The sequence below is a fragment of the Sedimentimonas flavescens genome (genome assembly GCF_025154035.1).
Lineage (GTDB): Bacteria > Pseudomonadota > Alphaproteobacteria > Rhodobacterales > Rhodobacteraceae > Rhodobacter > Rhodobacter flavescens.
The window spans coordinates 1-57,671 of the sequence record NZ_JAOALJ010000004.1; the positions used below are offsets into that span (position 1 = coordinate 1).

The following is a 57,671-nucleotide window of genomic DNA, read 5'->3' on the forward strand; positions in this document are numbered from 1 at the left end:
CACGCGACACCTGTTGACCCCAACTCCACTCTGCGATTATCCCTGTGTTTGCTGAGGCTTGGAGCTGATGCGATGCCTGTAACGGGAACATAACCCAATACAGAGGGAGCCTCCGGGCACCATTATTCTTCCCGAAAATAGATGTCGCCCCAGTCTGGGTTGGTCGATGTTGCGGTTCGCTCGAGCCTTGACCGCTGGATGGGATTGCGGGTTCTTGGCGTGCAGCCGCACGATCAACTCGGATCCCACCGCGTGCTCTGCGCATAAAAAACCACCGAGGAGAGCCCCGGTGGTTTCATGCTGTGTCACGCGTCAGTAACGCCGCCGATCAGCCGCACTTACTGTGGCCGCAGTCGGCGCAGGTCATGCAGCCTTCGACCTTGCGCATCGCGTAGGAGCCGCAGCTGGGGCAGGCGGCGCCGCGCGGGGCCTCGCCCACCACCATCGCCTCAGCCTTGGGGTCGGCCTTGAGGCCCATGCCCTCGCCCTCGATGAAGCCGATCGAGATCAGGTGGCGCTCGATCACCCCGCCGATGGCCGCGAGGATCGAGGGGATGTACTGCCCCTGGATCCAGGCGCCGCCGCGCGGGTCGAACACGGCTTTCAGCTCCTCGACCACGAAGCTCACATCGCCGCCACGGCGGAACACGGCCGAGACCATGCGGGTGAGCGCCACAGTCCAGGCGTAATGCTCCATGTTCTTGGAGTTGATGAACACCTCGAACGGGCGGCGGTGGCCAGCCTGGATGATGTCATTCACGGTGATGTAGATCGCGTGCTCGGACCCCGGCCACTTGAGCTTGTAGGTCGCGCCCTCAAGCGCCGCGGGGCGGTCGAGCGGTTCGGTCAGGTAGACGACCTCGGCGCCCTTGTCGGCCTCGGGCGCCTTCTCCGAGCTTTCCGACACGCTCAGCACCGAGCCGGTCACATCGTTCGGGCGGTAGGTGGTGCAGCCCTTGCAGCCCTGATCCCAGGCCGCCATGTAGACGTCCTTGAAGGCGTCGAACGAGATATCCTCGGGGCAGTTGATCGTCTTCGAGATCGACGAGTCGATCCATTTCTGTGCGGCCGCCTGCATTTTCACATGGGCCAGCGGCGCCAGCGTCTGCGCGTTCACGAAATACTCGGGCAGCGGCTTGTCGCCATACTTGTCGCGCCACATCTGCACGGCGTAATCGACCACCTCTTCCTCGGTCCGCGAGCCGTCCTTTTGCAGAACCTTGCGCTTGTAGGCATAGGCGAACACCGGCTCGATCCCCGAGGACACGTTGCCCGCGTAAAGCGAGATCGTCCCCGTCGGCGCGATCGAGGTGAGCAGCGCGTTGCGGATGCCGTGCTTGCGGATCGCCGCGCGCACATCGTCATCCATCTGCATCATATTGCCCGAGGCGAGGTATTTCTCGGCGTCGAACAGCGGGAAGGGGCCCTTTTCCTTGGCCAGATCGACCGAGGCGAGATAGGAGGCCCGCGCAATCGCCTTCATCCAGGCTTCGGTCTGCGCCGCCGCCTCGTCCGAGCCATAGCGCAGCCCAAGCATCAAAAGTGCATCGGCGAGGCCGGTAACGCCAAGGCCGATGCGGCGCTTGTTGGCGGCCTCTTGGGCCTGCTGGGGCAGCGGGAAGCGCGAGGCATCGACCACGTTATCCATCATCCGCACGGCAAGGCGCACGAGAGTGTCGAGCTTGGCCGGATCCATCTCGGCATTCGCCTCGAAGGGGTTGGTGACCAGCGTGGCAAGGTTGATTGAACCGAGCAGGCAGGCGCCATAGGGCGGCAGCGGCTGCTCGCCGCAGGGGTTGGTGGCCGCGATCGCCTCGACGTAGTTCAGGTTGTTCATCTGGTTGATGCGGTCGATGAAGATCACGCCCGGTTCGGCGAAATCATAGGTCGCACGCATGATCTTGTTCCACAGATCGCGCGCGGGCACCGTGTGATAGATGCGCCCGCCGAAGGTCAGATCCCACGAGCCATCGGCCTTCACAGCCTCCATGAAGGCATCGGTGACAAGGACCGAGAGGTTGAACATCCGCAGCCGGGCCGAATCCTGCTTGGCGGTGATGAATTGCTCGATGTCGGGGTGGTCGCAGCGCATCGTGGCCATCATAGCGCCGCGGCGCGAGCCGGCCGACATGATGGTGCGGCACATCGCGTCCCACACATCCATGAACGACAGCGGCCCCGAGGCATCAGCCGCCACGCCCTTGACCGCCGCGCCGCGCGGACGGATCGTCGAGAAGTCATAGCCGATGCCGCCGCCCTGCTGCATTGTCAGCGCAGCTTCCTTGAGCATGTCGAAGATGCCCGCCATCGAATCCGGAATCGTGCCCATGACGAAGCAGTTGAACAGCGTCACCGCGCGGCCCGTTCCGGCGCCTGCGGTGATCCGCCCGGCGGGCAGGTATTTGAAATCCTCAAGCGCGCCGTAGAACCGCTCTTCCCAAATCGCGGGGTCCTTCTCGACCTCGGCCAGCGCGCGGGCGATGCGCCGCCAGGTATCCTCCACCGTCTGATCCACGGGCGCACCGTCTGCGTCTTTCAGGCGGTATTTCATGTCCCAGATCTGTTCGGCGATAGGGGCGGCAAAACGGCTCATCCGGTGGTCCTCTGGGTCGGTCATGGCAGGAAAAAGGGCGTTCACCATACGGTGAGCATTTCTGCGGGTCAACGCTTTGACGTCACCTTGATGCCCTCTATATTGGGATGGGTTAGGGGGGCGCATGGCCGATCTTGTACATCTGATCAAACTTTGCGTCGGCGCCGAGAAGGTCGAAGACCTGATCGAGTGGCAGCAAAGCCGCTATGGCGACGGCCCCGCCTGCCATGTCACGCGCATGTGGCCCAAGCGCGCCGACGAGATCCTGCGCGGCGGCTCGCTCTATTGGGTTTTCAAAGGGGTAGTGCTCGCGCGGCAACGGATCATCGGACTCGAAGAGCGGCTCGGCGAAGACGGTATCGCGCGCTGCGCAATCATGCTCGAGCGTGACATCGTGCGCACCGAGGCCTTGCCACGCCGCCCCTTCCAGGGCTGGCGCTATCTGAAGGCCGAGGATGCGCCGCGCGATCTGGCCAAGGGCCGCGCGCGCGAAGATGCCCTGCCGCGTGAACTACAAGCTGCGCTGGCTGAAATCGGCCTGCGATAAGGCCGCCCGGCCCTTTCAATGTGGCACAAATATCCCGGGGGAGCCGAGGCATCGCCTCGGCGGGGGCAGCGCCCCCTTCACCCGCGAGGTAAAGGGTGCGAGGCCGGTTTTCGGGGTTATCGCGACCATACGGCTGCCCGGGTGCGACGCGCCGATCGGCCGCCCCAAACGTCAGTGAAAATCGCGGCTGGGGAACAGCCGCTTGGCCTGCTCGCGTGGGTGTCTTGCGCGGGCGGGGTAGCGCGGTGGGCGCGGGGCGTCGTCGGCCTGGGGCTGGGTGATGCCGATCACCTCATCCATCGGGTGGCCCAGTTCCGCCAGCCGATGCGACAGATCCTCGATCTGATCGGCGATCAGATGCACGACGATCCCCTCGCGCTCCAGCCGCCCGGTCACGCGCAAGAGCCGACCGCCCATGACGACGCGGCGATAGCGTTCATAGACTTTGGGCCAGACGACGATATTGGACACGCCGGTTTCATCCTCAAGCGTCAGGAAGATCACGCCCGAGGCCGTCCCCGGCCGCTGCCGGGTGATGACAAGCCCGCAGACGGTGGTGCGTTTGAGCGGCGCCGCGGGCAGGCGGTCATGCGGCGTCAGGCCGGGGATGGCGGGGCGCAAAAGCTCCATCGGGTGGGCGCGCAGTGTCAGGCGCATAGCAAGGTAATCTTCGACCACCTCCTCGCCCAGATGCATGGCGGGCAGGCTGACCGCGGGTTCGCGCAGCCCCTCGCCGTCGAGCGGGTCCGAGAACAGCGGCAGCGGCCGGGGCGCGCGGATCGCCCGCACCTGCCAAAGCGCGTCGCGCCGCCCAAGCCCCATGCCCGCGAAGGCATCCGCCTCGGCCAGGTGCTCCAGTGTGGGGGGCTGGATGCCCGCCCGCAGCCAGAGGCTTTCGGGATCGGGATAGCCGTTGCCCCGCGCCGCCACGATCCAGCCCGCGTCCTCTTCGCGAAAGCCCTTGATCTGGCGAAACCCCAGCCGCAGCGCCAGCGCCCCGTCGGCGCGGCGCTCCAGCCGGTTGTCCCAGGTGCTGCGGTTCACGCAGACCGGGCGCAGCTCGACCCCGTGCTCGCGCGCATCGCGCACGATCTGGGCGGGGGCGTAGAAGCCCATCGGCTGCGAGTTCAGCAGCGCGCAGGCGAAGATCGCCGGGTGATGGCATTTGAGCCAGGACGACACATAGGTCAGCATGGCGAAGGCCGCCGCGTGGCTTTCGGGAAAGCCGTAATCGGCGAAACCCTCGATCTGGGAAAAGCACTGCGCGGCGATCTCCTGGCTGTAGCCGTTGCGCAGCATCCCGTGGATGAACCGCTCGCGGTGCTGGCCGATGGTGCCCATGCGCCGGAACGAGGCCAGCGAGCGGCGCAGCTGGTCGGCCTCTTCGGCGGAATAGCCCGCGCCGACCACGGCGATCTGCATCGCCTGTTCCTGAAACAGCGGCACCCCCAATGTCTTGGCGGTCACCTGCTCCAGCGCCGGGCCGAAAGGCTCGGGGCGCTCCAGCCCCTGGCGGCGGCGGATATAGGGCTTGACCATGCCGCCCTGAATCGGGCCGGGGCGGACGATGGCCACCTCGATCACCAGATCGTAGAAGGTCGCGGGCTTCATTCGCGGCAGGAAATTCATCTGCGCCCGGCTTTCGACCTGGAACACCCCCACGGCATCGGCCCTTTGCAGCATCCGGTAGGTGGCCGCATCCTCTTGCGGGATGGTGTCGAGCCTATGGTCCACCCCCTCATACGCGCCTAGCAGGTCAAGCGACTTGCGGATGCAGCTGAGCATCCCGAGCGAGAGGATATCGACCTTGAGAATGCCAAGCGCGTCGATGTCGTCCTTGTCCCATTCGATGACGGTGCGGCCCTCCATCGCGGCATTCTCGATCGGGCACAGCTCATCAAGCCTGCCACGGGTGATGATGAACCCGCCGACATGCTGGCTGAGATGGCGGGGAAAGCCGATGATCTCGCTGATCAGGCGGATGGTCTGGGCAAGGCGCCGGTCGCGCGGGTCCAGCCCCAGCTCGCGGATCCGCTCGGGGTCGGCGCCGCCGTTCGACATGCCCCAGATCTGGCCCGACAGCGCGGCGGTCACATCGAGGCTGAGCCCCATGACCTTGCCCACCTCGCGAATCGCCGCGCGCGAGCGGAAATGGATCACGGTGGCGCAAAGCCCCGCCCGGTGGCGCCCGTATTTCTCATAGATCCACTGGATCACCTCTTCGCGGCGCTCATGCTCGAAATCGACGTCGATATCGGGCGGCTCGCCGCGATGGCGCGAGATGAAGCGCTCGAACACCATGCCGATCATGTCGGGCGAGACATCGGTGATGCCGAGCAGGTAGCACAGGATCGAATTGGCGGCCGAGCCGCGCCCCTGGCACAGGATGCCGCGCGCACGGGCCTCGGAGACGATGTCATGCACGGTCAGGAAATAGGCGGCGTAGCCCAGCTCTCCCACCAGACCCAGTTCCTTGGCCATCAGGGTCTGGACGCGCTCTGAGGGGCCGTCGGGATAGCGGCGGCGCAGCCCCTCTTGCGCCAGCCGGATCAGCCGCGCCTGCGGGGTTTCGCCATCCGCGATCTCATCGGGGTATTCGTAGCTGAGTTCGGACAGATCGAAGCTGCACCGTGCGGCGATTTCCAGCGTGCGGCGCACGGCGGCGGGGTGGTTGCGATAAAGCCGCGCCATGTCGGGCAGGCCCTTCAGGCGGCGCTCGGCATTGGGCAGGGCGCGGGTGCCGATAGCGTCGATGGTGATGCCCTCGCGCAGGCAGGTCAGCACATCGGCCAGCTGGCGCCGCGCGGCGCGATGCATCAGCACGTCGCCCACAGCCACCATCGGCGCCGAGGCCCGCAGCGCCAGCGCCGCGCAGGCATCGAACCAGGCCTGATCCGAGCCGTCATAGCGCGGCGCGGCCCCCAGGAAGACATGGCCGGGATAGCGTCGGCCCAAAAGCCGGAGTGGGGCGCGGGCCGCGTTCAGATCAGGTGGCGGCAGAGCGATCAGGATCATCCCCAGACATCCCTCGGCCAGATCGGCCAGATCGAGGTGGCATTCGGCCTTTTCGGCGCGGCGCTTGCCCAGTGTCAGCAGCCGGGACAGCCGGTGATAGGCGTCGCGGTCGGTGGGCAGCGCGATCCACTCGACCGGGCAGTCGCGCAGCACAAGCCGCGCGCCGACGATCAGCCGGGGCAGGCGCACGTCCTCGGGGTAGGCCAGATCCTGTGGCTGCCCGACCTCCTGGCGCGAACAGGGGTCGATCCGGTGGGTCGAGCGGATACGCAGCGCCGCCCGTTCTTTCCCCAGCGCCCGCAACGCGCTATAGGCCCGCACCACCCCCGCCAGCGAGTTGCGGTCGGTGATGGCGATCGCCTCAAGCCCCAGTTCGGCGGCGCGCAGCACCAGTTCCTCGGGGTGCGAGGCCCCGGTCAGAAAGGTGAAATTCGAGGTGACGCACAGCTCGGCGTAGCTCATGCGAATTCCCCCTGCACGAACCAGCCGGGGTCTTGCGGCGTGTAGAACAGCCACAGGCGGCGGCCCTGCCGGGTCTCGACCCGCCAGTAATCGCGCATACCCGAGCGCCAGTTGTCGTCCTCAAGCCACCATTCCGGGGCGATGCGTTCCGGCCCGGTGGCGCGTGCGGTGGCGAATGACATGCGGCGCCAGCGGAACCGCTCGGGCGGCTGCGGGCCCGAGCCTGCGATGGCCTCGGGCGGGAACAGGCGCAGCGGGCGGGGGCGGGGGCTGCACCAGCCGCCCTCGGGGGTGCTGTAGGCCGCCGGGGCGATCAGGAAGCTGCGCTCGGGGATGTGGCTGTCGGCGGGCAGGTATCGTTGCACGTTCTCAAGCCCGATGCGGGTGCCGATGCGGGTGATCAGGTCGGCCAGCCGGTCGGGGGCACCCCGCGCCTGTATCGCGCCGATCTGTTCGACGGGCAGCGGCTCGACAAGCGTTGCCTCCAGCCGGATCTGGTCGATGCCGAAACCCGCGTCCACCTCGGCCACGCCGCGTTCGAACAGCGGCAGGATGCGCGCGGCATCGCGCATTGCCGCGGCCAGGCGCAGTTCGACCTGCTGGCTGCCCTGATCGACGCGGCGCAGGGTCAGCTCCAGCCGGCGTGCGCCCACCCCCTGCGCCTTGAGCCGGGCGCAGAGCGGCTCAAGCAGCCGGGCGGTCGCGGCCATCACGTCCGACACAAGGCCGATTGGGTCGGGGAAGGTCAGGCGCAGGCCGAAATGCGGCGGGTCGGCCTCGGGCGAGATCGCCTCGGCCACATCGCCCAGGGCCTGATCGAGCCGCGCCAGAAGCGCCGGGCCGAAGCGGCGCGCAAGGGGCGCGCGCGGGGTGGTGCAGAGATCCGCGACGGTGCGCAGGCCAAGCCGTTGCAGGCCGGTGCAGATCGCCTCGTCCAGCCGCAGCGCCGCGACCGGCAGCGGGGCGAGCGCGCGCCGCGTCTGGCCCGCCGGGGCGATGCCCGTGCCGAAATGCGCCAGCGCCCAGGCCGCGCCGCGCGTATCGGCCAGCCCCAGCCGCAGCTCCAGCCCGGCCCGCGCGATGCGCGCCCGCATATCCTCCAGCATGGCCTCTTCGCCCCCCCACAGATGGGTCGATCCGGTCACGTCCAGCACCAGCCCGTCCGCCCCCTCGCGCCCGACCCAGGGGCAATAGCGTCGCGCCCAACGCCCCAGTGCCAGCAGGAAGCGCGCATCGCGCCCGGGTTCGGCGGGGCGGCTGACCAGGTCGGGGCAGAAGGCGCGGGCATCGGCCAGACTCATGGCGCGGTGCAGGCCCAGGGCCTCGGCGCGGGCGTTGAGGCAATGGATGCGCTCGGTATTGCTTTGCCTCAGCGTCAGCGCAAAGGGCGCCTCAATCGGGCGTGTCCGCAGAACCCGGTCGGAGGCCAGCCGGGGAAACCACATGCAAACGACGCGTTTCCCGATTCCATCGAACATGCCAGGCCCCAAGTGTTCCCGCTTTGTTCTTAATAATTTCCCACCGCATCAGAGTCGAGTCCTCGTCTTGCGGATCGAAGACCGGCGCGGCGTGCCAGCGCGTTTCCGCCGCGTTCGAGCCCATGCCCTCGGGGATCAGGCAAAGCCCGGTCGCGCCCCCCGCCTGCGCCGCCAGTTGCAGCCGCCGCCCCTCGCGCAGGTTCAGCGGGCGGGTGACCTCGATCACGACAAAGGGCAGCGCGCCATCCTTGAGCGCCTCTTCGGCTACGGCAAGGCTGTCGGTCTGGCTTCCCGTGCGGGTCAGCAAAAGATCCGACGGATCCATGAAGGACAGAAAGCCCACCGGGTGCAGGTTGTCCGCCTGCCAGGCCTCGTGCACCCAAAGCATGGGCATGCCTGTCATGACCGCAGCAATCGCGGCAAAGCCCGTGGCGGCGGGGCCACAGGCCTCATGCACGCGGCCGGCGCGCAGGGGAAAGGAGGGAAGCGGGTGAAACGACATTCCTGAAATCTACCGTAATGCCGTGTCATTTCAAATGGCCCTTACCGCGGGCCCGAACGGATGTGCTTTCGCCGCCGAAGCGACCACTTGCTTTCAGACGTTCGCCGGGCGCGCCGAGGGGGGCGCTCTATTCCGCAGGCTGGGGGTTTCACACCCCCAGACCCCCGTGGGATATTTGCGCCACGTTGAACGGGGTCAGCGCAGGATGGGCGGTTTGCTCGGGTCCATCCCCGGGGCGACGGGCTTGAGTTCCTGAACTTCCTCTTGCACCGGTTCAGGCAGGTGGAGGACCAGCGCCTTTTCGAGGAGAACCTGGGCTGCGGGGTCTGCCTCGTCCAGGAAGGTCACATCCAGCTCGCCTGCATCGAGGCCCGAAAAGGCGAGCGCCTCGGCCATCGCTTTCGCGATTCCCGCCCGCGCAGGTTCGGGGGCCCCGAGGAAGGCCAGCACATGGCCACGGCGGCCGTCATCGTATTGCACGCCGCCCAGAAGCGCATGTGAGGCAATGCCCGCGAGCTGCGCGAACTTGGCCTCGAAAGCGGGGAGCAGCAGGCCGAGGATTGCGGGGGGCAGGGCCGGGGCCTCGAACGAGGCCGGGCGCGCATCGGTCTGGACGGGGGTATGGGTCAGCGTATCGGTCAGCCATTCGAGCGCCTCGGGGGGCAGCAGCATGGCCGATTCAGCGACGCCAAGGTTGATCCCGAGGCCGATCCCCTCGCCGACCAGATGCTGCGCGATCACGCGGCCCGGAAGCGCGGCATAGGGCACGGGTGCACCGGTGAATTCGGCCAGACGTTCCTCAAGGTCGAAGGCCAGCACGAAATCGCCATCCTCGGTCTCGAAAACCTGGGGGGTGATGTCTTCGTCCTCGGGTTCGGATTCGAGCAGCAGGAAAAGCTCGGCATCGGCCAGACGGTCATAGACGGCCAGACGCAGGGCCTCGTTCTCGGGGTCGGCTTCCATGGCGGCATGGGCGCGATCATAGGGTGTCATAGGGCCTCCTTCACCCGGTCGCGCAGGGCCGGGATCAGCTCGGCCTCGAACCAGGGATTGCGTTTGAGCCATGCCGTATTGCGCCAGGACGGATGAGGCAAGGGAAAGACGCGCGGGGCGTGGTTTTGCCAGCCCGCGACGGTCTGGGTGACATTGCGCGCGCCCAGGTGCCAGCGCTGTGCCGCGCCGCCGACCAGCAGCGTCAGCGCGGGGGTGCCAATCTCTGCCATGATCCGCTCGCGCCAGGTCCGGGCACAGCGCGGCGGTGGTGGCAGGTCGGCGCCTTTCGCGTCATAGCCCGGAAAGCAGAAGGCCATCGGCACGATGGCGATGCGGTCGAGATCGTAGAATGTCGCCTCATCCACGCCCATCCAGTTGCGCAGCCGATCGCCCGAGGGATCGGTGAAGGGCCGCCCCGAGGCATGGACCCGCGCTCCGGGCGCCTGACCGGCGATCAGGATGCGCGCGCCGGGGCGAAACCAGACCACCGGGCGCGGCGCGTGCGCCGTGGCGGTCGCCCCGAAATCTGTGGCACAGAGGCGGCAGGCGCGGATGTCTTCCGTAAGGCTCAGGTTGACCTCTTCGTTTCGTGAGGCAAAACAGGATCGTTCGATGTATATAGCTTTCGCCAGCCGACAAGGCGACGCCGGTCGTGTCAGGTGGTGAATTTGTTAAATGCCTTGCGCTATGACCAGGCAGGGCGGCCGATGACGGCACGAGACAGGAAGCGATGATCGAGTTCGACAGCGTCAGCAAGTCCTTCTGGACGGGCAAACAGCGCAAGGTGATCCTTGATCGCGCCAGCTTTCGCGTGGAACTGGGCAACAGTCTTGGCATCCTTGCCCCGAACGGGACCGGAAAGACCACGATCATCAACATGATGGCAGGGCTTGAGAAGCCCGATGAGGGCACGATCCGCAAGACCTGCCGGGTCTCGTTTCCGCTTGGCTTCATGGGGGGCGTGAACGCCAAACATTCCGCGCGCGAGAACGCGCGGTTCATCGCGCGGCTCTATGGTCTCGATCCCGATTATGTCGAGGCCTTCTGCCGATGGGTCTGCGGGCTGGAGGAATATTTCGACCGGCCGATGAACACCTACAGCGCGGGGATGCGCTCGCGCTTTACCTTCGCGCTGCTTCTGGCGCTTGAGTTTGACATCTATCTGATCGACGAGGGGATGCCCGGCACCACCGATGTCGAGTTCAATCGCAAGGCAGGCTCGATCCTGAAGGACCGACTGAAAGAGGCGACGGTGATCATCGTCTCGCACCAGCCGTCGACACTTGAGAAATTCTGCCGCTCGGCGGCGGTGCTGCGCGACGGGCGGCTGTATATGTTCGATACACTGGAAGAAGCGAAGCGGATGTATGACTACCAATCCTAAGGCCGAGAAATACCGCATTCGCCGCAAAGCGCAGCCGCAGGCCGAGGCTACCTTGCCGCCGGGGCTGCAACCGGGTGCCGACCCGGCCAAGCTGTTCGAGCCGCAAGACGACGGCTTTGGGGATATGGATATAGCCCCGGTCAAGCCCGCCGCGCCGGCGCCGGCCGATGTCTCGCCCGGCGATGAAATTGCGGCGATCGAGGCCGAGGGGCTGACCGGGCGCCAGTTGCGCCTTGCGCGCCGCACGGCGCAGAAGCACGGGATCGCGGCGGGCTCGGATTTCGATGCGGTACGACAGTTGCGCCGCCGCGGCATCGACCCGTTCGATCGCGCGGGCTTTATGGATCGGGTGTTGCCCGGCAAGCCCGCAGAGGCCAAGGGGGATATCGTGCCCTCGGGCGGCGGGCGCAGCCTTGCGAAGATGGTTCTGGGACGCATGTCGGTGCCAAGCGTGGCGCCGAAACAGCCACCGCCGCCCTCGAACGAGGTGCTGGGGGAGGCGCAGCGCGCCCGTGCGATCATCCGACTTCAACGCGATATTGCCCGTCGCCGCCAGCGCCGGCTAGTGCTGCTGGCCGTCCGACTCGCCTTCTTTGTGCTGCTGCCAACGCTGCTGGCGGGCTGGTATTACTTCCGTGTCGCCACCCCGCTCTATGCTACGAAAAGCGCCTTCATCATTCAGAAGGCCGACGGAATGGGCGGCGGTTCCCGTTTCGGCGGGCTGCTGTCGGGCGTTCAGCTTGGCTCTAGCCAGGATTCGGTGACGGTGCAGGCATATCTGCAATCGCGCGACGCGATGCTGCGGCTTGATGAAGAGTTCGGCTTCAAGCAGCATTTCTCGCAGCCCTCGATCGATGCGCTGCAACGGCTAGACCCCGATGCGACGAATGAACAGGCCTACAAGGTTTACCAGCGCAACGTGAAGATCGGCTACGACCCGACCGAGGGGATCGTGAACCTTGAAGTGATCGCTGCCGATCCCGATGTATCGCGGCAGTTCTCGGAGGCGCTGATTTCCTTCGCCGAGGAGCAGGTGGATACGCTGACCTCGCGGCTGCGCGACGACCAGATGAAAGGCGCGCTGGAAGGCTATGCCGATGCCGAGGCCAAGGTGCTCGCCGCGCAGGAAAAGGTGCTGACGCTGCAAGAGCGGGTCGGCATCCTGGATCCGGTCTCCGAAGCCGGGCGCGTGATGGGGCAGGTCGCGACCTTCGAGGGGCAGTTGCAGGCCAAGCGGCTGGAGCTGGATCAGCTGCTGGACAACCCCAGCCCGAACCAGGCCCGCGTCGAGGGTGTGAAGGGCGATATCGACCGGCTTGAGCGGCGGATCGTGGATCTGCGCGCGCAGCTGACTGAAACCACCGGAGGGGTCGAGTCGCTGGCCGTCGTGACGGGGCAACTGCGCATCGCCGAGGCCGAGTTGCAAACGCGCCAGCTGATGCTTTCGACCGCCGCACAGCAGATGGAAGGCGCGCGGACCGAGGCGAACAAGCAGGTACGCTACCTTGAGATGGGTGTGCGCCCTGTTGCGCCCGATGAGCCCACCTATCCACGCGCCTTCGAGAATACGCTCGTGGCCTTCCTGATCTTTTCGGGCATCTACCTGATGCTGTCGCTGACCGTGGCCGTGCTGCGCGAGCAGGTTTCAAGCTGAGGCGTCGGGCGGTCAGACGACCTGTCCGGCCGCCCAACCCGAAGACCAGGCCCATTGGAAGTTGTAGCCGCCAAGCCAGCCGGTCACGTCCACAACCTCGCCGATGAAGTAGAGCCCCGGCACCGCGCGGGCCTCCATCGTCTTGGCATCCAGACCGGCGGTCGAGACGCCACCCAAGGTGACCTCGGCGGTGCGGTAGCCTTCCGAGCCGACCGGGCGCACCTCCCATTTGTGCAGCTGGTCGGCAAGGCGTTCGAGCGTGCGGTTGTTCTGATCCGCCAGCCGCCCCGACAGGCCCGTTTCGGCAACTGCATAGGCCGCGAGCTTTTCCGGGATCAGCCGTGCGAGCGCGTTGTGCAGCGCCACGCGGCCGCCCGTGGAGCGTATTTCCGCCAGTTCCTGCGCAAGGTTGCGTCCGGGGAACAGATCAAGGTTCAGCGTATCGCCCTCACGCCAGTAGCTGGAGATTTGCAGGATCGCGGGACCGGAGAGGCCGCGGTGCGTGAACAGCAGATCCTCGTCAAAGCTCGTGCGTCCGTGGCGGACGCGGGCGGGCAGGGCAATGCCGGCCATGGGCGCGGTGCGCGCCAGATCCTGCTCGGCGAAGGTGAGCGGCACAAGGGCCGGGCGCGTCTCGGTCAGTCGCAGGCCGAAGCTTTCGGCGATGCGATAGCCGATGCCGGTGGCGCCCATCTTTGGGATGGATTTGCCACCCGTTGCGACCACGACATGCGCCGCCCGCACCGGGCCGAGCGAGGTTGCAACCTCGAAGCCATCGCCCTCGCGCCGAACCGCTTCGACGGCGCAATCCAGACGAAGCTCGCCGGACCCGGCCGTCAGGTCGGATAGCAGCAGCCGGATGACCTGCGTGGCCTTGCCGTCGCAAAACAGCTGGCCGCGGTGCTTTTCGTGCCAGGCGATCCCGGCGCGATCGATCCGGGCGATGAAATCGGCTGCGGTGAAGCGGCTCAGCGCGGAAAGCGCAAAGCGTTGATTCTCGGACAGGAAGCGTTCGGGGGCGTTCTGGCGTGTCAGATCGCGGTTGGTGAAGTTGCACCGCCCACCGCCCGAGATCCGAATCTTTTCGCCGGGGTTGGCCGCATGATCGAGCACCAGAACCCGTCGGCCACGCCGCACCGCCTCGCCTGCGCAGAACAAACCCGCGGCGCCCGCGCCCAATATGATGACATCCCAGTTTTCCATGTTCAGCCCATATCTCTGCACGGTTCCCCGCTGCAATCGGATTTGTCGATTTTTCCTCTTGCGGCCCCCGACGGCCTTGGCTAAACACCGCCCCACGTTGGGGCGTAGCCAAGTGGTAAGGCACCGGTTTTTGGTACCGCGCACCGTAGGTTCGAATCCTACCGCCCCAGCCACCGACCCCTGTCTCTGCCGCACCGGCCGGTTTTCCCCAAACTTTCCACGACATTTCAAAGCCTTTCCCGGGGTGTCTCTTGGCTGAGACGATCCTGCTTCGGCTGTTTGCGCAAGCCTGTGCGATGCGTCTCAGAGACCAGATTTCGGCGGTCCGGTTTTGACCGGGTTTCCCTGATACGGGTCAATTTACAGGGAATTTTCGTAAGTGGAGCCGATTTCGGGCAAAATGCACCTCAGATTGCACTGTAATTCCAATGGGTTGTGGGGCGAATTCCCTGGGATGCGGAACAGGGAATTTATTTGACCGAACAGGGAATTGTTTCGAGCTTGCAGGGAAGTTCTGCGCTGGAACAGGGAAGGTGCTCAGGCGTGGATGCCGAGGAGGTGTTCCTGCTCTTTCCAGTCGAGGGGCAGGGTGATGCGCAGCAGGGATTCGAGGGTGAGTTCGACAGGCTGCTCACCCTTCAGAATGGCGCCCTGGATCTTCGGCGAGAGCGTCGCGAGGGGAATGACCCGGGCGGCGTAGCGCTCGGATGTGCTCGCGCGGTCCGCGAGGTCTTTCAGGGAGAGGCCGGAGCGGAGCTGGCGCGCCCAGTGATGGGCCTTGCGCAGCGCCGCGAGAAGCTTGGGATCCGGTTCTGTTCGGTTCGCGCCAGTCACGATCTTCATCTCGACGCCGCGCCGGCGCGGTGCGAAGGTCGTGGAAATGGAGAGGGCAGACGGGTCGAGATCCTCGACGCGGGCGCCGATCTCCCTGGCAAGGATCTCGGGGGCGAGGGCGATCTGCATCGATCCGGATCTCAGATCGATGCGCTCGATGAGCATCATGGCACGCACACTGTCTGCCTCGAGCGCCTGTGCGAGCGTTCGGCCGCGCGCGGCGAGGGCGGTGATCTCGGTGATCTCGGTGATCGCGCCCGTCGTCGAAAGGGTGTGAGCCTGCGCGCTCTCCCGGATGTGGCAGACCACGGCTGTTGTGACCGCGCGCTCGAAGGCCTCGGCCGGCAGGCGCCATCCGGTCGGATCCGGGCCGCCGGAGATCAGGCGGTTCGAGACATAGTAGCGGTAGCGCCGTCCGTGGCGCTGCGTGTGGCTCGGCGTGAGCAGATCGCCCCGCTCGTCCCGGATCTTGCCCAGAAGGGGGGCGGCCTCCTCGGAGAGGTTGCTGGCCAGAGATGTGCCGCGCGCCCCGCGCCGGCGCCGCGCCGCCTGCTGAAGCCGCTCCTGCACCGCATCCCAGGTTGCCGCGTCGATGATCGCCGGATGTGCGGCGGGCCAGCATCGGCTCTTGTGGCGGATCATGCCTCGATAGACCGGATTGGTGAGCAGGTGATGGATCTGGCCGCGGGTGAAGGGCCTGCCGCCGGTCTGGCGTCCATCCTGGTAGATCCTGAGCTTCGAGCGCAGGCCTGCTGCCTCGGCTGCCCGGGCGGTTGCATTCAGGCACCCATGCCGGAGGTAGAGGTCGAAGAGGTCGCGCACGATGTCAGCCTCCCGCCCATTGACCACGAGCTCGCGCCTCGCCTTGTCGGGATGCGGGTCATAGCCGAGGGGCGGCAGGCCCCCCATCCAGAGCCCCTTCTTCTTCGAGGCGGCAATCTTGTCGCGGATCCGCTCGGCCGTGACCTCGCGCTCGAACTGGGCGAAGGACAGGAGCACGTTCAACGTCAATCGTCCCATCGAGGAGGAGGTGTTGAACGCCTGGGTGACGGACACGAAGGAACAACCCGCTGCCTCAAGCCGTTCGACGAGCTTTGCGAAGTCGGCGAGCGAGCGCGTCAGGCGGTCGATCTTGTAGACGACCACCATCTCCACGCGCCCGGCATCGATATCTGCGAGGAGGCGCTGCAAGCCGGGACGCTCCAGCGTGCCTCCGGAGATCCCGCCATCGTCATAGCGGGCGGGCAGAGGCTTCCAGCCTTCGTGTCTCTGGCTCGCGACATAGGCCTCGCAAGCCTCGCGCTGCGCATCCAGCGAGTTGAAGTCCTGCTCGAGCCCGTCTTCGGAGGACTTGCGCGTGTAGACGGCACAGCGGATGGTCCTGCGGGTCATGCGGATGCGGCCTTTGCCTTGAGGCCAAAGAAGCGCGGGCCGGACCAGTGTGCCCCGGTGATCTCGCGGGCGATGACGGAGAGCGAGCGGTAGGTCTGCCCCTTCCAGCGGAACCCGTCGGGGGTGACATCGACGATATGGGTGACGCCATTCCATTCGCGCAGGAGCCGGGCGCCGGCTTTGGGCTGAGCTCGCCCAACGGCCCTGGTGGGTTTGTCGGGTTCCGTCTCGACAAGCTTTTGCAGGGTCTTCGGCAGACCGCCGAAGCGCTTCATCTGGATCTCCTGCGCGATGAAGCGGCGCAGGAAGACCTGGCTCATGCTCTTGGGGGCGGACTGCCCGAAGAGGTCGGACCAGGCAGCGACCAGCGCGCCTCGGTCCATTGTCTCGATCTCCTCGAGGCGGATCATGACGTGGCCTCGGGCGTGGTGCAGATGCGGTAGCGGGCGTCAGGGCGCTCAGCGTCCTCGCTTGCCTCGCGCAGGATCACGGTGCCGTCCTTGCGCAGGCCCGAGAGCGCGGCGCGTACCGAATGCGACTGCCATCCGGTTGCGGCGCAGAGCGCCTCGAGCGTGGCGCCTGTCTCCGAGGACAGCAGGTCGCGGACAATCTGGATCTTGGTGATTTTGGGCATATGAGACTCCTCAAGGTTTGGGGGCGCGGAAGGCGCGGTCCTGTACCGAGGAGAGCCCGGCTGGTCGTCCGGGTGTGGAGACAGCAACGCTTGCTGTGACCGGGAAGTCCAGTGGAATGAGCCCCTCCGTGCTGCTGCAAGAAACGGCACCGCGCCAAATCCCACGAGATGACAGATCCCGGGCCCGGTGTTACGCTCGAAGGACTTCTTCCTGAAAAGATTCCCTTCGGTTCTGCCCCTGCCCGTCACCGGGTAGGGGGTTCTTTTGCATCCGTATCGGAAAGCTCTGCCGCGCACGATGGAGAGGCCATGTGGCACGCTCTGGGCTCAACTTCGCGGTCTGAATGGAGGCGGCGGACGTGGAGCTGTGAGAGGATTGAATTAGCGTATGCCAGATTATTTGTCAACGAAAGCAATGCATTAGTAACGCAAGATTGATTGCGGACCCCCTTGCTGCCTCTTGCTGCACATCTCCGGCGTTCCTAGTCTTGGAGCATTGCCCCGCGTCTTGCGCAGGCCCTCGAACTTCGATCAATCGTGGTCCTCGCTGATGACGCCTGTTCCCTGAACCGGATCAAGACGATCTGGACCTGGCCCGCAGTCACTTGTGGGTCCTCTCCAGATCTTGCCCAATCACAGGCCCTTCGGGGCCATCGCCCGAATGGAGATGCAGATGTCTCGCAAGAAAACCGCCCCCGCCGCCACGCGCGGCATCACCCACCTGCCGATCACGGCGCTCAAGCCCTATGAGCGCAATGCGCGCACGCATAATGACAAGCAGGTCGACCTGATCGCTCGCTCGATCCGCGAGTTCGGGTTCAACAACCCGATCCTGATCGATGGGGCGCAGAACATCGTTGCAGGCCATGGGCGGTTCGAGGCCGCAAAGCGCCTGGGGCTCGCGACTGTACCGACCGTGCTGCTCGAGCATCTGACCGAGGCGCAGGTGCGCGCCTATCGCATCGCGGACAACCGGATTGCGGAGCTTTCCGAGTGGGATCCGGAGATCCTGCGTGTCGAGATCGTCGATCTGAGCGATCTCGAACTGGCGGGTGATCTGGACTTCGATGTCACCCTGACCGGCTTTGATACGGCGCAGATCGATGTCCTGATCGATGGCCCGGCCGCGAGCGCCGCAGCCGCACCCGCCGAGACCGTCGAGGAACCGGGGCCCGATGCCATCGCGGTCGCGCGCCCGGGCGAGATGTGGCACCTCGGGCGTCACCGGATCCTGTGCGGGGATGCGCTCGCGGAGGGCTCCTATGCAGCGCTGATGGCGGGAGAGGCGGCGCGGATGATCTTCACCGATCCACCCTACAACGTTCCGATCAACGGTCATGTGCGCACGGGCGAAACAGGTAGTCATCGCGAGTTCGCCATGGGTGTGGGTGAGATGAGCGAGAGCCAGTTCCGCGACTTTCTGCGCGTCGCGATCCGCCAGAGTGCCGCGAAGCTCATGGACGGCGGGATCAGCATGATCTGCATGGACTGGCGTCACGTTGCCGACCTCATCGAGGCGGGCAAGGCGGAGGGCCTCACGCTCATCAACCTCTGTGTCTGGAACAAGACCAACGGCGGCATGGGCAGTCTCTATCGCTCGAAACACGAGATGATCTGCATCTTCAAGAAGGGCGCCGCGCCGCATGTGAACAATGTCGAGCTTGGCCGTCACGGCCGGTACCGCACCAATGTGTGGGACTATGCGGGGGTCAACACGTTCCGTCGCGGGCGTGCCGCGGATCTTGTGGACCACCCGACGGTCAAGCCGACCGCGCTGGTCGCCGATGCGATCCGCGACGTGAGCCACAAGGGTGAGATCGTGCTCGATCCTTTCTCCGGCTCCGGGGCCACGCTTCTGGCGGCCGAGAAGAGCGGACGTACGGCGCGGGTGATCGAGCTTGACCCTCTCTATGTCGATGTCGCGATCCGCCGCTGGCAGGCGCTGACCGGGCAGGAGGCGGTCCTGGCCGAGACCGGTGAGGGTTTCGATGCGCGCGAGGCAGCCCTTCGCGTCGAGAGCGACATGGCGGACAGGCCCGCGGCGATGGGGGCCTGAGATGTCGAAGAAAAAGGACGACGATTACGAGGTCGGCTACGGCAAGCCACCGAAACACAGCAGGTTCCAGAAGGGCCGGTCGGGAAATGCCAATGGGCGCCCGAAAGGCGCAAAGGGGTTCGGGGCAAGCCTGACGCGGGAACTCGAAGAAATGGTGACGGTTCGCGAGGGCGGTCGACAGATCAAGATGTCCAAAGCCAAGGCCTTGGCCAAGCGGCTGGTCGCGAAGGCCCTCGCGGGAGATCTGTCCGCGATCAAGATGCTCGCCTCGTTGGATGAGGGTTTGGCCAAGCGGGCGGAGGCAGAAACAGAAGAGGCCGAAGTAGCGGTGTTCCCGAACCAAACCGATGAGGAAATCCTCCGCTGGTACTCAGCGTCGAGAGCGGATGGGGGCCTGGCCGCAGGTGAGGGAGGGGGTGAACCATGAATGACCTCTCCCCCGCTCAGGCACAGCAGATCTCCGACGCTATTCGCCGGACAGAGTTCTTCGCCTTCGTGTGGAAGTGTTTTGAGGCGTTGCATCCGGGGCCCGAGACTGTGTTCCGCCCGGTCTGGCATGTACAGGCGATGTGCCATGAACTGGATGCGATCCGCCTGGGCACGAACAAGCGTCTCGTCATCAATGTCCCGCCCCGTCACTTGAAATCGATCACGGTCTCGGTGGCCTTCGTAGCTTTCCTGCTCGGCCATTACCCCGAGGCCAAGATCATCGTCGCGAGCTATGGTTTCGATCTTGCGCGCAAGCATTCCGAAGACTGCCGCCGGGTAATGAGCTCGGCGTGGTATCGACGCATGTTCCCGCGCACGCAACTTGCATCGCGCGGCAATACAGTTGACGAGATCCGCACTACCAAGGGGGGCGGGCGCAAGGCGGTCTCCATCGGAGGCGCGGTCACGGGGCACGGGGCCGATTACATCATTATCGACGATCTGATGAAGGCGAGCGATGCGGGATCCGAGACCGAGCTGCTCCGTGCGCAGGACTATATCCAGGACTCGCTGCTCTCGCGCTTCGACCGGCCCGCGGAGGGGCGCGTGGTCCTGATCGGTCAACGTCTGCATGAGCGCGACCCTGCGGGCTTCTTGCTTGAGAAGGGCACCTATCGCCACCTGAACCTACCCGCGATTGCGGAGGTAGATGAGACGATTGCCATTGGCAAAGGGAGAGTACACCACCGCTCCATCGGCGAGCCGTTGTTTCCGGAACAGGTCGGGCTTGATGTGCTGGCGCGCATGCGCAAGGAGATGGGCTCTGCCACCTTCAACTGTCAGTATCAGCAGAACCCGATCGCACCGGATGGATCCCTGCTTCGCTGGGAGTGGTTCCAGAACTACGAGGCAGGGATATCCCGAGCCGCCTATCAGATGGTAGTGCAAAGTTGGGATACCGGGATGTCGGCCGATCCGCGATCGGACTTCTCGGTCTGCACCACCTGGGGGTTCCTGAAAAATGGCTGGCACCTTCTGAATGTCTTCCGCGACCGGCTCGATTACCCGGATCTCAAGCGCAAGGTCATCCAGATGAGCCGGGACTGGCTGGCGGATCGGGTGCTCATCGAGGACGCCGCGACCGGACGTCCGCTGATCCAAGAGTGCGGCGAGCATCTCTCCGGCCGTTGCTCTCCAATCCGTCCCGAAAAGGAAAAGGAGGTGCGTTTCAATGCGGCCTGTGCCAAGGTCGAGGAAGGGAAGATCTTCTTGCCGAAAGAGGCGCCTTGGCTCGCCGAGTTCAAGCGCGAGCTCCAGGGGTTTCCGCGCAGCCGGCACGACGACCAGGTCGACAGCTTCAGCCAGTTCCTGAACTGGTCTGGCGGGAATGGCTTCTGGCGCGCGCTCGGCTACGAGCATCCGCTAAATGTCGAACGGAGGCTCCGGCGGGAGCGGGACCGGAAGCGGAGATAAGTATTAATGGGCGTGGGTGGTTGGGTGCATCCGCTCAGGCTCATAACCTGAAGGTCGTAGGTTCAAATCCTACCCCCGCAACCAAAATCATACAAATTATCAAACACATAAGATGATGGTATTCCAATACCGTCGGCCGTTCGCCGTCGACATCAACGCCATATTAACACCAGTATAGGGATCCACCGTTCCGCGGCAGTGCGCGCTAGAGGATTGTCTCTGGGCAAGACTCCGGATCAGTCTCTGGTTGTCAAAGACGCTCCCTAGTGGTGAATTGAGGCAAGGTTATTGATGGATAAATCGTCGTGCGTCTATTCAACGAGTTCTGGAAGACCAAGGAGACGACGCCTGCAGACGAACGTGAAGGCTATTTAGGGCTCCCGGTAATTTGGCTTCTGGGGAAGACAGGTGCAGGTAAGTCCTCGCTCATACGCGCCCTGACAGGACTGACGGATCTTGAAATCGGTGGAGGCTTTAAACCTTGCACGCGAACGACGCGGAGTTTCGGCTTTCCGCTAGAGAACCCAATGATGCACTTTCTCGACACCCGAGGGCTGGGAGAAGTTGCATATGATCCTGCTGAAGACCTGCGTAACTGCGAAAACATTTCTCATGTGCTCTTAGTTGTCGTTCGAATGGACGATCAAGTACAAGGTGAGGTCGCAGATGCCCTCCGCAGGATAACGAAAACGAATCCTTCGATGCCAATAATGTTGGTGTGGACGGGGTCAGATTTAATACCCGAGCATGAACAGGGTGCCGTGCGTGAACATTTGCGCCGTGCTCTGCAAATGCGCGAATGCCAAGAGACAGTTCTCTCCTTGGGGCCCAACATCAAGGCGGATGCCCTTGTGCCGATCCATGACTTCCTGGCAGACGCGCTCCCTGAGGTTGCCTTCCTGTTGCAGCGTAATGGCGAGACGAGCGACGAGGCCAAACGTTTTGCAGTCGTGCGGCCTCGTGTGCTCCAGTGGGCCGCAGGTGCAGCCGCATCCGATATGTTTCCCGCGACTGCGATTGTTACAGTTCCCGGCGCACAGCTAACAATGCTGGTCAATTTGGCGCGATTGTATGGCTGCAAGGGAAACATCAAGGAAATATTTCAATTCCTTGCACTGCTTGGCGGCGGAATGAGCTTGCGGTATGGGCTCTCTTTCGCAGCGAAGCAGGCTGGTAAGCTAGTTCCAGTCTATGGCCAGACAGCGGGTACGGCTGTGGCTGCTGCTTCTTCATTTGCAGCGACCTACGCGTTGGCGCGGGTGGCATGTCGATATTTCTATGACCTATCTCAAGGCCGCAAGACGCGGAAGGAGGAGATGAGCGCGCTTTACCGGCAAGCATTTCGGGGCGCTCAAGAGGCGCGCGATGCATAAGCTCTTGGTTCGATTGCGCCGCTGGGACGTCCTGCTTGCTGTTCTGGCCGTTGCACTTCCTGTTGCGGCTTCAATGGTTCTTGGTTTTCTTTGGCTTGCTCAACGTCAGCTATTGACGTGGTTTGCCCTGTTTTCCGCAAGCTTGGCCGCTGCCCTGACGTTGCCGATCTTGATTCATCGGCGTCGACGGGCGCGTCAAGGCGTCGAAATACGGCTCTCGCCTTTGACCGCTCCGACAGTCGCTCGTGTGGACTGGACAACTTCCGAGCGCGAGGCGTTTGAGCGGGCCCGGGCGATAATCGCTGAGCGCGTGCAAAACCCGGTAGATTGGCCAGCACTGCCCCCGCTTGCACTCGAGGTAATAGAATGCGTTGCGACTTCAATGTCCAGTGGGCGGAAATTGCTTGATTTCAGCATGCCAGAGGCACTGCTGCTTGCAACCACGGTTCTTGACAGAGCACGCGACGTCTTGCGGAGGCATGTGCCATTTTCTGATCAAGTGACACTTACCCATCTCCGCTTTCTCTGGGATAGACGCTGGGTTTTGCCATGGATATTCGTGGCCTATGGCTGGGGGCGGCGAGCTTGGAACTTCGGGACTGATCCTGTCGGAGCCGTTTCGAAAGAAATCAATACAAAGTTCTCTGGTTCATCAATGAACCTAGTGGCCACCGAACTAGTGGCAGCGATCCAAGTTCAACTACTGGAAGAGACCGCGGCAACTGCGATTGAGTTGTATTCGGGGCGCCTACGTTTCAACGACAATGAATTACTCGAGATCGGGCTTGAAGAAGCGGGGATAGACCGTGCTCGGCTTGCTAATCCCGACCAACCTCTACGAGTTGTCATTGTCGGGCAGGTGAGTGCGGGTAAGTCGAGTGTCTTAGCTGCTCTCGTGGATGGCGATGTGGTCGAGACGGGCGCGGCGCCGACTACTGATCGAGCGGTAGCCTATGAAGCAATGTTTGCAGAACTGGCGGTGACCATCATCGATACGCCCGGTATCGACGGCAGTGAACTCAACCGAAAGCGGCTTATTGCTGAACTGATGAATGCAGATATGGTATTGTGGGTTGTGCGCGCCAATCGCCCTGGGCGAGCAGTGGATCGCTATCTACTTGATGCGTGGCGCGAGGCGATGGCATTATTGCCAATGCGCCGAGTGCCCCCTCGCGTAACTGTTCTGACGCACTTGGATCTGTTTATTCCTGGCTGGCCTCCGCCAGAGAACGATCTTCCCGCCTCAGCTGTCGAGCGGCTCTTCAAATTGGTTCATCGGTTGCAATGGAACTGGAGGACAGTGCGCCGGTGCTCGTCGTTCCAACTCAGCCGCAATGGGGCATCGAGGCGCTACATCGGAAGGTGGCGGGCTTGGAGTCTGAAGCGCTCGCTACTCAGCGAAACAGATTGAGACTATCCGTCAAAAGTGGACTCACCCAGCAGGCGAAACGCGCTGGCAGCGGGCTGATGGCGACAGGGCAAACACTGCTTGGTAAGGTTGTCCGAAAATACGTTGATCCGAAGCGATGAGCCCGACGTGTTTTGCCAGGATGCGGTATGTTTGATGGAATCACGACTTTCGCTGAATGGTCAAGTGCTTGGTAATGTTTGAAATTTCATAGATCTCGGTTGTCGATGGGTCGTTTGCCTTAACCCTCTATGCAGTCCCTTCGCTCGCGTATTGCGGAGTGCACGGACTTTCGGGGTTTCCGCGCCTTTGTGTTCCTTGACTTCGCAAGTGGGGCGGGAGGTGGCTGGCTCTTTATTCTGGCTATTTCTTTGGCGATATTCTGGGCACTGATATTCGCGTAGCGTGCGTTTCTTTCACGGATTTCCTCCACGGTTCGCGTGTCGACAGCCCTCGGAGGCTCCACGTGCGGCAGATGTTCTTTCGGAGCATTCAAGGATGGTGTTGCGGTTCTTCGAGCGCGGAGGACCGCCAATGTGGAAGCCAAAAGGCTCGGTGCTTGAGGGCCCTTGGAGGCAAGAATGCCGATGCCAATGCTAGCAATTAGAGCTGTACCGCGCCCCGTGGAATCAACTCCACCATGATGAGAACAAGCGCCTTGGGTCCCGATTGATGGAGATCTCCAGCCATCCCGACAGTGTGGCGTAAAATCAAATATCGACGAGAAGAGCGTCATCGAAAGAATTAGCCCAGCGAAAAAAAGCAAGTAGCGCATCAGAGAAGTGCGCAGTGCACGTGCGCCCGGACTGACACCTAATGAAAACCAAGATACCCTGAACATGTCAGTCCCACAGTCCTTTGTTGGTCCGGACTGATCTTGCGCTATTCGCACCCGGCCCAATGGCCTTGGGGGCACCCTGCTCGAGATCTTCAGATTCGACCAGCGTCGCGCCTGTCTTATCCTTGAAGGCATTGCCGACCGATTCCACGCCGGAGAGCTTGGTGCTGCCAGGGAGTACTTGTTGGTCCTTGCCGTAGTATTCGAACCAGGGCAAACCTGCGCGACTGTAGTCTCTGGCAGTTGGCGGCGCATTTGGAGCAGCTTCCCCGGTTACCGTTTTCCAGTCTTTTGCGTGAAGCAAGGTGATAAAGACGCGATCCGTTGCCTCTGTGTCCCAGTCGTCAAGATTGAATGGATCTGCAGAAATCTCTTGGCGCATCAGGCCTCCGGCGCCCAGGCCCAAAGGCGCGGCGCATGCCGAGACTGAAGGCGGTACGTCCAGGCAAAGATCGGAGCTGACAATTCGGGACCGGGCCTCTTCCCATTTTCTTCGCTTTTGATGCCACACCGAAGCCTTAAGAGGTGTCACCGAGATCTGCAGCCCCCCCCAAGTATCTTCGCCCGTCAGCTGCTCTTCTACGGAATAGCCATCACCCAGCGGCATTGCGACGAACTGTCGGATGACGCCTCTGGACACGGCGAAACCATCGAGCCAGGGCTGCTCTGGAGAAACGAGGTAATCCTGCGGTTCGCGGTGCAGGCGCGGGCTCCATGGCTCACCCGTCACGGCGTTAATCTTTCCAGCAGCCACCTTGATGGCGACCGGAAAATCGAGGGAATAGCCCGGGCCTTGATTGCGGAAGTTCAGCCAAAGAGCTTCTGCCTGCCACATTGGCAGAATGATGCCGCCTCTGGCGGTAGTCGTAGCCGAAAGGCGCTTTGGGTAGTCATCCACATGCCGCAGAGGAAATGGGCCGAAGCCCGGAGGGAGGGAATAGGTTCTCTCGCTGTCCGGGATGCGGAGCGTTCGCTGAAAGTCTATCGAAAAGCGCGCATTGTTCTCGATATGCGGAAACCGGAAAACGAGCCGGTCGTTCTCGAGTGTGGGCATGATTGGTTCTCCTTTTACCAGCTGCCGTCGCGCACTTCGCGTACGATGCGAAGCACCGCATTGTCGGGCGTGGATTTGAGTGACCTTATCAGCTCGGCAAACAGCTGCGGTCGGGCGAGAATTACAGAGCGCAGATCGGTGGAAATCTTGCCGGCCGCTGCGAGCATCACATCAGGGTCTTCCTCAAGCTCCCGCGCCAGGTTCAGGAGCGTTTCCTCGCCTGGCGGAGACACTTCTCCGCGCTCCACTCGCGAGAGATAGGCCGGTGTGACGCCACATCGCTGCGCCACCTGACGAAGTGAATAGGAGGGGTCGGTTTGAAGGCGGTGCTCCCGAAGTGTTCGGATGTGGTCTCCGAAGGAAGAGCTAAGAATATATGTTTCTGAGTGTTGCATGTTGCCTAAATAGGTGACGCTAATGTGTTTGTCAAGATTGATGTCATGGTTGCCTCTGAGGTGGTTTCGAATTGGGTGCCTTGTCCGTACAATGCATCACGCCCAAGGCAACGCGCGCGCCGGAAATTCTGCTCGAACTTACGAGGTGTCGCCCGGCGGAATTGGGCGCGGGTTGAATAGCCCCGAGTTTCTTAGACGCCTTCGCGTCTCATCATCTGCTGTCGTTCGAACTCTGCGGGCGACAGCATCCCGTTCCTCGCGTGCTTGCGCTTCGGGTTATAGAACATCTCGATGTAATCGAACACGTCCTGCCTTGCTTCTTCGCGCGTCCGGTAGGTTCTGCGCCTGATCCGTTCGCGTTTAAGCAGATTGAAAAAGCTCTCGGCGACTGCGTTATCATGGCAATTGCCACGACGGCTCATGGAGTGCTCAAGGTTGTGGGCGCGCAGAAACGCAACCCAATCCATGCTGGTGAATTGGCTGCCCTGATCGGAGTGAATAAGCACCCTTGCCTTCGGCTTGCGCCGCCAGACGGCCATGAGCAGGGCCTGCAAAACGACATCCGTTGTCTGCCTGCTTTGCATCGACCAGCCGATCACGCGCCGGGAATAGAGGTCGATGACCACCGCGAGATAGGCAAAGCCTTCCTGAGTTCGAATGTAGGTGATGTCGGTCACCCAAACTCTGTCCGGGGCCTCGACATCAAACTGCCGATCGAGGGTATTGTCGACCACGACCGATGGCTTGCCGCCATAACTGCCGGGGCGGCGCTTATAGCCGATCTGAGCCTTGATCCCTGCAAGCTGTGCAGGCCGGGCAACCCGGTTCGGACAGATGCTTTCGCCCTGTTCCACGAGATCATCATGTAGCTTGCGATAGCCGTAGACCTTACCACTCTCAGCCCAGGCCTTGTGCAGCAGTTCAGTCTGGCGCCTGTCTTCCTGAGCTCGCACGCTCATCGGAGCCTGTAGCCAAGCATAGAACCCGCTCGGCTGGATGCGCAGGCACCGGCACATGGCCCGGACGGAAAACTGTCCTCGATGCTCGGCCACAAACGCGTATCTCACTTTGCATCCCTGGCGAAATACGCGGTGGCTTTTTTTAGGATGTCGCGCTCCTCGGAGACCCGCGCCAGTTCCCGCTTCAGGCGCCGGATCTCGGCGTCCTTCTCGGTCTCGCCTGATGCCGTCTTCGCGAACTTGCGCTTCCAAGCATAGAGCGAGTGCTTGCTCACCCCGAGCCGTTCCGAAACCTCGCTGACCGGGTAGCCCCGCTCGGTGATCTGAGCGACCGCGTCACGCTTGAACTCGTCGCTGAAAGTGCTTGTGCCCATCATGGCCTCCTTGCCTCAAAATTAGCAAAGAAGGCGTCCACGATACACGGGGCTATTCAGATTGGACTGTCAATCAGCCGTTTAGGTTCTGCCTCTTCTAGGCTATCTGATGCTCTGATCCAGTTGTTTGGGTCGGAGGTGCGGGGAAGGTTTAGGTGGAGAGTCTTCTTGTCTTGATAGCGGTGAACGTTTCCCCAGACTCCGCCAGAGCCGCCTCTTGGCCGGTGAATGCTTGCCAGCGCTCAATGGCGACATCGACATAGGCAGGATTCAGTTCGACCCCGAAGCAGATGCGTCCCGTGGTTTCCGCAGCGATCAGGGTGGTGCCGGATCCCATGAAAGGTTCGTAAACCGCCTGACCTGGGCTTGAGTTGTTGAGGATCGGTCGGCGCATGCATTCGACCGGCTTCTGTGTGCCATGCACCGTGTCGGCATCTTGGTCGCGGTTGGCGATCTGCCGCAGGGTGGTCTGCTTGCGGTCGCCGGCCCAATGCCCCTTGCCCTTGGCGCGCACGGCATACCAGCAAGGCTCGTGCTGCCAGTGATAGTCGCCGCGGCTCAGCACCAGCCTCTCCTTGGCCCAGATGATCTGCGAACGGATTGCAAAGCCCGCATTGGTGATGCTGTCGGCGACGGTCGAAGCATGCAGCGCGCCGTGCCAGACATAGGCGACGTCGCCGGGAAACAGGGCCCACGCCTCACGCCAGTCGGTGCGGTCGTCATTCAGGACCTTGCCGGTGCGCCTGGTCTTGGCCGCGCCAGCCTGATTGCGCCAGGACGGATCATACTCGACGCCGTAAGGCGGGTCGGTCACCATAAGGAGCGGTTTCACATCGCCAAGCAGTCGCCCGACTATATCGGCCGATGTGCTGTCGCCGCAGATCAACCGATGCGGACCGAGCTGCCATAGGTCGCCCGGGACTGAGACCGGTGTGACAGGCAGTTCCGGCACATCGTCCTCGCCCTCAACCGGACCGTCCCCGCCCAGCGCCTCCGGATCCCGCAGCAGTGCATCCAGATCGTCGTCGCCGATGCCGAGCAACGTCAGATCGAAATCCTCGGCGAGTAACCCAGCGATCTCGTCTCGAAGTGCGGCGTCGTCCCAGTCGCCAAGTTCGGTCAGCTTGTTGTCGGCGATCCGATAGGCGCGGCGCTCGGCTTCGTCGAGATGGCTGAGGCGGATCACTGGCACCTCGGACAGCCCCAACCTGGTGGCGGCCAGCACCCGGCCATGAGCCGCGATCAGCTCGCCGTCGTCGGCGACCATGCACGGTACCGTCCATCCGAACTTCGCCATGCTGGCTGCGATCTTTGCCACTTGGCTCTCGTCATGCATTTTCGCATTTCGGGCATAGGGGCGCAGGCGCTCGATCGGCCAAGTTTCGATCTGGCTCGGCGCGAAGACGAGGTCCATGGGGCAGGTCTCTGATCTGGGAAAAACGAAAGCGCCCGCGAGGGGTTTCCTCCGGGCGCTATTCTTCGATCATCAAGGGGTAGGTCAATAGGGGCAGGTTTGTCAACGGGAATCATCCAGTGGATTCAATGCGTTCCGCGCTGGGCAGTTTCTGCGGCGTCGTCTTGACCAAGGTGGATTCCGGAAGTGGATTCCCTGGATTCCGCCTGGGAATCCACCTAAATCCGTCGGGATTCTCGTAAGGCTTTGATTTCGAGTCCCTTTTCCGGTCGCGGCCCTCGGGGTGGATTCCAAGTGGATTCCCCGGTGAGGAATCCACCCGCTAGCGAAATGCCGCGCTGCGCCCCCCTGCGTACGTTTGGGGCCGGGGAGGAACCAGAGGAGGGGGCGTGCTCAATCGGCAATTCTACCGTGCGGTCCAGTTGATGCAGCAGAGGACCTCCTATAGCGTTCACGTCACCGAAGGATGAATCAGAAGATAAATCAATCGAGTTTCCAGTTCCGAGGTATCACAGAGGGTGAGATGACTGAACAGGCTCAGGGTGACGACGGCGGTCGAACCTTCACCGTAGCATCTGATGAAATAATAGCTTCGTTGGTCCAGTCCGCGCGTAGAAACCTTGTCGTCGCCGCGCCTGCATTGGGCGAAACTGTTGTTGACGCCCTGATCTCGCGCCTATCAGACCGTCCGCAGTTGTCGATTTCGGTAATCATTGACTCGGATCCAGAAGTTTATCGGCTCGGTTACGGTTCGGACAAAGCTCTGAAACGATTGCACGAAGCCTGCTTGGCAAATGATCTTGCCTTGAGAAAACAGCTTGGCCTGAGGGTTGGGGTTATAGTCGCAGATGATGACTGCATGATTTTTGCGCCGACGCCGCTTCTTATCGAGGCGGGATCGCAATCACCTGAGAAGCCAAATGCACTCGTATTGCGGGGATCTGCCGCATCGCAAATCACAGCGGCGACGTCGGGAGAACGCGAGGACGAAACGCCAACGCAAGAGGTCGGTTTGATGCCCGTTCGCCAGCAGGAGATCGCTCGAACGCTTGCGAGCCTCGCTGATAATCCGCCTCAGCCGTTTGACATAGCCCGTGCCCTCAGGGTCTTTTCATCCAAGGTTCAATACGTGGAGTTTGAGGCTGTTGGCTACAAATTGGATCGAAAGGTCGTTCCATTGCCGGACGAGTTGACGGATGTAAGCGACACAGGCCTCCGGGATCAGATTACCTCGCGGATCCGGTCCCCCCTCAAAGACCTTGGCAAGGTGGGCATCCAAGTCGAACGTGACGGCAAGATGCACGATATCCAAGTTGATAGCCGGTGGCTTGATGTAGAACGCAAACGGATTGAGGACGAGTTTCTCTATACGATTACCGGCTTCGGGAAGGTCATTCTTCAAACGAAGCGCCCCGATTTTGAAGCGGCGGTAGAAATATTTTCAGATACAATTAAAAAATATATTGAGGCTGTCAGGTCAGAAATAGGACAGACACGAGAGGACTTTGTCGAAAGCGTGGTTTCCGAATACGCGCCCCGGTGGAAGGTGCGCGTGCCGAAATTTTATACTGATTTCCAGATAGCTCCGACAGATGAGAATATTGCTGAGGATCTAACCCGTTTAGCGCAGGACTTATTCGACAAATCGATAGATTTTCGAGAGCCAAACATAAGGATCGTGCCGAAGAACATTGCCCCTGAATCCGTTCGAGACGCGGACTTCAAGAAGAAAGTCGAGGCGGCATTTAGAAAGAGGCGGGCACCCGAGGCTTTGATTAAGTCTCTGTTTGAAGATTTCGAAGCCGCGCCCGGAGTGTCGGAAGGGAAAAGGTAAATATCCGGCCATTGCCTCTCAGATTGGTGGCCTAGATCGTCAAGGTGTTGTTGCAGAAAGGCTGCCTGAGGCGAGAGTGCCCCTTTCCCCCTTCAGGTTCAGGCCAGACGGACGACCTCGGCGGTGCCGAGCGCGTTGAAGCGATTGATAAGGGCGACCCGGATGTGGATTTCGGCGGTTTGGCGATCGGGATCCCGCGCGGAGATGCGCTCACCGAAGGCCTTCAGGCATCGCATCTTGGCTTCCACGCGGCTGCGGGCGTGGCATCCGGTCCACCGCTTCCAGAATGCCCTACCATAGTGACGCGTGGCGCGCAGGGTTTCGTTGCGCGCCTTGGCTGCCGGGCAGTCCTCTTTCCAAGCCCGACCGTTCCTTCGGATCGGTATGATTGCCGTGCCGCCGCGTGCGATGACGGCGCCGTGGCAGCGACGGGTATCGTAGGCGCCATCCGCGGTCACGGTGCCGATGTCCTCGTCCTTGGGGATCTGGCCCAACAGGTCCGGTAAGATGGGGCTGTCGCCTTCCCGGCTGGGGGGTGAACTCGACGGCCCGGAGATCCGAGGTGGCGGTGTCCATCGCCAAATGTACCTTGCGCCATTGGCGGCTACCCTGAACGCCATGCTTGCGGGCCTGCCATTCGCCGTCGCCGAGAAACTTTATGCCGGTGCTGTCCACGAGCAGGTTCAGCGGCCCGCCAGCACGGCGATACGGGATCTGCAGCTTCAAGGTCTTCTGTCTACGGCACAGCGTGGAATAGTCCGGAACCGGCCAATCCAGCCCGGCCAGGCGCAGCAGGCTGGCGACCATCCCGGCTGTCTGCCTGAGCGGCAGCTTGAACAGCACCTTTATAGACAAGCAGAACTGAATCGCGGCATTCGAAAAGACCGGCAGGCGCCCCGGGCGCCCCTTATGCGGCGCGTGCCAGGTCATCTCCTTGTCCAGCCAGATCAGCAGCGACCCGCGCTTCCTGAGTGCATCCCTCGCCATTGCGCTCGAACCAATGGCGCATCAATGGCTCGATAGGTGGACCAGTTCGTCGTGCGGTAGCGGGCGGGCTTGGGCTTGCTCATGCCGCCCGTCTAACCGCATGGATTCGTGTTGTGAATCCTTCATGGCGAGAGTTCTGCAACAACGCCGAATGCGCTGCGCGACATAAATGATAAAGGTGAGTCATCTTAATCATTTTGCTATTGTGTAGAAAAGTGATGATGATATCTTACCTTCATCACGAAGGAGAATCGCCATGCGCCTCACCCGTCACGCCCAACTCCGTCGCGCCCAGCGCCGCATTCCCGCTGAAGTGCTGTCTGTCATCTATGACTACGGCTCTTCGACCCATGTTTCTGGTGCTGTCAGCCTGACGCTTGACGCCAGTTCCATTGCTCTCGCAGCCGAGAATGACCGGCGCGCGCGCGCCACGCTGGAGCGGTACCAAGGGTGCTACATCGTCGTTGGCGATGGTGAGAGCGTAGTGACGACTGCACGCCGCCGTCGTCGCCTTCGCCGCTAAAACTCAACTTTCCGGAGACAAAATCTTGGAACAAGACTTTTCCATCGCTGCGGCCATGATGCCCAATATCACTGCCGCCAATGCCAGCGCTCCACTGGACGCGCCTGAGCTCCTTTTGGGGCAGGACGGTGCGATCAAGGTTGTCTATGCGCCGTTTGACCATATCGAATTGGAAGCGAAACTTGTCGTGGTCGGCATCACGCCAGGCAAGACGCAGGCCATCAACGCCCTCAACGCCGCCATCCAAGCGAAGCGCAGGGGCTTGGACCTTCGCGAGAGTCTGGCCGCCGCAAAACTGACCGCCAGTTTTTCCGGCGGCGCAATCCGCAACAATCTCGTGGCGATGCTGGATGCCATTGGCGTCGGCGCACATTTCGGCGTCCGGACGGCTGCTGAGATGTTCCGGCCCGGCGCGAAAGCGGTCCATTTTACCTCGGCCCTGCGCTACCCGGTCTTCGTTGACGGAGAAAACTACAACGGCACGCCGGACATGCTTCGCACCCCAATTCTCAAGAAGCAGATCGACACCTTTCTCGCAGAGGAGGCGCGGGCCCTGCCGAACGCGATCTGGTTGCCGCTCGGTCCCAAGGCCGAAGCTGCCGTGTCGCACCTCGCTGGTCATGGTATTTTGCGTCGTGAACAAATCCTTGCCGGAATGCCCCATCCTAGCGGCGCAAACGCCGAGAGGGTTGCCGTATTCCTCGGGCGCAAACGCTCAGAGGATGCGTCGAAGCAGACCAATCCGACCCTGCTCTTGGCAGCATTTGCCCGTCTGAAAGCTCAGATTTCTGAAATTGAACGGAGTGCCGCATGAGCAAGGCCGGCGAAATTCCCTACACCTGGGAACAGATTGAGATGCAGATCAAGGAAGCCATCAGCTGCCAGGCAAGCATCCTGGAGACATTTGGCCCTTGGTGTGAAGGCCGGCTCGTGGCCGACTACCTTGGCCTTTCCGAGGAACAATTTCGGGATGCCTTCGTAGAAGATGTCACGGAGTTCGACATCCGGCGTCATCAGCTCTATGACATCGTGAGACGTGCTTACGATTACGCCTATCAACTGGATGGTGCTCGCACGGACATGGCCAGCGAATGGCAGGATGTCGATGGCCTGCTTCAGGGGTTCCCTCAAACAGATGCTGCCGGACAGCCGTCCCCGTTCTGCACGCTGAATGATTTCCCGCTTCGGCGCATGCTTGAAACATTCTTCGCTCGGTTCGGTCTCTTTGACTCGGATCGCCAGGAACTTATCGACTATCGACCGACCATCCGAGAGCTTGCGCTCCTTGCGAATATGACCGTTCCGGCTGTGCGCACCTCGCTTAGCAAGGAAGGGTTCAAGCTCGACAAAGTGCAGGCTTCGTCCCGCGGGAATCGAGAGGAAGCCTCGTTCAGGCTGAATACAGAAGACGCCCGGCTTTGGCTTTCGCGCCGCCGGGGTTTTATCCCGCAAAGCGCGGGCGACGGTCTGGAGGGGCGGCAGCCTCTTATTGATCAGCTGCTGGCCGATCGCGCCGTCGCGTTTCCCGATGTGCTCGCGCGCATTCTCGATTTGAAAACAATGGACGCACAACAGGTCGCGCGGGAAAACAGTATTGACGAGGAGTGGCTCTCAGGCCTGATCGCCGGCGAGGCAGTCAATCTCGATCTGGAGGCTTTGCGGCAGCTCGCGCGCGCGCTTGACGTCTCGGAGGCGGAGTTCGTCTCGATAGGGGTGCGACACCTTTTGCGCGCGCAGAGTTAACGGCATTGCCGTGATCAATGAACCCGCCCTTTGATAGAGGGCGGGCCCAGACACGGCTTCTCGCGCCCTAAGGGCGCGGGAACCGACTTTGCGGAATCGCGTCGCCGGCCCATTCTTGTCGGTCGGCTACGTCCAAACGCTCCTCCGCGTGGGGCCTAGGCCGAACCGCTCGCGGTCTGTCATTACAGCTTCCAAACAGTCATCCGAAGGTATGGGTGCACAAAACTTGAGTTTTCGAACAAAGTTGTGGCAAGGACGGGGGTAATGGAGCCATCATCACGGCGAGATGATGTACGACGCGCCCTGGGGTATTGATGACAGCCAAGACCAAGTCCGACAGGTTTCGCCGACTTATATCTCATGGCTTCTTTGCTCCTGAGCTGCCTCCGTGCTTCGTCTCTGACGATCTGGCGCGTTACCGTAAGGCGATATTCGATCGGATATCAGCGCTGCCACAGAACCGTGGAAAGCCAAATTATTACACCTACATTTCTGAACCGATATGGTTCTACTTTCCTAGGTTTGGTCGCGACGACAGACGCCACGGTGTACCTAATCCGATATCGTACTTACTGTTGTCGAAGGTTGTCGCTGATAACTACGTGCAGCTTAGGCGCGTCGCCAAGAAGTCCAAAATCTCGGCCTCGCCGCCCGTTTTTGACTGGAGTGGACCCCGCGCGGTGATGCGCCCCAGCATCGATTTTCGCGATGATTTCAGGATTGACCTGTCTTCACGTCGTGAGGAGTACGCTGCTGCGGATATTCGTGCTTTCTTCCATTCGATTTACACCCATGCAATTCCTTGGGCGATCTACGGGAAGGAGTGGGCTAAGAACGGAGCGAACCGCGGATATGCGCATTTCGGAAACTTGATCGATTTGTTGTCACGAAATCTCCAGGACGGGCAGACTATTGGCCTGCCCGTCGGGCCGGACACCTCCCGACTACTTGCGGAGGTCGTTGCATCGGGGATCGATGAACTACTGCGAGAACGACTCAAGATCAGCGGTCGGGATGCATCAAGGTACATCGATGACTACACGATTAGCGCACCGGATGGACAGGCCGGAGAAAATTTGATCGCGGCCCTTCGTCAGTCGGCCGCGCACTTCGAACTCGAGCTCAATAGCGAAAAATCCGCGGTCGTCTCGACAGCGACGCGCCATGATGTGGGGTGGAAGCAAGCCGTTCGCGGGACAATCCCCAAAGGTGTTCCGAATACACAGTCGATGCAGCACTTTTTTTATGAGGTCGGCCAGCTATGTGAAGCGCATAAATCCATCAATGTCGAAAAGTTTGCATTCGCCAACGCCCGGTCGGCTTTCGTGCTCGCTAACGATTGGCATCGCATCCAGAGCTTGCTGATTAACGCTTATCGACGCAATTCTACTCTTGTCTCATTGCTCGTTGAAATTTTCATTCTGCGCCAAGTCGAGCATGGCGATCTCGATCTAGCTAGCCTGAAGGAGTTTGTTGATCATCGTATTCCCGTTTTAGCTCGAGCGAACCGGACTGGTGAGATCATCTGGCTCCTCTTCCTTACGATCAGGTTGAACGTCACGCTGGCGGAAAACGCAGTGGCACCCCTCTACAGCATGCAGAACGCAATGGTCGCGCTCTTGGTCGCGTTCGCGGCGTCCCGTCAGTTGGTATCCGGCCAAGTTGATTTTTCGGTCTGGAATAGCTCCTGCGATGCAGACGGTCTACGCGGACAAATGTGGCTATATGCCTACGAAGCGCCGGTTCGCGGAATTGCGATCGATATTGATACTGCGTTCATCGAGGAGGATTCCTATTTTTCAGCGCTTCATGCGCGAAAAGTTCGCTTTTTGGACATCGATAATGGCTTCTCATCTATCGCGACGACCCTTCGCGCGCTGCGGGATGACAATAGCCGGATCCGGCGTGTAAGAGCCGATTTCCTCGAAGATTTCGACGTGAACATTGACGAATACGATGACGATGACTTCGATGACGAAGAGTTCGAGGACGACGCTGAGTATTAACAAACTGTTGCCAAAAGGAAAATTTCTCAGCAGGCCGTGTGGAAAAATCTCGACAAGCAGTAAAGAGAAACACTGGACGTGCCGATTCCAGCTCTGGAGGGTAAGTGCCGGGGTAATCATCCCCTTAACCTTGGGGATGATTACCCCGGCGTCTGGCATCTCGTATATTGGCGTGGGGGGGGGCGTCGAATGGATGAAGCTTCCGGACATTTGTCTGGATGTGGGCCAAACTTGGTCGAGAAGGTCATTGGGGATGGCCAAGGCGAGTGCCTTCCCCGATTATCGTTTGAAAGCGATGGTGCCGGGCTACATAAACGCCACATCAACCTACGACTACGGACTTCGCGTTGGATTTGCATGTGAACCCGTGTGATTCCTGCCGTCTGCAAAGGTAAAAATTGCGCTGAAACAGAGGCTTGCGACCCAACCCATTGATTTATATAAGCTTTTGGAATCGCTAGGATTTCGGCTCATAACCTGAAGGTCGTAGGTTCAAATCCTACCCATGAAATCAAAAATACAAAATATATCAAATACTTGAGTCGATGTCATCTCAATGCCACCGGCCTTTCCGCGTCTACATCAACGCCACATCAACACCAGTACAGATAAACCGCAACAACACGCATGAGCCCGCGGTCATCGGCGAACACATGAAACTGCTGATGCTATCGTTCGTCACGACGCGTAGAGGCCTTCGAATTCACACATGATGGATCGATCAATTCTGTTGGGTGGGCGCATCCCGCGCCCTCATGCGCCCGCAGCCAGTAGTGCTTCGGCGAGGTCGAGCGCGTCATCCGGCCAGTAGTCAGCGGGACGCGGGTGACGAATGCCCGGTGCTGCCACTGGACGGCAGGTGAGTACCGCGTTGCGCCATTGCCGTGGTACCGCGTCCCGTCCCTGAGCCGCGCCGAGAAGCGCACCACAAATGGCCGCATTGGTATCCGTATCGCCGCCCCGGGCGACTGTTGCGGGCAATGCCTCAGCCATCGGTGCACCCCGCATCAACCAGAAGAAAGCGTTCTGAAGTGCGGTCAGCACCCAGCCCATCTGGTGCTGATAGTCATCTGGGCAACTGTGGCGAGCAGCAATCAGACGGAAACGAACGGCTTCAGCTCCGCCTCCGTGACCAGCATTGGCATGGGCAGCCGCCCAGATCTCTTCCGCGCCAGCGCCAGCGATACCTGCGGCAATGCCTGCAGCATAGGCCGCATTTGCAGCGCCGCAAACCGGGTGAGGATGCGTCAGCCCGGCGTCCTCTCTAGCGAGGCGCGCCGCCCGTGCCGGATCGCCCGCGGCGAGGATTCCGATCGGGCTTACCCGCATCAGAGCTCCGTTCGCCTGGCTGTCAGAACTGGCGATCCTACCCGCAGACAGTGCGGTAATGCTGTTTGCTGTGGTGCCGCCAATGTCGAAGGGACCGGACGCGCGCCAGGCGACATAGGCTGCACTGACTGACGTGGGATTGAAGCGACCCTCCTTCACAATGGTGCGGGCAAGAGCGAGGGCCATTTCGCTGTCGTCTGTCGGCTGACCAGCAATCAGGTTCCAGGTTCCGCCATCGACCAGCTGAGTGACGCCATGGGGATGACGACGGCCAATCTCTCCTTCACTCAGGAATTCGACGGCTGACCCAAGAGCGTCCCCTGCAAGCTGGCCGAGAAGGCAGCCCTGCGCGCGGGACAAACGCTCTGCCAAGCCAATGCGCGCGGCGGGGCGGGCTGGCTGGCGAGGCACTTTCTTTCCTGCGCCCAGTCCCGCGGCGACAATTCGGTCTACGGCTTCGGCGCGACCTCCGACCACCCCGTCGAAGGACCCAACACGGTAGTCAACAGCCTTTCCGAGTAGGTCTACGAGGGGCAGGCCCGCTCCGATCAGCAGGGCATGGGCCCCGGCGATATCCCAAGCGTCCAGTCCCCCGACGAGGCTGGCACCCACATCGACCTCACTCGCCGCGGCAAGGGCAAGGCGATAGGCCGGGCTGGGGAGAGCACGGATGCGGATACCAGGCAGCTTCTGGTGATTGTGCCGTGCGAAGTCGGCGGCATCTGCGTTCAGCGCAAGGACAGGTGCTGTTGCTGCCGTCGAGGGGGTGCGACGCGGGACAATGCTCCCGTTGCGGGTCAGGACTGAACCTTCGGCCCAAGCAATTAGGTCGCCCCGGTCATCGGGGGCTACGGGCGCAAAGACCACGCCAAGAACAGGCCGGCGGTCGCGCAGCAAAGCGATCGAGATCGCAGAACCGCGGTGCCGCTTCAGGAAGTCCCTGGTGCCGTCGTGGGGATCGACGACCCAGATGTCGCGCGTATCGATCCGGTCCCGGGTAGTTTCCTCACCGTTCCAGCGGCAGGGGTGGAGGCGCTGAAGCTGCGCTTTCAGCAGTTCCTCGACTTCATCGTCGACTGCGGCTTTCGAGCCTTGGCCTCGAGGACCGCCGTCACGATGGAATTCGGCCCGGATAAGGGCACCGGCATTTTCGGCCGCAGCGATCACGCCCGACAGCAGATCGGCCGGGGAGGGGCGTTGCATGGTGTTGGTCATCGTGGTCTCCTATGATGTGTAGGCACCTTTTCTCATGAATACTGCGGGCCTTGCGAAATGCTCGGGATTTTCCGGATTGGGCCAAAATACAGAGGAGAGTGCTCCTGATGTCGGGAAGTGGGAAGGCGGTCGGCTTCTACTGGACACTACCGGTGCCTTGGGTCGGTTTCACTCAGCTGCCGAAAGACGTCGACGATGCCGCCAACTCAAGCCTCACGATCCGCTATCAGCGCGATCTGATCCGGCGATATGCAAAGGATCACAGGCTGGTCTTGGTCCACGAGGCTGCATACCTCGAGATCGAACCCGACAGAGGATCGGAGCATGTCAGGGATGCGTTGCGCAAGGTTGGGCAGGTCTGCCATGCCCATCATGCAGTGCTCCTGATCGTTGATTTCTCGGAAGTCCAGGGCTGGCGCAGCCATCACTCACTTTTGGATTGGGCTCGGTCTGGCGGGGTCGATGTCAGGCTGATCTACCCCGATCCCATCACCATGGAGGGCAAGTCCTTCGACCCGCACCAACACTTCTCGGACTGGCGTCAACGCCAGCAGGAGTGGAGCGACGGCAAGGCTGGGCGAGCCGAGGCGTCTCGCGCGGAGGCTACCCGATTGCGGGGCGCTGGATTGAGTTTTGTAGCCATTTCCAAACACCTCAACGCGAATGGCCTGCCGAGTCTAACCGGCAAGCCTTGGACACCTGACAATCTGCGGAAACTTCTGTCGAAAGAAGCTGACGGTGAATGAGAGGTCTCGCACTAACTGACCGCCCTTGCGGCGCATGCCTAAGCCCGCGGTCGGCGGCGAGGACATGAAACTTCTGATGCTATCGTTCGTCACGGCGCGCATTCGCTTGACGGCTCAAGCGAGCGCAGCAGCCCGCATGAGCGAGCAGCTTGCGCTGAACGAAACGACCCTGGTCAGGTGATCGGCTTCTGCGGCCAGTCCTTTAGTCGGCCGAAGCGCTCGAGCAGGGATTGCCTGAGATTGTCCCGTCCTGAGCCGTGATGCAGATGGCGATGGCAATTCGGGCAGCAGGCAACCGCATTGTCGACGGTGTCGGGACCGCCCTCTGCCAGCGGGCGCACATGGTGTACCTCCAGATACGGTTCGCCGTCGTCGCGCTGGAACGGGGCTTTATCTCCGCAGGTCTCACAGGACCCGGCGGCCTGTTCAAGCACCCATGCGATTACGTTGGGATCCCGGACAAATCGTTCGGATGAACCACTCGCTCGCTTGACATCATTCTGCCCTTCAGGAGGTGTCTTGCCCCTCGCGGATGAACGTCTTGCCTTGCGGCGCGCGTGGGCCACACGCTTGTGGAGTTCTTCCTCATCCGAAGTTGGGGTTTCTGTCCAGACCGACCCGCCGTTGCGTCCCGTGAAGATACCCTCCAGCTGATCCATTGACATGACGGCCGCCTCTGGCGAGCGCACAATCAGCTTCATTCTCTTGCTGTTATTGCCCGTGGAGTTCGACGTGTTCTGAAACGCGGCGGATTGGCGTCCGATTGCAAGGCGCAGCTCATTGAAGTCGCTCACTGCAGCCATTCTGAGTGGCCGCGGGTAGCCCTCTGGCCAGACAACGCGTTCAGATTCAGGCAGCCGTAGCGCCTTCGCGCTAGCGACCTGGATCTCGTGAAGGCGCATCTCATGCTCGGCCATGCGCTGCAGGTGCAGAAGCATTCCATCGATGTAATTCTTATTCCGGCTGGGGTTCGGACCATGGTTTGAGCCGCCCCGAGACTCCACTGTGAGGGCAAATCCGTCCGGCAGCTTCTCGAGCGTGAATTTCGCGTCGAGATCCCGACCTGTATCATCTCTGGTGTTCAGCACATCGTCACTCCGTAACCGCTACAGCCATTGATACGCCAAACAAGTCCGGCGCCAAGACGTTCAGAGGAGTCTGGCGCGGCTAAGTGTATGGAGTAGCTGAACATATATCCGTCTTTAAATTAGTGAGATGTCTCTTCCGACGGGCGCTCCCAGTATGCGAGCAAAGTTTAGAGATCGGTGCGACTGTCCTCGTCGCCGATTTGGAGCTGGAGCTCGTTCGACCGCAGCCACGCTGTCAGGAGGTCGGCGGTGCTGTTCACCTGATCCGGCTTCCGAAGAGCGCATTCCCAAACGGTGGCGATGCGCCACCCGTCTTCCAGAAGCTTTCCAGAAACTGCTTCGTCCCGAGCGACATTCGCCTTGAACTTCGCCTGCCAGAAGTCTTGGCGGGTCGATGGGGTGGTGGTATAGCGGCATCCTTGGTGACGGTGCCAGAAGCAGCCGTTCACGAATACCGCGGCGTGATGTTTCGGCAGGACTAGGTCCGGTCGTCCATAGACCTTATTGGAATGGAGCCGGAAGCGGAAACCGCGCACGTGTAGCGCTCGCCTAAGCGCGAGCTCGGGCTTCGTGTCCTTTCCCCTGATCCCTGCCATCATGCGGGACCGGGTCTGCTGATCCACGATATCTGTCACATGCGTCCTAGTCTTCGCCTCTGAACCTATTATACACCGGGTGGATGAAGATCGTCAGGAGCCTGATTTGCCTTCCACTTTCGGCATTGTTGATCTGTTCGCCGGACCTGGCGGACTTGGCGAGGGGTTTGCTTCACTTGTCCGTGACGGCACGACGCCATTCCGGATCGGCATCTCGGTCGAGAAGGAGGCTTCGGCCCACCAGACACTGACGCTGCGCGCGTTCTTGCGCGAGTACCGGGCGCTTAACGGAGCCCTGCCAAGACAGTTCATCGATTTTCACGCCGGGGATTTGCCCGAACCGGACTGGTCAGAAATCGATGAAGCGGCGTGGCAGCACGCAGTCGAAGAGGCGCGCGCGCTCGAACTGGGCACTGAGGCGGCAGCAACAACGATCGATGCCGCCATCGAAACGCTGAAGAACAAGTACGACGACACGATCCTGATTGGGGGCCCGCCGTGTCAGGCCTATTCCCTCGTGGGACGCGCCCGGTCGAGGGGCAAGGTCGGCTATGTGCCGGAAGAGGATGAACGGCACTATCTTTTCCGCGAGTACATCAGGGTGCTCGACAAACTTCGGCCGGCCGCCTTCGTGATGGAGAACGTCAAGGGTATGCTCTCTTCGACAGTGGAGAGCCGTCTCGTGTTCGAGATGCTGATGGAGGATCTCTCATCGCTCGGCACCGGCCATGGCCATCAGTACGAACTGCGGGCCATCCGCGTCGAAGATGGGCAAGCCAGACTGCAGGACGCTACGCGACCGTCAGACTTCATAGTTCGGGCCGAAGAATTCGGGGTTCCGCAACGGCGTCACCGGGTAATCATCATCGGCATCCGTTCTGATCTGGCGAGCAAGGCAGCAGCTGCCAGCATCGCTGTCTCCAGACCGGCGCGAAGGGTCACTGACGCGATAGGAACGATGCCTTCCTTGCGCAGTGGTATCAGCCGCGGGAAAGACAGTACGGCGGACTGGAAGCGGGAGGTCATCGATGCCGCGAAACTGTTGGCGCGCATCCATCGAAGCAAGGAACGCGAACAACTTTGCGAGGCTTTCAGTTCGGTCGCAAGGCGCATTGAGGGGGAAGGCCCTGACAGTCGGCAGGAGACACGTCTTCCCGAGAGCTACGGCAGTTCAAATGATGAACTGATGGCTTGGCTCGAACGTCCGGAACTTGGCGCGATTGCGCAGCACGAGACACGTGGGCATATGGCGTCGGATCTCGGCCGGTACCTTTTCGCCTCGGTATTCGGGTCCGTCCGAGGCTACAGCCCGAAGGCCACAGACTTCCCCTTCGCGCTAAGTCCTGATCATCGCAACTGGCACAGTGGCGTCTTCAATGACCGTTTCCGGGTTCAGCTGGCGGGTCAAGCAGCAACTACGGTTACGAGTCACATTTCCAAAGACGGCCATTACTTTATCCACCCGGATCCGATGCAGTGCCGAAGTTTGACTGTACGCGAGGCCGCACGCTTGCAGACATTCCCGGATGATTACTTATTCCTCGGCAATCGAACACAGCAATATGTACAGGTTGGAAACGCAGTGCCGCCTTTTTTGGCTCGCCAGATCGCGACGCTTCTACTTGTTTCCCTTGAATAACTCCGACTTCCGATTGGTGAGAGCAGCTCAACCTGCTGACCATTAGTTATTAATTCTGAGTTCCTCTGATTGCGGAGCCTTCTTTCGCGGAAATAGTTAGAACGTCTTCAGCGCCTGCTATTCCTATTATGGCCGGCGAATGCGTCGCGATGAAAATCTGACCAAACTTGCGTGCAGCCAACTCAACCATGCGAACCTGAAGTTCCGGATGAAGATATATGTCCGGCTCATCCAAAACAAGCACACAATTGTCCGAACCTCGCATGAACTGCAGAACCATTTGCATCCACACCTGGAGTCCAAAACCTGACCAGAAAACCTCCCTTGGAATTCGATCTTCAAAAAACATCATCTCCATAGGCTCTCCGTGACCTAAAACCCTTGGACGTTCCAAGGAGATTTCCGGCCATGCCGATGAAACTTCATCAGAAAACTCGCGGAATTCTTCATCGGTTTTTCGGATCAAAATATTGCGCAAATGCCTATGAGCAGTGCGAGTATTCTCGCTGCTGGAAATCGTTTTGTCGGTCAGGTAGTGCTCATTTTCCTCAACTGGACCTAAGGTTGGGACGACCACCAAATTTAAAGGGAATTGACGACGAAAAGCTGACGTCGTCCTTGGAACTGGACCGTTCGAAATGAGGAACGCTCTAATCGGTTGGTCTGGATGAAGTAAGATTACAAATTGCGACCCATTCTTCAATGTTATTCGAACTAAAGCGGGTTCGTCCGAGTAATTCCATGTGATGTTGTCGATAGGAATTTTCAGCGCACTGGTTGGCAACGTGAAGCTAGCGCAGCTTTTTCCCTCGAATTCAGATAGCTCAGGTACTCTTCGGAAGGAAAATTTAAGCACATCATGCGCAACTCTGAGTGCATCAAGAATGCTCGATTTTCCCGCATTGTTTCTACCAGTGAGGATGTTTGTAACCCCGCAATCAATTCGAAAGCTCCTGAATTTCTTGAAGTTCTTTAACTGTATCGAGGCAATGTGATCGTCTATTATCACACTGCCTTTTCGCGTTTTCTTGGGTGTTTTTGCGCGTGGCGACGCAGCCTTGGAGTCGGGTGCCAACTCACCGTGCCGTGACTCTGCGGCTCGTCCGTCAAAATCTGCCGTTACGAATGCCGATTCAGCGTCTAGGCCATCGATTGACCAATCAACCTCTTCGTGATCCCATTTTGTGGCCCCAACTTTGATGAACTTTCCTTGCGACACATCCTTTTGCCTGACTTTGTGATACTCCTCCGCAGAGATTTCGGAATCAAATTCTGACAGAAAAATATCCGAAGAATCTCCCAAGGAAGCTTCGCGTCCTCTGGTAAGCTCTTGATGATCCGGGTTCGATTTCTTGTCATCTTGCATGGATTGGCCCTATCAGGATCTAAGGGAAATTCTGCCTGTGGCGCTATTCATCCAGCAGGGCTGCGTGCAAATTTCTGACTTCAGGTCTCTGCCTTGAGACATAAAGGGCAATCCTGGCCTTGTTCGTCGAACCAAGACTTTTGAACCTGTGACAAGCTCAGGTAATATTGCTTCGCCCCGAATCTTGAGCATTAAGACGCGCTCCGATCACTTTTCCGTACTAATGAGGTTTTATCTCGCTAATGCTTTCATATTGAGAAGGGAAATCCGCAGTCCTGATCTTGCTCCAGGTCTCTAAGCGCTTGGCAACTTCAGAAAACTGTTGACCTGGAGCGATCCGATTGAACTCGGAGTTCACGACAACCGCCCAATCCCAAAGCAGATCCCGCAGACCCATCGAGATACCTTGTCGCACCCAGACTTGTTCGAGGTCGAGCCTTTCTCCAAGCCGGTCCGCGACAACTGCAACGACGTAGGTCGCGATATTCACATACCCTTGACGGAAGATTTCTTTGGCATCCTTCGTCTTGATCATGCTTTCGATGGCCTTGAAAAGGATAACTTTTGCAATCATCGTCCGGTACCAGCGGGCGTCGAGCGGGTTCGGAACGATGTTCGGGTCATCATCGAGTGAGGCCATGAACGCAGCAAAATTCTTTTCTCCGCCTAGCGCTACGTTGTTGGGTCTTCCACGCCAAGCTTCGTGGTATTTCGCGATGTCGTTCTTGGTGAGTTTGCGGCGTGGACCAATCATCTCCTGCAGTTTTCGCCGCTTGGCTGGCGTCGTGCCATCTCTCAACAGCATAACGTTGTAGGCGCCAGCAGCACGCTCGTAGAACCAGCGTGTTGCTCCGTCCGGACACCAAGTGTCGTTTGCGAGTTTTTCAAGTTGGACATGGAACGGTCGGTTCGCGGACAGATCGGACATCTTAACGGCGTTCTGGCTGTTGGCGTAGCGGGAGACGTTACTGATCAGACGCTCACGGGCCTCGTCCTGCGACCCCTTAAGGATGATAACCTTGGCGGGAACCATGACATGGCTCAAATCAATCGTTCGATCATCTCGCGACGCGAAATAGATTGATGAGGTCGTCTGGCCGCCGTTGACGATCTGTAGGCCCTTCATGAAGGAAAGGCCCAGATTTCCATCTTCAGTTCGTTCGAATGCGGCCTCATCGCAAACGAGAACTAGACCGTTGTTGAAAGCCAGGAAATGTTCGGGCTCCTTTCGGAGGGTTTCTACGATTCCTTTGTTCACCGCGCGTTTGGCGCCGAGGAAAGTCCTAACGTTGGCTTCGAGGAGGCGCGTGCCGAAACGTAGGTAGAGATCGCGGATAAGTTGTCCCGGAATTGCCGTCAGAGCGTATTCATAGTCAGCATCGGGATCCGGGACGTGGACGCACGGAAGCGGACGACCGATCGACTGAACGAGGCTAACAGCTAGTTCGTCCCGTGGTTTACCTTCAGTGTGTCTGTAGAGCCGCTCCATATCCATGGCCTCGACAGCCACCATCTTTTGATGGACCTCTTTGTTCGAGAAACGCTTGGTCTTGGTCCGGCCATCGGTAATCACGAATACTCGGAGACGGTCGATTTCACTCCAGCGCGAACGGATGGTAGCAACGAGGTTCCGGACGGGATGTGTGGGGTCTATTTTTGCGTCGAGACCTCCACTCGCTGCTCGAAACAAAAATCGCACACCCTCGCTAGCGGATGCCGCAGCCTCAGAATCTCGAAGATCGTTTAGTTCTTCAGTTCCGAAATAGTGGGTGACAAAAAGGTCCAGAGCTGTCTCGTCCGAACTGAGAGCATATCCAGTGATGCGGAGCTTTGCGTTGCCAACCTTGCCGTTCCAGTGACAAACCGTGGGCTCGTCGCAGATTCCGGTATCGGCCACATGCTCCATTACCTTTTCGGCGAACACGAGCTCTTCTGATGGGAATGGTCCTTCGCCTGCCTCAACGCGCTCAGCAACAGTCGACTGCACATCGGATCGGAAATTTCGATGGAATTCTTCAAGGTTCATGTCAATCCAGTCCAAACTCTTTGATCAGTTCCGGAATTCCCACCGAAGAGATTTCGAGGGCATCAAGGTCGAGCACGTAGGCCGCAGAACGGATAGCGGCAGGTATAGAGTGGCGCGTAAGTCGCGGCAGCTCTCCCTCCGAGAGAAATGCTCTTGCATCCTTTAGTGTCAGCGTGCGGCCGTAAAGCGCTGCGTGCTCGTCGAGATAACCCATCACCATAAGCAGTGCCTCAAACCCACGTTGAACACCCGCCAAGCCAAATCTCTCGCGGAGCTCAGTCACCATCTCCACCAGCGAAATCCCATCCGAGTTTTCTTCAAAGCGCATTGCGCAAAGGAAAAGAGGAGTCCTGTCACTATCCAACTGCTCAATGCTGTTGATCCGCGCAAGGAAGCTGCCGGTACGCACCGTGCTTTTTACTTCTATTGCGCCGCCGCGAACATGGAAATCCTGCGCTGCTCGCAAGGGTCCCTGCCAGCAATCAAGTGCACCTGCTTTGAGGGATGTATCGGTAAGGAGCCTGAGCATCCAAAGCTCACCCAACAGGCCGATTTGCGCGTCGGAAGAGAGAGGACGTTGCGTGCGGGCCATGAAGGTCTGCCACTCTTTGACCCGTTCGAGAAATGCCTCCAACACATCTCGGTAGGAATTTACTGCTACAGCCTCCAAAGTCCTCAAGACATCAACGACCATGATGGCAAAGATCTCCGGCGAACCTTCTGGCCGTCTTACGAGGGCGATAGCCGTTTTCCCTGCGAATACCGCCTGACCTTCGATACATGCGACGTCGAAGCCCTTTCCTTCGGGAAGCCGTGTCGGGTTCACTGGCCACGAGCCAGGAAAGGAGACTATCAAAGCTTCTCGCGCGAGCGGAAAATGACAGCCTGCCTCAACCGAGACTTCGCCTATTCCGGTCAGGTGCACGAACCGCCAGTCTTCGCTTGCTTCCTGACGCGCAAGCGCTCTCCAGGCTCGCGCCAATCCTTCTTCAGTCCACCCACTCATTGAGGCCCCCCCACAACACGCTGTTGGCGATATACCTCGAGTTGGAGACCCTTCTCTCCGAGGTGCTCGACGGAAAACTGATTGCCCACGCCACGACGGGATCGGCATTTTTGAGTTCTTCGACACCGGCCCCATCAGGGTCGAGCAGATAAAGCATCAACAGGCCGCGTTCCCGACGTGCGGGTATACTTTTGTCCGGAACGCCTTCTCCAAGGACGTGACGAATCTGCGGGCCTCTCGGTTCTGAGGGAGGTTCCTTGCCTTCGTTGCGATCCGTGTCGTTGCGCCACGTCTTCTGGCTGAGTTCCAAGGCTGCGTGCCACTCCGCTTCAGTAAGTTCGATTGCCTGATCGCGAGGTGAGATCAGAGTCTTGATCGAATATCTATCCGCATGGTCTGTCGTTCGTTTTCGTTGCAGCATGTTGACCGAGCATCCACCGACCGTGCGGTGCTTGTCGTCAGGGCCATTTTCTTTTCCGATCAGGGCAACGGTCCAACTCGTGAGCTCTTGATCCTCGTTCATCTCCTCGATGAAGTCCGCGATCAGCGGGCTCATGATCCGGAAGCTTGCAGGGTGGGTTCTATACTCCCTCAGAAACGAGATGACGCTTATGGCTGGCACATCCCGCCACAAGTGACCGTTCCACTTTTGACCTTCCGGAACGAACTGCTGATCGTTCAGATTCATCGATGTGCCAAGTGCGCTGACGAAACGATCCGTAGCTCTGAAATTGGCTGTGATGTCGTCTTTGCGGTTAGGAAACACGATGGTCTGTAGAAGATCACCGGAATAGGTAAGCTGCATCGCGCGAGCGTTTCTCATCTTTGCTCGCGAGGTCACGGTCAACACGGAATGCGATTTCACTCGCAGACCGAATTGCTTTGGCGTGGCGCCGGCCGCGACCATGTTGTCAAACTCCTGCCGCAGTTCTTCCGCGGCATCGGCGATGTGTCCGAACCATTCCACCATTTCCTGCGATGTGTATAGGCGGCAGACATCTAGGTAGCCATCGCGGTACCCGAACCATCGCCCCATTTGCATGAGCGTGTCATACATGCGTGCAGTTCGAAGGAAGTAGCTTGTGCAGAGACCCTCGAGCGTCAGACCACGCGCCAGCTTGTCGCCGCCGATGGCAATCACCTTGAGGCCTGTGCCATCATTTTCGGCGTAGTCGAGTGCATCCTTAGCCGTACCGTTGATCTCGCGGACGCGAATGTCGGACAAGACGTCGGGGAGTACGGCACGAATGTCCATCCATGAAAAGTCCTCGAGGGTTTCGCCCTCGACGAGGGAGCAACGGACACCCTGCATCCCTGGCAGAAAGGTCTCTTGATACTCCTTGCGCATGGACGCCTCGAGGTCCGCAAGCTCGATGCCGCGGGTGTAGCGGCCCTTCAGGTCCCGCACGTACTCTGCGACCTGGTTGACGACGGCGTTCTGTACCGAGGTGAAGCGGGTCACGTGGATTAGCATCGAGCAGTGTTTGTTGCCTTGTCCACGCAGCTTCCGTACTGCACAGGCATAGATGAATGATCGAATTGCCTCGGCCAGCGAATCCGGCACACGATCCTCGCCTTTCCAACGGGGCTGGTGTCCGTTTCTGTGTGGTTTGATCTCTGGCGATGTCGTCGTCTTGCTCGGCATCCATGGCTGGAACTCATCCTCCATCAATGGGCGCACGAGTGGTAGTTCGTCAGGCGTGCTGGAAGCTGATCCGAAGACGCGACCAGGTCCGACATAATTCGATGGCGCTGCGAGGTTGGTGATGAAGGCTGCCGGGAACAGGTCCGGTCCGTGCTCTTGGGTCTCCCCGCGGTCATGAATGAAGATATTTGCGAAAGGCGTAGCCGTATAGCCTACATAGGCTTTCCGCGAGAAGTGGTGGAGGATCGACCGGATCAGTCTATTGATCGTCTTCGGCTGATGCTCGAGATCCGGCGTGCCGAACTCGTCCACGACGTCTTCTCCAGTATCGACCGATCCGTGATCCGACTCGTCGTCGATAACGAGCAGCGGTAGATTGGTAACTATTTTTCGTCCGGTTTCGGGGTCGACATGATTAGCGACGCGGTTGCGTATCCAGTGCAGCAGGCGCTCGAGGACGGTTTTGTTCTTTTTGACCACGAACAACCAGGGACGCTGTTCCGGACTGATGTTCATCTTGGCCGCAACCGCAGTGTTGAAGTCGCCCTTGTCGCTTCGATTTGTTGCAGCGTTGGGGCGTACCGACACGTCCTTGTCGATCAGCCCCACCCCTACAGCGGGAAGCTCGTCGGCATCAGCGATAGTAGCAAAGCCGAGGAATCCCTCGTCGAGACGGATCTGAGTCTGGGCTCTCAGGTTGTTGTGCAGGCCGGCCAGCACGATGATGATCTTGTAACCAGCGTCGGCTGCCTTGCAGATCAGTCCGGTATAGTTGCCCGTCTTTCCCGATTGAACATGACCCACGACCAGTCCGCGACGATCCCATGCGCCTTCTCGGTTCGGGTCTTCGAGCTGAGAAAGGACTTCGTCAGTGGCGACGTCGAGGGCGTCGAGGGCCGTCCACGGGATACGCGCTTCCATGTATTCCGAATAGCGCTGCCAATAGGTCCAGCCCTTCTTCCTTTCTGCATCAAGCCAGGCGACATGGTCCTCACCGCTCGACAGGGTGGCGTTCTTGCCCACTGTACGGCTTGAACGACGGATCAGTTCATCGACGAGCGCGTCCCGATCAACAAGAGCGAAGTCGTCCTCCATCATGATCGAAAGCTTGGTCAGCTCCTTCTCGATCATTTCCGGCGTGACAGGACTCTGAGCGCGTTCCGCGGCGAGGCGGAGCATGTTCTGAGCCATGGAAAGGATTGAATCGAAGGCCTTCTGATTTGAAATCGTCATTGGATGTCTTTCACTTCGAGGGCTGCAACCAGATCAAGGTGCCGGTCGAATGGGGGTGTGCGACCGAGCCGCTCGCGCGCCTCGGTAGGGCTGAGGCCGCGGAACTTCACCAGTGCTTCAAACATCGAAGACAGCGTCTCCATCACTTCGTTGGCGGCCGCGCCGGCGAAACCAGTTCTCGGCGTCTCCTTGTCTTCTGCCGTGTCCAGCCAGATGCGCTGCACGGGAACTGTCTCCTCGATCAGCCTAAGAAGAGCGAGGATGTCGGGCTTGAGTGGACCGGCGCGGTCGAGGATCGAGGCGACAAGATCATGGTCACGAGCGATCCGGTAAGACGTCCCTTGTGCCGACCGCCGCACCTGCCAGGCTTCCGCGACCGCGTTCGAGCGCGTGCCTGGGACAGGGGTGACGTGTCCCCGGTGTGCAAAAACCCGCCGCGCAGTGTCGCGTGTTTCTGTTGCGAGACGATGAAGCTGGGATCGCAGGCGCACTGGGGGGCTGGCCGTCGACTTCAGGACATTGATCTTCCAATCGGCATCCGCGCTGTTCGGTATGTCGAGCCGGATACGGGCGAGCCTGTGGGCTTCATCGCGCGGCCATGGCTTGCCACCATCTCCGAGGCCAAGCCATCCTCCAGCGAGAAGGAGACGCTTGTTGCGGTAGACGTAGAAGCCCTCCTGCTGCGTCCATCCTCCGGGCCCCGCTGCCGCTTCCTGTTCCGCAGGCTTGAGCATGTCGCGATGCGGAAGGACGTGGCATTGCACGGTCACACCGGTGGTGTGGAGGATCCGATATTCGGGGCTTTCGAGCGCCTTGCCGGGATGACCGATGAGGTACGGATCCCATGGACTCAATCCTCTGCCATTGAGAGCAATGCGCAACATGGGCTGTTGCCCCTCGATAAGGCGATGAAAGGTCATCTCAAGATGCGCCTCCACGCGATCCGCGAGCTCGATCATGTCGGTGGCCGCGAAGCCATCGGTCACGATACGGTCCAGCTTCTCCCAGAGAACGACGGTGCCATGGGCCATCTGGTCCAATGGCTCAAGCAGATGCTCTGATCCCGGAGCCGGGCCCTCGAAGAGCGGCCACTCGGCGCCTGGTTCCTGACCAATAAGATCGAGGTCCCAGCGCAAGCAAACGACCGGTCCACCTTCCTTCCGACTGGCGACGGTCAGGCGACGAGCTTGAGAGAAGCTGGCCGTCTTCAGGCCCAACCCGAAGCGCCCAAGGTCAGTGGCGGCGCGTTCAGCCCTCGGATCGCGAGCACCAAGACGCATGCCGGCCTCCAGAGCCGCGTCGTTCATGCCGTCGCCGTCATCAACGATTCTCACCCAACTCTCTGGACCGGCCCACTCAAGTTGAACGGCGACGTCGTGCGCATTTGCAGCGATGGAATTATCGACCAGATCGGCAACTGCGGTGGGAGGCGCGTAGCCGAGACCACGAAGGGACTCGAGCATCGACCCGGCATGAGGGGGAGCATTCCTAACACCCATGATTAGCCCTGCGCACTGTTCTGTAACTTGCTTTTCGCCAAATACCTCGCTGTTTTAGCTCAGTTTTGACCTCTTCTATGCTGAGGCCACCTAGCTCTAGGGCAATCGCACTCAAGGGCTTGCCGTTCTTCCAAGACTTCTTGAGCATATCGATCTCGCGCTCACTTAGCTGTGCTACTCTTTTTACGTGCTTGCTTTCTTTATCCACCTGCGCATCCGCGCTTGTGTTGTCTGGCTTGCATTCCTGTTGTTTTTTTGGTGCGAACGGCGTCGGGCCCATGCCGACTTGATAACCCAACAAAATACGGAGACTCTTTTTGCGGCTCGGATGGGAAAGGCGATCAAGGCCCTTTGCCTCTATCTGGCGAATACGCTCGCGCGTCACGCCGTAGATTTGGCCGATTTCCTCGAGGGTCATCTCAGTGTCTCGCCCTATACCAAAACGCATCCGGATCACATCAGCCTGACGTTCCGGCAGATCAGCCAGTGCGTCTGCCACGATCCTTTCGGATTCCGCCTGGTCGAAGACATCCACTTCCGAGGGCTCGGGCAGCAGGTTGTCCCAGTCGTCTAGGCTTGCGGGATATTCGGCTTCACGCGGAATACCGCGGAACTGTCTGACCTCGTCGATTGTCCATTCCAGCTCTTCGGCAAGTTCGTGGTCGGAAACGGCACCACCGACCCGAAGGTCCAGCCTCTCCAGGGCGCGATCGAGTTTGGTGATCTTCTCGTTCCGATGCACGGGGATGCGGATCGCCGTGCCTTCATCAGCGCGCCATCGCGTGATGGCCTGTCGCATCCAGTAGGTGGCGTAGATGAGGAAGCGATAACCACGTTCGGGATCAAATCGCCTAGTGGAACGCTGAATACCCATGAAGGCGACCTGGAAGACGTCCTCTGGGTCCTCGCCTTCATCGACGTTCCGCGAGGCAAAACGCCGGACGTAAGGCAGATGCTCGCGGATCAGGTGTTCGGTAGCAGATTCGGAGATCAGTATTTCGGCTTCCAGCTGACTGGCCTCGGCTTGGCACGCCGGGAACTGTTCCAGTCGGCGGACCAACTCCTTGTGGAATGCCAGCGAAAGTTCCAATGCCTCGAGCGCAGCAAGTGCCTCTCTTCGTCGTTTGCCGTCCATCACCCGGCCGGTGGTGTGCCATGACCTAAGGGCTTCCACGGCGGCCATTACCTCTGAAGTCTCGGCATGGCCCGGGCGCGAGGGAATGATGGTTCTCAGGGAGACCGATCTGGGGTCTCGCTCCCCGTCGCGGATGCTGTCCAAGACGTCGAGGATCGTTTGGACGGCGGTCTCGGAGCCCAAGATACCTAACTGGAGTTCCTGCTTGGCCCGCATCATTGGCTCAAGCAGTTGCAGCTCTTCTGATTTCTCCATGACGAATCGCTGTGTGCCGGGCAGCCGCGTCCGCCGTGTAAGTGCTGCCTCGATCGCGTCAGCGAGGTCGTCGGACGAAGTGTCCGGGGCAGAGTCCCAGAGAACCGCATCATGCCCCGGCACCTGATCAAGGTTGAATCCCGCTGCTTCCAGGTTGCGCAGGAGGTTGGTTCTCAGTTCCTCGAGATCACCATTCCCTTCGCAATTGGCGACGAGGCGGTCGATATCGTCGAGGGAGCAGTGTCCCTTTGCCAGAATTTCTTCCGCCCAGTTGCAGCAGAGGTCCGGGTCGATCGACATCCGCGTGCTGGTCTGGACTACTGCTCGTTTGACCGATTGTCGGCCGCGGTTCCGGACCTGCAGGAAGTCACTCTCACCACCGTGATTGGTCGGCACCGCAGCGCCGGAACCAATGCCCTCTCCGGCGATCGGTGCGGGTGAGAGATCAAGTTCCCAATCAGCGGCCTCATCATCCAAAACTGCCGGCGATGAGTTAAGGACAGCGACGAATGTTCCTGAGGCCGTCTGGTTTGCAGTCTTGTCGAAGAATTCTTCCGGTTCTTCTTCGGCTTCGAAACTCAGTAGATCCTCGAGTTCTGCCATCTGCACCGGATTGCCTGATGTGGCGCCATCTCTTGCAAGCTCGACGGGGGGCGATGGCTCTGAATTTGGCAAGGAATCCGGTAGGGCATTCTTGAGCGGTTCAGTTTGTCCTCTGGGGCGGTCATGTATGCCAAGTCTATGGAGTTCAAACAGCACTGCACCGGGTGTCAGAACTCCTCCAAATGACCTTGCGATCTCGCTGGCACTTCGACCGTCCGACCACATCTGTCTTAGAATCTCGATTCTCTCGCCAGTCCAGAATGTACCGGCGTGCCATTGACTCAGCGTTTTGGGGTGAAGCTTCTGCGACCGCTGTTCATCGGAATGAGTGAAAGGCCCGGGCGCGGGTTCGTCAGGTTCTTCCGGTGGGTTCGAAAGGTCGTCGGATTCGACGAGTATCTGTTGGTCTTCTGGTGAATCTACACCGGGGCGCGGTTTGTTCAGCATTCCGAGACGAAACAGTTTGCTGAGGACGGCATTGCGACTTACGCCACCCAGCTCTCGCGCGATTTGACTTGCGCTCTGGCCTTCGGCCCAAAGTGCCTTGAGACGCTGGACCCGCTCGTCCGACCAAGACGAGTTCGAGCTCCCGTCGCGTGCCCTTCGAACTGCATCATCTCGCGGCGATCCGCCTGAAGTCGAAGATGTCGCCCTGGAAGCGCCCTCGGGCGTAGCTGCGTTCATACCGGCATTCGGAATCCCTCGAACACCTTGAAGCTGTTCCGGCTGTAGCGGTTCGCCAACAAGCGAGCACAGAAGTTGCGCGGCGAGACTGTGTCCCTCTGCGAAAGCGATGTCGGCGGGTGTTTGCCGTTCATTATTCAGGGCCCGGGGATCGGAACCCGAACGAACAAACAAATCACAAAGCACAAGATTTCCAATGCGTGCTGCGATGTGGAGCGGTGTGTCCCCCTTTGCGTCCGTGGCATGAAGACGTGGAGATGCAGCGAATTGCGCCAAGCTGTCCACCGCCCCCTCTAGGATCATGCGTACTTCAGACGGCGCCAGCGGTCCTCTATCTTCACGCGCATCAGTCTGAGTTTCCCGACCGTTTGGCTCAGCGGGCCCTCCTTCACGAGGAGCCGCACCGTTCTGCGCTACCGCTACAATGCGAGCGGAACCGGGTGGCTCGGCGGGTTTCTCCGAGCGTCGATCCGGGATCGGTGGGACGCGGGCGGGGTCGGCAGAATGACGTTCTTGTTCAGGCTCCGCTTGAATGCCACGCCCCAAGAGACGGGAGATCCTATCCATGAACTTCATGGACTGCCTCGCTGTTGAGAAGCACGATCTGTTGATCCTGCGGTCTTCTGGCAGACGGGTCGGTATCGAGCCCGAGCCGTCTCAGCGCGTAGTATAGAAGCGCGCGCCGGACCTTGATCTTGGCCTTGCCGTTATACATTCCATAGTCGAGAGCGATGACCTTCGCCTGCGTTTCCGAGAGTGCGGGGTGGGGCCCGACCTCAAGCGTGACCTCGGAATGCCAGTCACGGTCGTCGTCGGACGACGCTTCGCTTTCGCGCGAGCCGCGGATGTCGAGGATCCGGGAGAGTAGGAAGTCCTTGAAGCAATCGTCGGTCATGCAGAACGCCCGTGCATGCCAGCGGAACCCGTCGAACCCGATGGCGTGCGGAGCGATCCAGCGCCAGCGGGGCTCGGGGCCAGACAGAGACTGATACTTGACTTCGATCGCTTCGGACCCGCGGATGGCGCCGACGACCGAACGAAGCGTCGCCGGATTCACACCGCGCACGGGCGTTGGAGCGGCCGCATAGGGCGGAAGATCGGCGATCCAGGAATCCTCACGGTCGAGGATGCCGTCAGCTACCGACCGCAGCTGGGTCAGGTAGCGGCTTGCGTCAGGCTCGAGGAACTGCGGCGTGAACCCGGGACCACGGACATAGGTCCGCGCACTCTTGTCGTAGACCATGTTGTCCGGCGCGAAGCCGATGTAGCGGTTCAGGTCGGTGGACGCCTGGTTCACCGAGACCCCGAACTGGTCCATCAGATCGCTGCGGTTCACATGTCCCTCCCAGAACAGGCGGAACTCTATGAATTCGAGGCGCTGCTCGACGCCCCAGCGAAGTTCCGACCTGTCGTTTTCCATCACGCTCTCCCGGCTCGGGCGATGCGCACGATAACTATGCGCGCCCATTTACTGGGCTTGTGCCGAGGCTAGCCGAGCCGGGAAGGTGGCGCAATCGAAATGCGGGCACTGTCAGAAGGATTCCGGTTGAGACGGGCAGGGCGTCCTCGTAGCCTCGGAATATGAGCAAACCTGACCCGTTCAAGGGCTTTCACAGCAGCCCTGAAATCATCCGCCTTGCGGTGATGCTGTACGTCCGCTTCCCATTGTCACTCCGGAATGTCGAAGATCTACTCCACGAGCGCGGTGTCGATATCAGCCACGAGACGGTGCGGTACTGGTGGCACAGGTTTGGTCCCATGTTTGCCTCCGAGATCCGAAAGCGCCGGATCGAAGGGATGAAATCGAGCCGCTTGCGTTGGCACCTCGACGAGATCTTCGTGAAGATCAACGGCGAGCGGCATTACCTCTGGCGGGCCGTCGATCACGAGGGGGAGGTTCTTGAGAGCTTCGTCACGAAGACGCGTGACAAGCGGGCAGCGTTGAAATTCCTCAAGAAAGCAATGCGGAAACATGGTCAGCCCGAGGTCATCGTTACGGACAAACTCCGATCCTACGGTGCCGCGTTGAAGGAGATTGGCGCGGGACACCGGCAGGAGACGGGTCGCTGGATGAACAACAGGGCGGAGAACTCGCACCTACCATTCCGACGACGGGAGCGGGCGATGCTCTGGTTCCGGCGCATGCGAAGTCTTCAGAAATTCGCCGCCGTCCACGCCGCCGTCTCGAACCATTTCAACCAAGACCGCAGCCTCAGCTCACGTCAAAATTTCAAGGCCAACCGGGCCGCCGCTCTCGCCGAGTGGCGTGCTCTCTGCGCCGCATAGGGGACAGTGCTACTGTCCTTACGTAGACTGGTTCTGACAAAGCAGCGTACCACGAGTTGCCATCTGGGAAGACGCTCACCATGGGCTGGGCCGTAGGTTCAGAGGCATTCTTGTGACGTCCGCGACGGGGGGCAACGGAAACCGTCAAATTCATCGTCAGCGACACTCGTGGCGTCGTCGACACGCCGCTCTACTGAGGGCGCAGTGCCCCTCTCGGCGTCCCAACAGAAGGGGTGATCTGCAGATAGGACCCGTCTCGCGTGGGAGGGATGATTTCGGGACTTTTGATAACCGGGTAGGCTGCGACGGGTGAGACAAGCATACAGATTGAGGAACTGGCCAGTTCAATGAAGGTTTAGGCGGCTATCGACTTCAACGGCAATTCTTAGCGCCATTGTGCCTCAGAGCCATGATAGGGGCGTTGACCCCGGCGCATGACAAGCCGAAGCTGTCCGAATTGCTCAGCGCAAGGCGGACACGTAGAGCCGGGGGGCGGTGGAATGTCTAAATCCAACGAACTTAAGAAAATTCAGACGCAAGGCGTTCACCACATCACGATCATCGGGGCCGATCGCCAGACGTCTATCAATTTCTGGGAAGGTGTTCTGGGTATGCCGCTGATCTTTGATCAGCCGAACCTCGATAACCAAAATGAGGGGCATCTGTATTTCGATCCTGGAGATGGCCGGCTGATCACGATCTTCACCAACGAAGAACGCAAGCCAGACGATACGCCCGTGCCAGAGGCGACCGGCTCGTTGCACCACCTCGCACTGAACGTCAGTCAGGCCACATTCTGGCAGGTCGCCGAGCGTCTCGACGCACGCGGTGTGAAGCATTCCGGTCCGGTGGATCGCGGTTTCATGGATTCAATCTATTTCCGCGATCCGCTCGGGCTGCGGCTTGAGCTTGCAAGTTACAGGTTTGTGCCACCCGAGGGCTGCCGCCACGCGGACGTGATGATTGAGGCGCACAGGATACGCGTGGCGCGTGGCGATCACCATATCGATCGCGAGCATTTGGCAGATGCAATCGAGTTGCTTGTCGCGCGTCGGCAGAGCTCGCTGTCTGACGACAGATCCCCGCGCAAGTCGTATTGAGGGTTGTTCAAGAGAAACTCCGCTTGATAAAGGCATGGTGGTTTCGTCACACTGCGGGATGCCGAAAGACACTCGATTCACGTGTTTCCGGGTCGGTCATGAAATCATCCGCTCCCCGGTCCAGCGTTTCCAAAGTCCGAGGCTAGAGAACCGTTACTGCGCGTGTCCTCCGAACAGCGCTTCTTCGGAAATCTCCATGCGCGCAACCAGCAAGCTGCAATCCAGGCTGTCGCTGAGGGATGTCGTGACCGAGCCCATCAGCCAACGTGCCATCGCGCCCTGTTTGTGATGCCCGACAACAACCAGATCAGCTGAGACTTCCTGTGCGACGCTCTTGATAGTCTCGGCCGCCGGGCCCCTTTCCAGACATACCTCGGGGTTGAACCCCATCCGGACCAGGCGCGCGGCACCCTCATCGAGGGTCTTCTGGACCTCGTCTGTTCTGTCAGGTGTAACGTAGACTGCATCGCCAACCCCGGCGAATACCTCAGGCCCGTGTTCCACAACAGCCAGCAGAACCACACGTGCCCCACAAATCTGGGCTAGCCGCGCTCCCTCGCGCAGCGCCAGGCGTCCCTCCAGAGTTCCATCATACGCCAGCAAAATAGTGCGATACATGATACCTCCGGCATGTTGAAGTGTAATCGCCTCGCTTTGGTTAGG

43 protein-coding genes, 2 tRNA genes and 1 pseudogene are annotated in these 57,671 nt (G+C 60.4%); 19 read left to right on the plus strand and 27 right to left on the minus strand.

The features are described 5' to 3' along the window. Positions 1-328: 328 nt before the first annotated feature. Entirely contained in the window at positions 329-2,593 is a 2,265-nt protein-coding gene (locus N3C64_RS08415) for an adenosylcobalamin-dependent ribonucleoside-diphosphate reductase (protein ID WP_260014194.1), read from the minus strand. A gap of 124 nt (positions 2,594-2,717) precedes the next feature. Here N3C64_RS08415 and N3C64_RS08420 point away from each other — a divergent pair, with 124 nt between their 5' ends. Next, a complete protein-coding gene (locus N3C64_RS08420; protein ID WP_218630911.1) occupies positions 2,718-3,140 on the plus strand; it encodes a DUF1489 family protein in 423 nt (140 codons plus the stop codon). A gap of 171 nt (positions 3,141-3,311) precedes the next feature. Here the strand turns inward: N3C64_RS08420 and N3C64_RS08425 are convergent, their stop codons facing one another. The 5 genes from N3C64_RS08425 to N3C64_RS08445 form a co-directional block, all read right to left on the minus strand. After that, the gene (locus tag N3C64_RS08425) at positions 3,312-6,617 is read right to left on the minus strand and encodes an error-prone DNA polymerase (protein ID WP_260013901.1); all 3,306 of its coding nucleotides are present in this window, start codon (positions 6,615-6,617) and stop codon (positions 3,312-3,314) included. After that, the gene (locus tag N3C64_RS08430) at positions 6,614-8,095 is read right to left on the minus strand and encodes a Y-family DNA polymerase (RefSeq protein WP_260013907.1); all 1,482 of its coding nucleotides are present in this window, start codon (positions 8,093-8,095) and stop codon (positions 6,614-6,616) included. Before N3C64_RS08430 ends, N3C64_RS08425 begins: the two co-directional genes overlap by 4 nt. Continuing rightward, positions 8,010-8,597, minus strand: coding sequence for an ImuA family protein (locus N3C64_RS08435; protein ID WP_260013908.1), 588 nt, complete (start codon positions 8,595-8,597; stop codon positions 8,010-8,012). Before N3C64_RS08435 ends, N3C64_RS08430 begins: the two co-directional genes overlap by 86 nt. Positions 8,598-8,792: 195 nt before the next feature. Next, on the minus strand, positions 8,793-9,590 hold the full coding sequence (locus tag N3C64_RS08440) for an SseB family protein (protein WP_260013909.1): 798 nt from the start codon (positions 9,588-9,590) through the stop codon (positions 8,793-8,795). Further along, the gene (locus tag N3C64_RS08445) at positions 9,587-10,162 is read right to left on the minus strand and encodes a uracil-DNA glycosylase family protein (RefSeq protein ID WP_260014196.1); all 576 of its coding nucleotides are present in this window, start codon (positions 10,160-10,162) and stop codon (positions 9,587-9,589) included. Before N3C64_RS08445 ends, N3C64_RS08440 begins: the two co-directional genes overlap by 4 nt. 158 nt (positions 10,163-10,320) lie before the next feature. Between N3C64_RS08445 and N3C64_RS08450 the strand changes: the two genes are divergently transcribed. Together N3C64_RS08450 and N3C64_RS08455 are read left to right on the plus strand one after the other, a co-directional pair. Beyond that, positions 10,321-10,974 carry an ABC transporter ATP-binding protein gene (locus N3C64_RS08450; protein ID WP_260013910.1) on the plus strand — a complete coding sequence of 218 codons (654 nt, stop codon included), beginning with the start codon at positions 10,321-10,323 and terminating at the stop codon, positions 10,972-10,974. Continuing rightward, positions 10,958-12,628, plus strand: coding sequence for a KpsE/RkpR family capsule polysaccharide export protein (locus N3C64_RS08455; protein WP_260013911.1), 1,671 nt, complete (start codon positions 10,958-10,960; stop codon positions 12,626-12,628). The genes N3C64_RS08450 and N3C64_RS08455 overlap by 17 nt, the downstream gene beginning before the upstream one ends. Positions 12,629-12,640: 12 nt before the next feature. On the opposite strand, the gene N3C64_RS08460 is transcribed toward N3C64_RS08455, so the two are convergent. Further along, positions 12,641-13,831 (minus strand): BaiN/RdsA family NAD(P)/FAD-dependent oxidoreductase, encoded by a 1,191-nt coding sequence (locus N3C64_RS08460; protein ID WP_260013912.1) that lies wholly within the window; start codon positions 13,829-13,831, stop codon positions 12,641-12,643. A 98-nt stretch (positions 13,832-13,929) separates the two neighbouring features. On the opposite strand from N3C64_RS08460, the gene N3C64_RS08465 reads away from it, so the two are divergent. Next, positions 13,930-14,004 (plus strand) — tRNA-Gln (locus tag N3C64_RS08465). A gap of 364 nt (positions 14,005-14,368) precedes the next feature. Here N3C64_RS08465 and N3C64_RS08470 read toward each other — a convergent pair. The 3 genes from N3C64_RS08470 to N3C64_RS08480 are packed head-to-tail and all read right to left on the minus strand — an operon-like array spanning position 14,369 to position 16,691. Further along, positions 14,369-16,057, minus strand: coding sequence for a recombinase family protein (locus N3C64_RS08470; protein ID WP_260013913.1), 1,689 nt, complete (start codon positions 16,055-16,057; stop codon positions 14,369-14,371). Beyond that, positions 16,054-16,467: a DUF2924 domain-containing protein gene (locus N3C64_RS08475; RefSeq protein ID WP_260013915.1), complete on the minus strand. Its 414-nt coding sequence runs from the start codon at positions 16,465-16,467 to the stop codon at positions 16,054-16,056. The genes N3C64_RS08470 and N3C64_RS08475 overlap by 4 nt, the downstream gene beginning before the upstream one ends. Further along, complete coding sequence (locus tag N3C64_RS08480; RefSeq protein ID WP_260013917.1) at positions 16,464-16,691, minus strand: DUF3489 domain-containing protein; 228 nt, start codon at positions 16,689-16,691, stop codon at positions 16,464-16,466. The genes N3C64_RS08475 and N3C64_RS08480 overlap by 4 nt, the downstream gene beginning before the upstream one ends. A gap of 673 nt (positions 16,692-17,364) precedes the next feature. Between N3C64_RS08480 and N3C64_RS08485 the strand changes: the two genes are divergently transcribed. From N3C64_RS08485 to N3C64_RS08510, 6 genes are all read left to right on the plus strand, one after another. Beyond that, complete coding sequence (locus N3C64_RS08485; RefSeq protein ID WP_260013919.1) at positions 17,365-18,747, plus strand: site-specific DNA-methyltransferase; 1,383 nt, start codon at positions 17,365-17,367, stop codon at positions 18,745-18,747. Position 18,748: 1 nt separating this feature from the next. Beyond that, entirely contained in the window at positions 18,749-19,174 is a 426-nt protein-coding gene (locus N3C64_RS08490; protein WP_260013920.1) for a DUF5681 domain-containing protein, read from the plus strand. Continuing rightward, entirely contained in the window at positions 19,171-20,649 is a 1,479-nt protein-coding gene (terL, locus tag N3C64_RS08495; RefSeq protein WP_260013925.1) for a phage terminase large subunit, read from the plus strand. Before N3C64_RS08490 ends, terL begins: the two co-directional genes overlap by 4 nt. A gap of 10 nt (positions 20,650-20,659) precedes the next feature. After that, a tRNA-OTHER gene (locus N3C64_RS08500) sits at positions 20,660-20,729 on the plus strand. Between the two features lie 225 nt (positions 20,730-20,954). Further along, entirely contained in the window at positions 20,955-22,022 is a 1,068-nt protein-coding gene (locus N3C64_RS08505) for a GTPase (protein ID WP_260013926.1), read from the plus strand. Then, complete coding sequence (locus tag N3C64_RS08510) at positions 22,015-23,433, plus strand: dynamin family protein (RefSeq protein ID WP_260013927.1); 1,419 nt, start codon at positions 22,015-22,017, stop codon at positions 23,431-23,433. Before N3C64_RS08505 ends, N3C64_RS08510 begins: the two co-directional genes overlap by 8 nt. Positions 23,434-23,671: 238 nt before the next feature. Here N3C64_RS08510 and N3C64_RS15295 read toward each other — a convergent pair whose 3' ends face one another. From N3C64_RS15295 to N3C64_RS08530, 5 genes are all read right to left on the minus strand, one after another. Next, complete coding sequence (locus tag N3C64_RS15295; RefSeq protein WP_511268605.1) at positions 23,672-24,271, minus strand: DUF3761 domain-containing protein; 600 nt, start codon at positions 24,269-24,271, stop codon at positions 23,672-23,674. Position 24,272: 1 nt separating this feature from the next. Beyond that, a complete protein-coding gene (locus tag N3C64_RS08515; protein WP_260013929.1) occupies positions 24,273-25,322 on the minus strand; it encodes a hypothetical protein in 1,050 nt (349 codons plus the stop codon). A gap of 14 nt (positions 25,323-25,336) precedes the next feature. Continuing rightward, entirely contained in the window at positions 25,337-25,717 is a 381-nt protein-coding gene (locus tag N3C64_RS08520; RefSeq protein ID WP_260013930.1) for a helix-turn-helix domain-containing protein, read from the minus strand. A gap of 191 nt (positions 25,718-25,908) precedes the next feature. Next, positions 25,909-27,050 (minus strand): IS3 family transposase gene (locus N3C64_RS08525; RefSeq protein ID WP_260013931.1). Its coding sequence is split into 2 segments (ribosomal slippage): positions 25,909-26,810 and positions 26,810-27,050, totalling 1,143 coding nucleotides; the frame shifts between segments, so codons are not numbered across the junction. A 151-nt stretch (positions 27,051-27,201) separates the two neighbouring features. Further along, on the minus strand, positions 27,202-28,464 hold the full coding sequence (locus N3C64_RS08530; protein ID WP_260013933.1) for a site-specific DNA-methyltransferase: 1,263 nt from the start codon (positions 28,462-28,464) through the stop codon (positions 27,202-27,204). A 523-nt stretch (positions 28,465-28,987) separates the two neighbouring features. Between N3C64_RS08530 and N3C64_RS08535 the strand changes: the two genes are divergently transcribed. Further along, entirely contained in the window at positions 28,988-30,298 is a 1,311-nt protein-coding gene (locus tag N3C64_RS08535; RefSeq protein ID WP_260013934.1) for a hypothetical protein, read from the plus strand. Between the two features lie 98 nt (positions 30,299-30,396). Here the strand turns inward: N3C64_RS08535 and N3C64_RS08540 are convergent. Next, positions 30,397-31,368, minus strand: a pseudogene (locus tag N3C64_RS08540) (IS5 family transposase). Between the two features lie 230 nt (positions 31,369-31,598). Between N3C64_RS08540 and N3C64_RS08545 the strand changes: the two are divergent. The 4 genes from N3C64_RS08545 (at position 31,599) to N3C64_RS08560 (ending at position 35,557) form a co-directional block, all read left to right on the plus strand. Next, the gene (locus N3C64_RS08545; RefSeq protein ID WP_260013935.1) at positions 31,599-31,808 is read left to right on the plus strand and encodes a hypothetical protein; all 210 of its coding nucleotides are present in this window, start codon (positions 31,599-31,601) and stop codon (positions 31,806-31,808) included. Between the two features lie 25 nt (positions 31,809-31,833). Continuing rightward, complete coding sequence (locus N3C64_RS08550) at positions 31,834-32,622, plus strand: hypothetical protein (protein ID WP_260013937.1); 789 nt, start codon at positions 31,834-31,836, stop codon at positions 32,620-32,622. After that, a complete protein-coding gene (locus N3C64_RS08555; protein WP_260013938.1) occupies positions 32,619-33,551 on the plus strand; it encodes a ribbon-helix-helix domain-containing protein in 933 nt (310 codons plus the stop codon). Before N3C64_RS08550 ends, N3C64_RS08555 begins: the two co-directional genes overlap by 4 nt. A gap of 314 nt (positions 33,552-33,865) precedes the next feature. Next, positions 33,866-35,557, plus strand: coding sequence for an RNA-directed DNA polymerase (locus tag N3C64_RS08560; RefSeq protein ID WP_260013939.1), 1,692 nt, complete (start codon positions 33,866-33,868; stop codon positions 35,555-35,557). A 753-nt stretch (positions 35,558-36,310) separates the two neighbouring features. Here N3C64_RS08560 and N3C64_RS08565 read toward each other — a convergent pair. Beyond that, the gene (locus N3C64_RS08565; protein WP_260013940.1) at positions 36,311-38,101 is read right to left on the minus strand and encodes an inositol monophosphatase family protein; all 1,791 of its coding nucleotides are present in this window, start codon (positions 38,099-38,101) and stop codon (positions 36,311-36,313) included. Between the two features lie 107 nt (positions 38,102-38,208). On the opposite strand from N3C64_RS08565, the gene N3C64_RS08570 reads away from it, so the two are divergent. Next, a complete protein-coding gene (locus N3C64_RS08570) occupies positions 38,209-38,847 on the plus strand; it encodes a recombinase family protein (RefSeq protein ID WP_260013941.1) in 639 nt (212 codons plus the stop codon). 173 nt (positions 38,848-39,020) lie between these two features. Here N3C64_RS08570 and N3C64_RS08575 read toward each other — a convergent pair whose 3' ends face one another. After that, complete coding sequence (locus N3C64_RS08575) at positions 39,021-39,935, minus strand: HNH endonuclease (RefSeq protein ID WP_260013942.1); 915 nt, start codon at positions 39,933-39,935, stop codon at positions 39,021-39,023. 167 nt (positions 39,936-40,102) lie between these two features. Continuing rightward, entirely contained in the window at positions 40,103-40,570 is a 468-nt protein-coding gene (locus N3C64_RS08580) for a very short patch repair endonuclease (protein ID WP_260013943.1), read from the minus strand. A 67-nt stretch (positions 40,571-40,637) separates the two neighbouring features. On the opposite strand from N3C64_RS08580, the gene N3C64_RS08585 reads away from it, so the two are divergent. Next, positions 40,638-42,170, plus strand: a complete 1,533-nt coding sequence (locus N3C64_RS08585) for a DNA cytosine methyltransferase (protein ID WP_260014198.1) — start codon at positions 40,638-40,640, stop codon at positions 42,168-42,170. Between the two features lie 49 nt (positions 42,171-42,219). On the opposite strand, the gene N3C64_RS15250 is transcribed toward N3C64_RS08585, so the two are convergent. From N3C64_RS15250 to N3C64_RS08635, 7 genes are all read right to left on the minus strand, one after another. Next, on the minus strand, positions 42,220-43,536 hold the full coding sequence (locus N3C64_RS15250) for an ATP-dependent nuclease (RefSeq protein ID WP_311201873.1): 1,317 nt from the start codon (positions 43,534-43,536) through the stop codon (positions 42,220-42,222). A 220-nt stretch (positions 43,537-43,756) separates the two neighbouring features. Then, the gene (locus tag N3C64_RS08600) at positions 43,757-45,562 is read right to left on the minus strand and encodes an AIPR family protein (protein ID WP_260013944.1); all 1,806 of its coding nucleotides are present in this window, start codon (positions 45,560-45,562) and stop codon (positions 43,757-43,759) included. A gap of 1 nt (position 45,563) precedes the next feature. Next, positions 45,564-46,568, minus strand: a complete 1,005-nt coding sequence (locus tag N3C64_RS08605; RefSeq protein ID WP_260013945.1) for a PD-(D/E)XK motif protein — start codon at positions 46,566-46,568, stop codon at positions 45,564-45,566. Next, positions 46,552-49,446, minus strand: a complete 2,895-nt coding sequence (locus N3C64_RS08610; RefSeq protein WP_260013946.1) for a Z1 domain-containing protein — start codon at positions 49,444-49,446, stop codon at positions 46,552-46,554. The genes N3C64_RS08605 and N3C64_RS08610 overlap by 17 nt, the downstream gene beginning before the upstream one ends. Then, positions 49,443-50,909, minus strand: coding sequence for an ATP-binding protein (locus N3C64_RS08615; RefSeq protein ID WP_260013947.1), 1,467 nt, complete (start codon positions 50,907-50,909; stop codon positions 49,443-49,445). The genes N3C64_RS08610 and N3C64_RS08615 overlap by 4 nt, the downstream gene beginning before the upstream one ends. Before the next feature lie 25 nt (positions 50,910-50,934). Further along, positions 50,935-54,198: a sigma-70 family RNA polymerase sigma factor gene (locus N3C64_RS08620; RefSeq protein ID WP_311201874.1), complete on the minus strand. Its 3,264-nt coding sequence runs from the start codon at positions 54,196-54,198 to the stop codon at positions 50,935-50,937. Further along, positions 54,182-55,042 (minus strand): BrxR family helix-turn-helix transcriptional regulator, encoded by an 861-nt coding sequence (locus N3C64_RS08635; protein ID WP_260013948.1) that lies wholly within the window; start codon positions 55,040-55,042, stop codon positions 54,182-54,184. Before N3C64_RS08635 ends, N3C64_RS08620 begins: the two co-directional genes overlap by 17 nt. Positions 55,043-55,203: 161 nt before the next feature. Between N3C64_RS08635 and N3C64_RS08640 the strand changes: the two genes are divergently transcribed. Further along, on the plus strand, positions 55,204-55,908 hold the full coding sequence (locus N3C64_RS08640; protein ID WP_260013949.1) for an IS6 family transposase: 705 nt from the start codon (positions 55,204-55,206) through the stop codon (positions 55,906-55,908). Between the two features lie 500 nt (positions 55,909-56,408). Continuing rightward, a complete protein-coding gene (locus N3C64_RS08645; protein ID WP_260013953.1) occupies positions 56,409-57,008 on the plus strand; it encodes a VOC family protein in 600 nt (199 codons plus the stop codon). A gap of 153 nt (positions 57,009-57,161) precedes the next feature. Here N3C64_RS08645 and N3C64_RS08650 read toward each other — a convergent pair whose 3' ends face one another. Further along, entirely contained in the window at positions 57,162-57,626 is a 465-nt protein-coding gene (locus N3C64_RS08650) for a universal stress protein (protein WP_260013955.1), read from the minus strand. Between the last annotated feature and the right edge of the window lie 45 nt (positions 57,627-57,671).

Excerpts from the sequence above, each read along its gene's own strand:
- N3C64_RS08455 (WP_260013911.1), top strand. The coding sequence starts at position 10,958 with ATGACTACCAATCCTAAGGCCGAGAAATACCGCATTCGCCGCAAAGCG.
- N3C64_RS08530 (WP_260013933.1), bottom strand. The coding sequence starts at position 28,464 with ATGGACCTCGTCTTCGCGCCGAGCCAGATCGAAACTTGGCCGATCGAG.
- N3C64_RS08510 (WP_260013927.1), top strand. The coding sequence starts at position 22,015 with ATGCATAAGCTCTTGGTTCGATTGCGCCGCTGGGACGTCCTGCTTGCT.
- N3C64_RS08620 (WP_311201874.1), bottom strand. The coding sequence starts at position 54,198 with ATGAAGTTCATGGATAGGATCTCCCGTCTCTTGGGGCGTGGCATTCAA.
- N3C64_RS08430 (WP_260013907.1), bottom strand. The coding sequence starts at position 8,095 with ATGTTCGATGGAATCGGGAAACGCGTCGTTTGCATGTGGTTTCCCCGG.
- N3C64_RS08645 (WP_260013953.1), top strand. The coding sequence starts at position 56,409 with ATGTCTAAATCCAACGAACTTAAGAAAATTCAGACGCAAGGCGTTCAC.
- N3C64_RS08480 (WP_260013917.1), bottom strand. The coding sequence starts at position 16,691 with ATGCCCAAAATCACCAAGATCCAGATTGTCCGCGACCTGCTGTCCTCG.
- N3C64_RS08535 (WP_260013934.1), top strand. The coding sequence starts at position 28,988 with ATGACTGAACAGGCTCAGGGTGACGACGGCGGTCGAACCTTCACCGTA.
- N3C64_RS08615 (WP_260013947.1), bottom strand. The coding sequence starts at position 50,909 with ATGCTCGAGTCCCTTCGTGGTCTCGGCTACGCGCCTCCCACCGCAGTT.
- N3C64_RS08600 (WP_260013944.1), bottom strand. The coding sequence starts at position 45,562 with ATGAACCTTGAAGAATTCCATCGAAATTTCCGATCCGATGTGCAGTCG.
- N3C64_RS08560 (WP_260013939.1), top strand. The coding sequence starts at position 33,866 with ATGACAGCCAAGACCAAGTCCGACAGGTTTCGCCGACTTATATCTCAT.
- N3C64_RS15295 (WP_511268605.1), bottom strand. The coding sequence starts at position 24,271 with ATGTTCAGGGTATCTTGGTTTTCATTAGGTGTCAGTCCGGGCGCACGT.
- N3C64_RS08555 (WP_260013938.1), top strand. The coding sequence starts at position 32,619 with ATGAGCAAGGCCGGCGAAATTCCCTACACCTGGGAACAGATTGAGATG.
- N3C64_RS08460 (WP_260013912.1), bottom strand. The coding sequence starts at position 13,831 with ATGGAAAACTGGGATGTCATCATATTGGGCGCGGGCGCCGCGGGTTTG.
- N3C64_RS08475 (WP_260013915.1), bottom strand. The coding sequence starts at position 16,467 with ATGATCCGCCTCGAGGAGATCGAGACAATGGACCGAGGCGCGCTGGTC.
- N3C64_RS08420 (WP_218630911.1), top strand. The coding sequence starts at position 2,718 with ATGGCCGATCTTGTACATCTGATCAAACTTTGCGTCGGCGCCGAGAAG.
- N3C64_RS08450 (WP_260013910.1), top strand. The coding sequence starts at position 10,321 with ATGATCGAGTTCGACAGCGTCAGCAAGTCCTTCTGGACGGGCAAACAG.
- N3C64_RS08570 (WP_260013941.1), top strand. The coding sequence starts at position 38,209 with ATGTCGGGAAGTGGGAAGGCGGTCGGCTTCTACTGGACACTACCGGTG.
- N3C64_RS08415 (WP_260014194.1), bottom strand. The coding sequence starts at position 2,593 with ATGAGCCGTTTTGCCGCCCCTATCGCCGAACAGATCTGGGACATGAAA.
- N3C64_RS08640 (WP_260013949.1), top strand. The coding sequence starts at position 55,204 with ATGAGCAAACCTGACCCGTTCAAGGGCTTTCACAGCAGCCCTGAAATC.
- N3C64_RS08435 (WP_260013908.1), bottom strand. The coding sequence starts at position 8,597 with ATGTCGTTTCACCCGCTTCCCTCCTTTCCCCTGCGCGCCGGCCGCGTG.
- N3C64_RS08610 (WP_260013946.1), bottom strand. The coding sequence starts at position 49,446 with ATGACGATTTCAAATCAGAAGGCCTTCGATTCAATCCTTTCCATGGCT.
- N3C64_RS08515 (WP_260013929.1), bottom strand. The coding sequence starts at position 25,322 with ATGCCCACACTCGAGAACGACCGGCTCGTTTTCCGGTTTCCGCATATC.
- N3C64_RS08565 (WP_260013940.1), bottom strand. The coding sequence starts at position 38,101 with ATGACCAACACCATGCAACGCCCCTCCCCGGCCGATCTGCTGTCGGGC.
- N3C64_RS08490 (WP_260013920.1), top strand. The coding sequence starts at position 18,749 with ATGTCGAAGAAAAAGGACGACGATTACGAGGTCGGCTACGGCAAGCCA.
- N3C64_RS08470 (WP_260013913.1), bottom strand. The coding sequence starts at position 16,057 with ATGACCCGCAGGACCATCCGCTGTGCCGTCTACACGCGCAAGTCCTCC.
- N3C64_RS08485 (WP_260013919.1), top strand. The coding sequence starts at position 17,365 with ATGTCTCGCAAGAAAACCGCCCCCGCCGCCACGCGCGGCATCACCCAC.
- N3C64_RS08650 (WP_260013955.1), bottom strand. The coding sequence starts at position 57,626 with ATGTATCGCACTATTTTGCTGGCGTATGATGGAACTCTGGAGGGACGC.
- terL (WP_260013925.1), top strand. The coding sequence starts at position 19,171 with ATGAATGACCTCTCCCCCGCTCAGGCACAGCAGATCTCCGACGCTATT.
- N3C64_RS08520 (WP_260013930.1), bottom strand. The coding sequence starts at position 25,717 with ATGCAACACTCAGAAACATATATTCTTAGCTCTTCCTTCGGAGACCAC.
- N3C64_RS08440 (WP_260013909.1), bottom strand. The coding sequence starts at position 9,590 with ATGACACCCTATGATCGCGCCCATGCCGCCATGGAAGCCGACCCCGAG.
- N3C64_RS15250 (WP_311201873.1), bottom strand. The coding sequence starts at position 43,536 with ATGCAAGATGACAAGAAATCGAACCCGGATCATCAAGAGCTTACCAGA.
- N3C64_RS08425 (WP_260013901.1), bottom strand. The coding sequence starts at position 6,617 with ATGAGCTACGCCGAGCTGTGCGTCACCTCGAATTTCACCTTTCTGACC.
- N3C64_RS08605 (WP_260013945.1), bottom strand. The coding sequence starts at position 46,568 with ATGAGTGGGTGGACTGAAGAAGGATTGGCGCGAGCCTGGAGAGCGCTT.
- N3C64_RS08635 (WP_260013948.1), bottom strand. The coding sequence starts at position 55,042 with ATGGAAAACGACAGGTCGGAACTTCGCTGGGGCGTCGAGCAGCGCCTC.